Genomic DNA, 56,493 nt, shown 5'->3' on the forward strand with positions numbered 1-56,493 from the left:
CATCCACACGCCCGCCCCGCCCCCGAACCAGATGATCCGAGTTGACGTGGCCGAGGGGATCAAGGCCTCCGAAACGTTCCACGCGATCCGGCTTCAGGGCGTACTGCAGCACAAACCCTCCGTCAGCAATCTGTTTTTGGTGGACGGCCAGAGCCTCGTGGAAGCCTCCTACGCACTTGAATCTGCCGAGGTCTGGACGGAAACGAACTAGCCGCCTCCCAGGAAGACAGCGCGCGGATGCAAGCACCGCCTGCCCCGTTTCAACCGCTTGACACACCAAGGCGGGTTCCGTGAGCATAAGCAGGACTGGCCGAGCGGAAGGCCTTGGTGAGCCGGGACGAAAGCATGAAACCATCCACCGTTGTTGCCCCGGACTGGTTCAAGATCATTGTCGGGTTTCCCTTCGTCGTCGCGATGCTTTGGTTCGGGCAGGATTTGCTCAAGCTGCTTGCGATTGCCTTCCTGATCTTCGTCTTGGCCACGGCCTTCACCGATCGACTTGCCAAACTCACGATTGCCGGCCGTCAAATTCCAGATTGGGGCGCGCATGGCGTTGCCTTGCTGATCATCGTTTCGGCTTTGTGGCTCTTCGCTGTCATCTCCTCGGCTGCGGCAGAGGAGATCATCGAGGCCTTTCCCAAGTACCAGGCCCGCCTCGGCGATCTTTTGCTTCAATTGGAAGGCCTGCTCGGGGAACAGGCTGTCGAGGCGATCCAGAATGCCGCCTCGGGCCTGCAGATCGGCTCTTTATTGGCATTTCTGGCCGGTGGCCTCGTCGGAAGCCTCGCGCAGGTCTCACTCCTCACGCTTTACATTCTATTTCTGCTTGTTGAACGCTCGGATTGGCAGAAGAAGATCAGCCTGCTTTCCTCTGCCGATCCGCACTCCCCGGACATCGCCGTCATCGTCCGCCGCGCAGCCGCCGGTGTGAAGGATTACATGTGGGTCAATGCTGTCACCAGCGCGATGAGCGGAACCGTGGCCTACGTCGTATTCCGGGCGATCGGGCTCGATTTCGCCGCCTTCCTTGCCATCATGATCTTCCTTGTCGGCTTCATCCCCAACATCGGAGCCTTCATCGGCATCGTGCTGCCCTCCCTCGTGGCCCTCGCCCAGTTTGAAAGCCTCTGGCCGTTTCTGGCCGTGATCTTCATATACGGCGGCTCCGACCAGTTGATCAGCCAAGTCGTCACCCCGACGATGCAGGGCAAATCCCTGAACATGAGTATTTTCATGATCACCGTGTCGCTCGTGTTCTGGTCCCTGCTCTGGGGCGGCCTCGGCGCGTTTCTGGCTGTCCCGCTGACCGTGATTGTGCTTGTCATCGCCTCCGAGGTGCCAAGTCTGCGCTGGCTGGCCGTGCTGCTTTCGAGGGACGGAGATATATCGAACGCACACTAGTCGTTTTCTTTGCCGCTCGAGGCTACGCGTTTCCCATCGGCTTGGAACCGACGACGTCCCTCTGTGCGCAACGCCTTGAAACAAATGCGCCGACCGGTTGCGGGCCACCGGGCATTTTCACCCGTGCCCTGCATGTGCCCTCAATCCCAAAGCGCAGAGGCCGTCATCGTGCCTTTGGCGTTGGCGAGGTGGGTCTGAAAGGCGGCTTCGGCGGCGGCGGTGTCGCCGGCTTCCAGGGCGCGGATGATGGCGAGGTGCTCGATCAGGGCGGCGCGGTTGCGCTCCTTTTCGTTGCCGCGATTCCAGCGGTAGTGGTAGTGAAACACCATCGCCACGATCTCGTAGAAATCCGACATGAAGCGGTTGTTGTAATACTCGATCAGCGTGCGGTGGAAGCGTTCATCCAGCCGTGGGAAGGCGAGGTAATCCGCGTCAATCCGCGCGAGGATCTCTTCGTGGGCCGGGGCCAGCGCGATCAGCTGCTGCCAGGCGGGCGCACCGCTGCCGCCTTCCAGCAGGCGGCGGAAGGCGCGGCGCTCGAACATCTCGCGCACCTCGAACAGCTCCTCGGCGAAATCGCGGGTGAAGCCGCGCAGCATCCACGAGCGGTTGCGCTCCTTGGTGATTAGCCCGAAGCGGGAAAACTTGATCAGAAACTCGCGGATCACGGTGGAGCTGACGTCAAAACGCTTTTTCAACTCGCTCTCATGCAGCGCCGTGCCGGGGGCGAGATCGCTGTTGAGCACATACTCCATGAACTGGGAGGACACCCGATCCGTCGCGGAAGCGGTTTCGGATTTGCCGAAGTAATCGGCCTTTACCGGCGCGCGCAGCACCTCCTTGCGCCGCCCTTCCCAGGTGATGATCCCGGCCTCGTCCAGCCCGGTGAGGATCGCGCGCACGGTGGTGCGGCTGACGTCCAGCTCCGCGGCCAGCGCGCTTTCGGTGGGAAGCGTGCCGTTCACACCGAGCCCGGCCACCAGCCGCAGGGCCTGATTGTAGCTCTCCTTGAAGGTGCTGCTATCCCGCGACATGCCTGAAAACCCTATACCTTGGCGCGCAACCTATCGCCTTGCCTCAAGAAAAGTCCAGACCGCGCGGCTACATGACGCCGAAGGTGGCGAAGGCCTCCTGGCTGCTCATCCCGGCGCGAATGGCCGTGGCCACGCGGTTTTCCGTGGCCGCTTTCTCAAAAGCCGCTGCGATGGCCTCCGCTTCTACGTCGCGGGGCACGATCAGCACGCCCTCATCATCGGCCACGATCAGATCGCCGTTTTGCACCTGCACCGCGCCGATCTGGATCGGGGTGCGGAAATCCAGCACCTTGCCGCGCACGCCCTGATCCTGCGCGTAAGCCCCGCGCGAAAACACCGGAAAGCCGAGGCTGCGGATCTCACTGGTATCGCGCACGTAGCCGTCCAGAATGGCCCCTGCCGCACCCAGCACCTGCGCCCGGGTGGACATCAGACCGCCCCAGAGCGCGAAGTCCAGCGAGGCCCCGGAGGCGATGTAGATCTCGCCCGGTTTCAGATCGTCCAGCGCCTGAAACATCACACCGAAGGGCTGATCGGCCAGCGGGCCAGCGCCAGCGCCTTCCGGATAGGCGGCCTCCAGCACGGGCATGGCGCGGCCCACCAGCCGCTGGCCCGGCTGTAGCGGCGCGAGGCCGGGGGGCAGGAACTGGTGACGGTGGCCCATGACGTCCAGCACGTCGCCGATAACGGCGGTGAACAGCTCGTTGCGGATGCGGGGGAAAAGTGCTGCGTCTTCCATGGTGTCAGAACCCCGTTGCCCCGCCGCCGTCCACCAGCAGCACCTGACCGTTGATGTATTTCGCGGCGGGCGAGGAGAGGAAGGCGCAGGCCCAGCCGATGTCTTCGGGCTGCCCCAGCGCCTGCATCGGGATGCGGCCAAGGATCTTCTGCTGGCGGGGCAGATCGCCCTGCGTGGCCTTGCGGTAAAGCTCAGTGTCGATCCAGCCCGGCGCGACGCCATTGACACGGATCCCCCGCGCGGCGAACTCCGCCGAAAGCCCGCGCACCACGCCGTTGATCGCGGTTTTGGCAATCGTGTAGCCATGCACCATTGGCTGGCCGATATAGGCCGTCATCGATGAGATAAAGCAGATCGAACCGGGGCGCGCCGCCGCCAGATTGCGGCGGATCACGTAGCGGCTGAGCTCCAGCGCCCCGCGCACGTGGACATCGAACACCGCGTCGAAATCGGCGATACTGCTTTCCTCGAAAGGCTTTTTCAGCGTGTTGCCAGCGTTGTTGATCAGAATGTCGATGGGGCCATGGGCCTCGGTGAGCGCGGCCTCGAACGCGGCGATGGCGCCGATGTCGGTGATGTCCAGCAGCGCCGTGGCACAGACCGGGCCGATCTCGGCGGCGGTAGCCTCCAGCACATCGGCGCGCCGTCCGGCGATGATCACCTTTGCACCGCTGGCGGCAAGGCACTGCGCGATGGCCTTGCCAATGCCGGAGCCGCCGCCCGTCACGAGGGCTGTTTTGCCCGAAAGGCCGTAGATCTGGTCAAGCGGTTGCGGGGCCATCGGAGCCTCCTTTGCCAAAGTCGATGAGAATCTTGAAGGTTTCGTCCCGCTGGGCGAGCCAGTAATCGAAGGCCTCAAGGGCCTGCACGAAGGGGAAGACCTTGGAAATCAGCAGATCGGCCACTTGGGGCTGCTTCGTCAGGACGGCGATCACGGCGTCGAAATCCGCAGGCAGCGCGTTGCGCGAGCCGCGAATGTCGAGCTCTTTCAGGTTGAAGAACTTCGTGTCATAGGCCACCTCACCACGCGTGTAGCCGATATAAACAATGCGCCCGGTGAAAGGGGCCAGGTCGACGGCAAGGCGGAAGGTCTGGGCGACACCCGCGGCCTCGATCACCACATCGGCCCCCTGCCCTTCGGTCAGATCCAGCACTTCCTGCGCCAGATCCACCTCAAGAGGGTTCAGCACCGCCTGCGCGCCCAGTTTGCGCAGGGTTTCGGATTTGGCGGCGGAAATCTCGCTGACGATGACCTTGGCCCCGCGCGCCTGCGCGCCAAGGATCGCGCCCACGCCGATCATGCCGCCGCCCAGAACAAGCACGGTATCACCAGCGGAAACCTGACCGCGCGCCACGGCGTGGAAACCCACTGAAAGCGGCTCCACCAGCGGCAGAAGGCGATCGGGCAGCGCCTCGGTGAGGATCAGACGGCTTTGCGGCACGGTGATGCGATCACAGAGCCCGCCATCACGCTGCACGCCGAGGGTCTGGTTGAACTGGCAAGCATTGGGGCGATCCCGCTTGCAGGCCGGGCATTGGCCACAGGCCGTATAGGGGTTGATCACGACGCGCGCGCCGGGGCGAAATTCCGGCGCAACGCCTGCGCCGACGGAAAGGATGCGCCCGCCGATCTCGTGGCCGGGCACGCGGGGCAGATCCACCAACGGGTTCGCGCCGGTAAAGGTGCTCAGATCGCTGCCGCAGAGCCCCACGTGGCAGACATCCACCAAGACCTCGCCTTCGCCGGGCTCCGGGCTGGGGCTGTCGCGGAAGGCGGTGTGGCCGATCCTGTCGATGACCAGCGCTTTCATTCCTGTGGATGTCTTTGCGGGGGCGTTCATTCCGGGCCTTTCCGGGCGTCGTCAAGGTGGGGAGAAAGGCGGGGGGCGGTCAGGCCGCCCGCGCCGGTGTTTAAAGGCCCAGATGGGCCGAGAGGGTTATTGGAACTCCGCCACGTTGTCGGCGGTGATCAGGATGCCGTCGATCGGCACCACGGCCGGGACGGCCTCGCCCTTGATCACGGCAAGCAGGTTGCGCACCGATTCCGCGCCCATGCGGGTGTTGTCCTGCTTGATCGTGGCCGTTTGTTCGCCTTCACCGATGGCCACGAGGTTGGCCGGGTTGCCGTCGAAACCGACGATCACCAGCTTGTCGAGCTTGCCAAGCGCCTTGGCCGCAGAGACAGCCGCCAGTGCGCCCGGATCCCAGGCCGAGAAGATCGCGGTGATCTCGGGATCGGACTGAAGGAAGTTCGTGGTGGTCTCAAAGGCGCAGGCGTCCTGCCAGTCGCAGATGTGGAAAATCACTTCATGGCCAGCGGCTTCTGCGGCGTTCTTCACGCCGTCGCGGCGGGCATTGCCTGTCTGGTGGCCAGCGGAACCGCCGAGGATCAGCACCTTGCCGCCCTCGATCTGGGAGACAATGAAATCGCCTGCGATGCCGGCTGCGGCGAGGTTGTCGGTCTGCACGAGGCTCGAAATGTGGGAGTGATCAATGCCCGTATCCACGGCGACAACCGGGATGCCCTTGGCGGCGGCTGCATCGAGTGAGGCGTCAAAGGCGCGGTTGTCCACGGAGCCGATGATGATGCCATCCACGCCCATGTCGATGGCGCGGTCCACAGCGTCTTTCTGGGCGGCAGAATCGGGCGAAGAGGCCGTCATATCGATGAACTCGACACCCATCGCCTTGGCTTCCTCGGCGGCGGCATTGGCGACGCCGATCCAGAAGGTGTTGTCGGTGGAATAGCCGGTGTAGGCGACGCGCAGATCGGCGGCGAAGGTGGCCGTTGTAGCCATCAGCGAGAGCGCCGTGGCCGCGGCGGCGGCCTTCAGTTTGGTCAGTGTCATTTTGGTCTCCTCCAAGGTGGTGATAGGCCCCCTTTTGCCGGGGGTATTCTCCTGCGCGGTGGGATTACCGCGTGGATCTGCGCCAGACGTCCCAGTAGACGGCGGCGATGATGATGAGCCCGATGGCGATGCGCTGATAGGAGGTGCCGACACCGAGGTAAGAGAGCCCCACGGTGATCGTCTGCATGATGAGCATGCCGATCAGCGTCTTGCCGACGCCCCCGCGCCCGCCAAAGAGGCTGGTGCCCCCGATGACAACAGCGGCGATGGCGAAAAGCTCGTAGCTCTGGCCGCGAGCGGGCATGGCGAAGTTCAGCTTGGCGACCTCCATGATCGCCGCCAGCGCTGCCAGCGCCCCGCCCAGCATGTAGTAGTAGACGCGGCTTTTCTTCACCGGCACGCCCGCCAGCCGGGCGACTTCGGCATTGCCCCCGATGGCGAAAGCGCGCAGGCCGAGGCGGGTTTTGGTGAGGAAGAGCCCTGTCAGGATCGCGGCGGCAAACATGATCGCCATGGGCACCATGTAGCCTGCACCGATGCTCTGGAAGGCCTCGGGAAAGCGCGAAAGATCGCGCCCGCTTGCAAGGATTTCCGCGAGCCCCTTGTAGGCGGTCAGCCCGCCCAGCGTAACGATGAAGGCCGGCACGCCGGTGGCCACCTGAATGAGGCCGTTCAGTGCCCCAAGCCCGGCCCCGATGCCAAGCCCGGCAACCACGGCCAGCGCGACGGGAAGCTCCATTTCGGCCAGGAAAATCCCCACCGAAACGCCGACCACGGCAAAGATCGAGCCGACGGACAGATCGAGCCCGCCCGAGATCAGCACCACCGTGGTGCCGCAGGCCAGCACCGCGAGGATGGAGGCCTGCCCGAAGATCGAGAGAAGCGTGTCAAAGCTGCGAAACGGCGGCGAGAGCACGAAGAATACCAGATAGATCAGCGCCAGCGCGGCGATCACCTGCCAGACCTGCATGACCTCATGGCGCAGCCGCTCCAGCCAGCGCGAGGTGGCGCCGGGGTTGGATACGGCGGTGGAACTGTTTTGCGCCTCAGCCATGGTTGGCACCTCCGGTCTTGTCGCCGGCAATGGTGCCGGTGATCAGCCCCACCAGCGTGTCGCCATCCACCTCGCTCACCTTGCGCACGGCGCTCAGGCGACCAAGGCGCAGCACCATCACGCGGTCGCAGTAGTTGAGCACATGCTGCATGTTGTGGGTGATCATGATCACCGAAAGCCCGTGATCCTTGAGCGAGCGCACCAGATCCATTGCCATCTGGCTTTCGCGCACGCCAAGCGCCGCCGTCGGCTCATCGAGGATCGCCACGCGTTTGCCGAACATCACGGTTTTCGAGAGCGCCACAGCCTGCCGCTGACCACCGGAAAAGGCCTGCGCGTCACGGTAGATGTCCGCGATGCGGATATCGAGCTTGCCGAAGAGCGCGCGGATCTCGGCGTCCATCTTGCGGAAGTCCACCACGCCGAACAGGCGGCCCAGCCAATCGTCGCGCAGGATCTCGCGGCCCAGAAACACGTTCTGGGTGATCGAGATTTCATTCACCAGCGCCAGATCCTGATAGACGGTTTCGATGCCGGCGGCCTTCGCATCGGTGGGGCTGTCGATCTGGGCTTCGTGGCCATCAAACAGGATGGTGCCGCCGGAGCGCGGGATCGCGCCGGTCAGCGCTTTGATCAGCGTGGATTTCCCGGCGCCATTGTCACCAACAACCGCCAGAACCTCGCCTTCATAGAGCGTGAGATCCACATCATCGAGCGCCTTGATGCCCCCGTAATGCTTGGAAATCCCCCGCGCCTCCAATACCGGCTGCGCTGCCATATGGTGCCTCCCCCCTGCACCGAACACCCCTTTTGCGAGGGTCGGTGGCCTTCCTGTCTTTGGTCGTTTTCTGTTTTAAATGCGTAGTAAACATTTTAACGTCTTGTCAAAAGTTTTTTTTGCATTTAGCACCAATTGCAGGCAGGCTTACCCGGTAAGCTGCGGAAAACGCGGGGAGAAACCATGCTGACAGAGGCCCATCGCCTATCGTTCGGAACCAGCGCCCTGGGCGGCCTCTATCGCCCGATCGCACCTGAGGCGGTGGAGTCGGTGCTGGAGGCGGCCTGGGCGGGCGGCATCCGCTATTTCGACACCGCGCCCCATTACGGCAATGGCGCGGCGGAGCATCATCTGGGCCGATTCCTGCGGGGGCGCGAGGGTTGGGTGATCTCCACCAAAGTGGGCCGGATCCTGACGCCCGAGGCAAATCCGCCCGCCGTGGTGAACGGGTTTCACAGCGCCCTGCCCTTCCGCCAGCATTTCGATTTCACCTACGACGGCATCATGCGCTCGGTGGAAGACAGCTACCAGCGGCTGGGGCTTAACCGGATCGACATCCTTTTCGTGCACGACATCGGCGATCCCGGCGCCGGGACGGACACGAAAGAGCACCGCGCGCAGCTGCTGAGCAGCGGCGCGCGGGTGCTTGAGGCGCTCAAAAGCTCCGGCGCGATCGGGGCCGTGGGGCTGGGCGTCAATACCGTGGAGATCTGCGAAGAGCTGATCGGCCAGATGCCCATCGATTTGATCCTGCTCGCTGGTCGCTACACGCTGCTGGATCGCTCCGCCGAAGCCCGGCTGTTTCCGCTCGCCGAGCGTCATGGCATCCGCTTCATGATGGGCGGCGTTTTCAACTCCGGCATCCTCGCCACCGGCCCCATCCCCGGCGCGCATTACGATTACGCCCCGGCGAGCGAGGCGATCCTGGCCCGCGCCCGCACATTGGAGGCCGTCTGCGCCCGCCATAACACCCCACTCGCCGCCGCCGCGCTGCAGTTTCCCGGCCGCCACCCGCTGGTCGCCTCAACGCTGATCGGCACCGGCAAGGCAAGCTCGCTCTCCCGCAACCTCACGCAGGCGGCAGCGCCCCTGCCCGATGCGCTCTGGGCCGCGTTGGACGCGGCTGCCCTCTCAGAAAAGGAGGCCTGACATGGCTCAACGCATGGGGTTCGTGATCGGCCTCAATCCCGCCGACATCGCCCGCTACAAGGAAGTGCACGCCGCCGTCTGGCCCGGTGTTCTGGAGCGGATCAAGGCGTCAAACGTCTCGAATTACTCGATTTTCCTGCGCGAGCCGGAGAATGTGATGTTTGGCTATTGGGAATACACGGGCAGCGATTTCGACGCCGACATGGCCGCCATCGCAGCGGACCCGCTCACGCAGGAATGGTGGGCGCTCTGCGGGCCGATGCAGCGCCCGCTGGAGAGCCGCTCTGAGGGCGAATGGTGGGCGGGGATGGAAGAGGTCTTCCACCTCGACTGATCCTTCGACTGGCCCCCTACCAGTTCGCCACGCCCCCGTCCGGCCGCCGCAGGCGCGGCGCGCCGACACTCTCGATGGGCGCGGGCGGCAAGAGTTTGCTTTCATCCACCTCCACCCCCAGCCCCGGGCCTTGCGGCACAGGATAGGCCGCGCCTTCGAGGCGGCATTGCTCCACGAAAACCTCCGGCACATCGAAGCCGCAGGCCTCCACCGGGGTGTCGCGGCATTCAAGATAGGCGAAATTGGCAATCGCCGCGCCGAAATGCACCGAGGCCGCGGTGCAGATCGGCCCCAGCGGGTTGTGGGGCATGATGTCCACGTAATGGGCCTCGCACCAGCCGGCGATCTTCATCGCCTCGGTAAAGCCGCCAACAAGGCAAAGATCGATGCGGATGAACTGCGCCAGATCCTGCTCCACGTAGGGCAGCGCCTGCCATTTGGAGGTGAACTCCTCGCCGATGGCGAAATTCACCGCCGTCTGGGCGCGCAAGGCCGCATAGGCGGCGGGGGTTTCGTTGCGGATCGGCTCCTCAAGGAAATCCAGCGTGCCCGGCGGCATCATCTGGCAGAACATCGCGGCCTCAGCCACCGAAAGCCGGTGGTGGTAATCGAGCCCGATCATCGGTTCTGGCCCCAGTTCCTCGCGCGCGCGGACCATCCATTTGGCGGTTTCCGCGATAGAGGCGCGGGCGTCGAACACATCCTTGGTGTAGTGCTGTGCGGGCGAGAGCCGGAAGCATTGCCAGCCTTCCGCCACGAGGCGCTTGGCCTCCTCGATCATCACCGCATCGGGCTCGCGGGCGGTGGAGGCAAAGCCCGGCACTGAATGGCGTTGCGCCCCGCCCAGAAGCTCGTGTACCGGCACGCCGAGGCATTTGCCCTTGATGTCATGCAGGGCGATGTCGATGGCTGATAGAGCGGAAGCAATCACCGAGCCGCCCTCGTTGTACTGGCTGCGGTAGAGCTCCTGCCAGATACGGGCGATGCGGAAGGGATCCTGCCCCAGAAGGATCGGGGTGAGATGTTTGATCATGCCGTCCACGGCCAGCTCGCGCCCCGTCAGCCCGCTTTCCCCCCAGCCGTAGGTGCCATCCTCCAGTGTGATCTTCAGCAGAAGCTGGTTGCGCTTGCCCACGCGGGCGTGGATCGGGCGCACCTCGGCGATGGCGCGGCTCATGCGGCGGCCTTCACCTGAAAGCGCCCGCGCAGCCGGTTGCCTGCGGCGTCAAAGGCCAGCAGATGTTCGGGTGCGGCGCAGAGCATCAGGGCGGAGCCCGGTTTCGGCGGGCGCGGATCGCGGGTTTCGGCGATGATGTTGAGCCCGGTTTCAAGGCTTCCGTAGATGTAGCGCGTGCCGCCAAGGTTCTCGATCACGTCCACATGGGCGGGCAGTTGCAGCAGGCCCGCGCTGCCGGGGCCGAAATGCTCGGGCCGCACGCCGATCTTCACCGCTGCGCCTTCCGCCAGCGCGCCCCCCTCGGGCGCAAAGGCAACGCATGGCCCGGCCTCAAGCGCGATCACGCCGGCGGTGTAGTGGCCGGGCAGGAAATTCATCCGGGGGCTGCCGATGAACCCGGCGACGAATTCATTGGCCGGATCCTCGTAAAGCTCCATCGGGCTGCCCTGCTGCTCGATCCGCCCATCCCGCAGCACCACGATCTTGTCGGCCAGCGTGAGCGCTTCGGTCTGATCGTGGGTGACATAGATCATCGTCGCGCCGATCTCCTGATGGAGCTTGGCCAGTTCCACCCGCATCGCCACGCGCAGTTCGGCATCGAGGTTGGAGAGCGGCTCGTCAAAGAGAAAAAGGCGCGGCTCGCGCACGATGGCGCGACCAATGGCGACGCGCTGGCGCTGACCACCCGAAAGCTGCGCCGGTTTGCGATCGAGCAAAGGCTCGATCTGCAGCGAGCGCGCCGCGTGCAGCACGCGCTCCTCGATCTGATCGCGCGGTACGCCCAGCATCTTCAGGCCAAAGCCGATGTTTTTGCGCACAGACATATGCGGATAGAGCGCGTAGTTCTGAAACACCATCGTCACGCCGCGCTCCACCGGGTTGGCCTCGTTCATGCGCGCGCCTTCGATGCGAAGCTCGCCGCCGGTTATCTTTTCCAGCCCCGCGATCATGCGCAGCAGCGTGGATTTCCCGCAGCCCGAGGGGCCAACGAAAACGGTGAACGAGCCCTCTTCGATGTCGAGGTCGATCCCGTGGATCACTTCGAGCGTGCCGTAGCTTTTGGTGAAGCTTGCGAGTTCAAGTGCCGGCATCGGGGCTGGCTCCTTTCTTCCGGGAATTGGGCGGCGCGACGGAGCCGCGCGTAATCAGATTGACGGGCAGCACGATCCGGCCCTGCCCTTTCGGGTCCGCCGGGCGCAGCCCGCAGTTCTCGGCCACGCGCGCGGCGAGCCGTTCGGCGATCAGGTCCACCGGCTGGGCCACGGCGGTGATCGGTGGGACAGAGAGGCGGAAGAGTTCGGAATCGTCGAAACTGACGAGCGAGATCTCTTCGGGAATGCGCAGGCCCTTCTGGCGCAAATGGGTGAGCGCGCCTGTGGCGGTGCGGAAGTTCGCGCCAAACACCGCGGTGGGCGGATCTTCCATGGCCAGAAAATGCGCCATGCCTTCTGCGCCGCCGGCCCGCGTCCAGTTGCTTTCGTGGATCAGATCGTCGGCCGCCTCCAGCCCGGCGGCCTCCAGCGCCATGCGCCAGCCCGCCAGCCGGTCAAGGCTGGTGCGCGCAGTGAGCGTGCCGGTGAGGATGCCGATGCGCCGGTGGCCTGCCTTGATCAGGTGTTCGGTGGCCGCACGCGCGCCGCCGATGTTATCGACCTCAACCCCGTTCAGGCTCAGATCGGCCTGCGGGTTGTCGTAGGTGACAACCGGTGTGCCCGTCTCGATCAGCTCGCGGATCGCCGCCGCATGAGCCTCGGAGCCGCCCATCACCAGCGTATCGACACGGTAATTGCGGAAAAAATCCAGCGCCGTGGCGACGGTGGCATGGGCGTTGTCGTGGCAGTGGCTCACGCTCATCATCCCCATTCGCCGCAAAGCGATGGTGAGCTGGGTGACGAGCGCGCTGTGGAACTCGTCCAGATTTGGCACCAACACGCCAATCAGCCCGGTGCGCGTGGCCTTCATCGCGCTCGCCAGCGCGTTGCGGCGATAGCCGAGCCGCTCGATGGCCTCGGCCACGGAGGTATGGTTGGCGGGCTTCACCGGCAGCCCGTTCAGGAAGCGCGAGACCGTGCCGATGGAGACACCGGCCGCATCGGCGACTTCGACAATCGTGACAGGGCGTTGGCGGGTCTGGGTCATGGGGCCTCGAATGCAATCGCGCGGTGGATATGCAGCCCGTCGAGCCGCACATGGGCCCGGCCATCCTGCCAGTCCCAGGCCAGTTCTGCACCCTCCGGCACGCTGACAACACGCGCAGGCTTTTCTTCCAGCGCAACGGAAGCCGTGAGCGGACCAAGGCGCGGGATGTCCTCGATCACCTCGATGTGGCGCAACCCGTGCTGCAGATCGTCCACCGCGACGCCGCGCACCTGCGGGCCGCCATAAAGCAGGTGCAGGATGGTGCGCCCCTCTTGCCGCGTGACGCTGGCGCGCCCGCCGGAAGGCAGATCGGTGATCAGCCGACGCTCGGGCAGCAGCCGGTCGATCAGCGAGGCAACCATATGTTTGTAGATCGGCTGACCGATGCGCTTGTAGGCGTCAAAGATCGGCCAGGCGATGTAGCCCGTCCGCGCCGTGGCCACGATCCCCGGCCCCAGCGGCGCGGCGGCGGGGTCTTCGGGAAAGTGCTGGTGCGAGCAGAAAGCGCGCCAGCTGCGGTTGGCATAGGGCGCGATCACCTGCCCCAGCAAAGTGCCGCCCGACAGCGCCACCCCCCGCGCGGGCGCATAGACGACAACGGCGCTTTCAGGGATGCGCGGATCAAGCCCCGGCGCTTGCAGGTAGCTGGGATCGAAAGGCACGTCTTCGCCCAGATCCTCCACCCCCAGCGGCAGCGCAAAGCCGCCTTCAGGGGCAAGCCCGGCGTGGCCCGAGGCAAGGATACGCCCCCCGTGCGCGAGGTAGGCGTCCAGCTTGGCCTGCAGCGCGGGAGTGACGGGAATGTCGTCGGGCAGGATCAGCAGCGGATAGGCTGCGAAATCAGCGGCGCTGTCCAGTATGTCAAACGGCAGGTGCAGCTCCAGCATCATCTGCACCGCGCCCTCATCAGAGCGGCTGCCCTTGCGGCCATCGGGCGTGCCGAAATGCTCGACAGACAGGATGCCCACATCCGAAAGCTGGCGCGCGCCCTTAAGCCATGGCTCCAGCGCTTTGATGCGGGCATAGGCCGGGGTGAGGCTGGCGTAGGTGTCGGCGTTGACCGCGCCGCTGGGGTGCAGCTGATCCCCGATCAGGCATTTGGTGCCGAGCGCGGCCATTTGGGCGCATTCGTAATCCAGCGACTCAGGCGATTTGAAGCCGCCGAACTCCCCCCAAAGCGTGTGGAACTTGCCCGTCTGCCCCAGCGTATCAAAGCCCTTGGGCACGGCGTAGCGGGCGTTGGCCGGGAAGTGGTTCCAGCCCCAACCGCCGGTGGGCAGGCTTTCGATCTCCAGATGCGAATAGCTCGTGTAGCGCTCGGGATCGCGTTTGTGGATATGCCCGGCGTTGTAGAAAATACGCATGTCCGGGAACTCGGCCCAGAGCACATCGGAGAGATGCGCGCGGAAGGCATCGAGCGTGCGCTTGTCGTTCTCGGCGCGGTCCTCGGGCTTTTCCGCATCGAGCCCGGCGGCCTGCATGTTCGCAAGGCAGGTGGGGCAAACGCAATCAAACGTGTTGACGATGTCGAAGAACAGCCCCGGCGGCCCATAGTGCCGCGCCACCTCCTGCCCTGTGGCCAGCACGTAATCGCGAAAGCCCCCATGGGCGAGGCAAAGCGTGTGCCACGTGGGGGTGAGCTGGCGCGAGGCCGAGGCATCCGCGCTGGGGTGCTGGGAGGCATTCGTCGCGCTCATCACCCGCCATTCGGGATGCGCGCGCGCAAGGCGTTCGTCCCATTGCACGGTGATATAGACGGGCGTTTCAATATCCCGCGCGCGGCAGGCGGAGATCATCTCGCCCAACAGATCCTTGCGCGCAAGGCCGGGGTGCGCCGGGCCAACGTCGGAAGGGTAGTAGCTCCAACCATGATGGCAGCGCGCAAAGAGCGTGACGCTGTCCACATGGGCGGCTGCCAGCCTGTCGGCGAAGGCCTCAGCATCGAAATCCGCGCCGACGCCGGGGATGGCTTCGGAGGTGTGGAAATCCAGATGGATCTGGCGATAGCGCAAGGGGGGAAAGGCGCGGCTCATTCCTTGCTCCCCGTCTTGGTCTGCGCCCCGGCGGTGAAATAGCGCTGGAAGATCACGAAGATCGCCAGCGGCACAATCGTGGTGATGATCGCGGCCACGGCCACCTGGTCGAAGTTGTTGTCGTAGACCCCCTGCACACGGGCCAGCAGCGCTGGCAAGGGAAGCTCTTCCCGCAGGAAGACAACCGGCAGCAACAGGCCGTTCCATGTCCACATGAACTGCAGGATGGCGACGGCGGCGATGGGGGTGAGCATGTTGGGCAGCACGATGTAGAAGAACCGCGCGATGGGGCCGCAGGCGTCGATCTGGGCGGCTTCGATCAGATCGGTGGGGAAATCCTCAAGGTAGTTTTTCACAAGGAAGACAGACCACGCGAAGCTGAGGCCCGCGAAGGGGATGATCACCGACCAGATGTTGTCGATCATGCCCAGATCGCGCCAGAGCAGGAAGAGCGGGATCACCACCACCTGATTGGGCAGCACGAAGGCGTTGACGATGATCAGAAGCAGCACCCGGCGCATCGGGAAGCTGAGGAAATGGAAGGCATAGGCCGCCGCCGGGGCCATGATCATCGGGATCAGCGTGGAGATCACGGCAATCTTGGTGGAGACCCACGTGGCATAGGCGAGCGGGAATTTGTCCCACACGGTGCGCCAGGCTTCCAGCGTGAAGGAGACCTCGGAGAGGTTCCACCAGCCCAGCGTCGTTTCGGCGAGCGGGCGGATCGAGATCATCACCAGCCCGATCAGCGGCACGATCCAGATCAGCGCCACCAGCGCCACCACGGGCAGCACCCAGACGGGAGTTTTTCCGATCATTTCACCGCCCTCGTGCGTTGGGCGATCAGCGGCGTGGAGACGATCAGCACCGCCACCAGCAGCACCACCGTGCTGGCCGCGCCATAGCCCAGTTTGAAGTTCAGCATGGATTCGCGGAACATGAAGAAGCCCACGGTTTCGGTGGTGCGTACAGGCCCGCCGCCGGTGAGCATGTAGATCAGATCGAACGCCTTCAGGCTTTGCAGCAGGTTGATGAAGATCGCCACGCGCACACCGGGCAGCGAGAGCGGCATCACGATATGGCGCATCATCGATATCGGTTTCGCGCCATCGATATAGGCGGCCTCGAAATAGCTGCGCGGGATCGACTGGATCGAGGCGAAACACGTCATCAAGGGAAGGCCCACCTGCGTCCAGACATAGGCGACGATCACGGCAGTGAGCGCGGTTGCCGGGTTGCCGAGCCAGGCCTGCTGCAGATGCTCAAGGCCAAGCCCGCCGAGGATGCCGTTCAGAAGGCCGTAATCAGGGCGGTAGATGCCAAGCCAGATGAAGCCCACCACCGCTTCGCTCACGCCATAGGCGGCGAAGATCAGCACCCGGAAGATCATCGTCTCCTTCGGCTTCAGCGCGCAGGCCATGGCCAGCGCCCAGCCGATGGCGACGGAAAAGAAGGTGGCCGAGAAGGACCAGTAGAAGGTCACGCGCAGGGCGCGCAGGAAGTTTTCGTCGTTCCAGAGCTTCACGTAATTGCCAAGGCCAACGGGCTTGGGCGGGGCCAGCCCCTTGATCTCGAAGAAGCTCAGCCGGATCGTTTCGAACACGGGGTAAAGCACGGACACCCCGAAGAAAATCAGCAAGGGCGCGAGCAGGATATAGGCCGCGCGCCGCTGGCTCAGCTGGCGCGCCGCGACCCGTGCGCCAAGGGACGGGCCGTGGGGCCCGTCCAGCGTGGATGTGGTTGCCTCGACCATCTCAGTAGGAGGTATTGGCGACGTCTTCGATCTTCTGCACCGCCGCCGCGATCGTCTCGGCGGAGGGATCCTGAAGGAACTTCTGGATCTGGATCCGGTACTCATGCACCAGATCGCCCGGCAGCAGATCGCCCAGCACGAACTGGACCTTCTCGGCCTTTGCCACTTCGTTCACCGCCTGCTGGATGACCGGATCATAGATCGCCGGATCCACCGCGCTCGACGGCGAGGCCAGCCCGTACTCGGCCATGATCCCGGCCGCATCGGCGGTGAGCATGTAGCCCATGAAGGCGTTGGCGGCATCGATGTTCTTCACCGTGGAGAGCACGTTGAACTCTTTGGCGTCCACCATCGACTGGTTGTCAAACCCCATGCCAAGGGCCGGGAACTGCACGATGTTGAAATCCGTGCCCGGCGTGAGCTTGTATTCCTGCTTGGCGCGGGTGTTGAGCCACATGCCGATCAGCATGTAGCCGGTATCGCCCGTCAGCAGCGTGGTGTCGGCGGAATCCGTCCAGACAGACGCCAGCATGGTGTTGGGATCAAGGCAGCAGCCCGCGTTCAGCATCTCGCCGAGCAGTTCGAAGGTTTTCACAACCTCGGGGCTTGTCCACGGCACTTCGTGGCGGGCGAGCTTGGCCATGAAATCGGCCCCCGCGACGCGCAGCAGCGTGGATTCGAACCATTCGCCATGGGCCCAGATCTTGGCCGGGATCGACACCGGCGTCACCCCAGCGGCATTGAGCTTCTCGAAGCCGGCAAGGAATTCCTCCCAAGTGCCCGGCGCCGTCAACCCTGCCTTTTCAATCGTGTCGGTGCGATACCAGAGCGCCGAGCGATCACCGAAGGTATAGGTCACGCCGTAGTTGACGCCGTCGATGCTCGAAAGATCCTTCCAGCCGTCCGACAGCAGCTCGGACCAGTTGTTGGCCTCCCAGGCCTCATCCACGGGCAGGATCATGCCTGCGTCCAGCAGCTCCTGCCGAAAGGCGGGCCAGGTGTTGATCAGCAGATCCGCCTGCTCGCCGCCCAGCAGCACCGTGCGGATGCCGCCGCGGGTGTCGCCCGACGAGGTGGGCACGATGTTGCGGAAAGTGACGTCGGGGTTTTTCGTCACGAAATCGGCCTGCAGGGCGGCCATCATGTCGGCCTGCGCACCGGCCAGCCAGTTGAGCATCACAAGCTCGCCGGACACCTCCGCCTGTGCCGCATGAAAGCCCAGCGGGCTCAGGATCGTGCCTGCCACCAGCGCGCCAAGCATCGTGCGCCGGGAGGCGCTGAAAGTCGTCTTCAGGGTCATGGTCTCTCCTCCGTTGGGGCGACGTCCAGCGCGCCTTTTCCTGTTCGGGAACGCTGGCCTCCACATCGCGACATAACGTTATGACTGATGCCGAAATGCGTAAAGTGTTTTTTTTGTTTTTAAAACACTGTACCGAACAAAGAAGGGTAAACCAAACAATTCCAGTGCCTTGCAGATGAAAGCTCAGTGCTGTGGAATATCGCCGATCGCCAGCATCCGCGCATTGAGCGCCTCCAGCATCTGCGCCTGAACGGCGGCATATTCCGGCACGCACCAGAGGTTGACCAGCTCGCATGGGTCCGATTCGAGATCGAAGAGCTCCCACTCCGGCGGATCAGTTTGCGCGCCGGTTCCGGCATGGCCGAGCCCGTCGTTGTACCAATGGATGATCTTGTGGCGTGCGCTGCGCAGCCCGTAGTGGGCGAAGGCCTGATGGCTGTTGTCGCGGTGCATCCAGTAGCGGTGATAGACCTCCTGCGGCCAGTCGGCGGGGCGCGCGCCTTCTATGCAGGGCCGGAAGCTGCGCCCCTGCATGTAGCTGGGCACCGGTGCACCGGCGAAATCCAGCAGCGTGGGGGCGAAATCCACGTTGCAGATCATGCTGTCGCTTACGCCCTTGGCCAGCCCCTCCGGGTAGCGGATCAGGAAGGGCATGCGCAGGGACTCTTCATACATGAAGCGCTTGTCGAACCAGCCATGTTCGCCGAGGAAAAATCCCTGATCAGAGGTGTAGATCACGATGGTGTTCTCCGCCTGCCCGCTGTCCTCCAGAAAATCCAGCAGCCGCCCGACGCCCTCATCCACCGAGGCGACGCATTGCAGGTAGCGCTGGAGGTAGCGGCGGTATTTGAAGCGGGCCAGCTCGTCCTGCGTCTCGAAGGTGAAGACCTCGCCGGTGTTCACATCCACCAGCCGCAGTCCGCGCGGATCTTCCGGGTGCGGCACCTTGCGGCCCGGCTTGCCTTCGAAATGGATCGCGCCCACCTCGGCCCCGCCTTCTGGCTGGGCGAGCCCAAGATCCTCGTACTCGAAATCCTCCCGCACCCGCATCCGCGCCTCATGGGCGGCGCGGGAGCGGGTGGCGTAATCATCGTCGAACGTATCCGGCACCGGCAGCTCCACATCCGTGTAAAGATCGCGGTATTTCGGATGCGGCGCGAAATTGCGGTGCGGGGCCTTGTGGTGGCACATGAGGAAGAAGGGGCGGTCGTCGGGCTGTTTGAGCCAGTTCACCGATTTCTCGGTGATCAGATCGGTCACATAGCCCGGCTCCCGCGCGCAGCCCTCAGGGCCGATGAACTCCGGATCAAAGTAATCCCCCTGCCCCGGCAGCACTGACCAGTGATCAAACCCGGTTGGCTCATGGTCCGGCCCCTCGCCCAGATGCCACTTGCCGATCATCGCCGTGCGATAGCCCGCCTGCTGCAGGTGCTTGGCCAGATGCGGGCGGCGGCTGTCGAAAGGGGTGTTGAGCGTGGTGACGCCGTTCACGTGGTTGTACTGGCCCGTCAGGATCGCGGCCCGGCTGGGGGTGCAGATCGAGTTGGTGACGAAGCAATTGTCCAGCCGCACACCGCCTGCAGCGATCCTGTCGATGTTGGGCGTCTGGTTCAGGCGCGAGCCGTAACAGCCGATCGCCTGCGCGGCGTGATCGTCGCACATGATGAACAGGATGTTGGGGCGGCGGGGCTGTGTTTGGGGCATGGCGAATCCTTAAAGGCGTTGCAACTCAGCGCCTGATCCGCGCCTGCGGCCAGCTTAGATTTTTCTGCATTAAAATCAAATATGTGATGAGAGCGGCCAAGCAGTGTTCGGCAAGCCTCTAAAATCACTGTGAAAAAACACGCTCCGCCGCCGCCCGGATCGCCACTTTCAGGGCCGCCGCACTATGCCTGTCCTGCTGACCGACGCGCGTGAGCAGGCCCACCGGGCGGCGGATCTCGGGCTGGGTGACGGGGCGATACAGCACCCTGCCCCCGGCACTCTGCGCCGCCGAAAGCGGCAGCAGCGCCACGCCGGTGCCCGCCGCCACCAGATCGAGCGCCGTGGAGGAGCGCCGCACCTCGCAGGACCAGCGCAGCGGCAGGCGCGCGCGGGCCATGGCCTCATCGATCAGCAGACGGTTGCCGGTGCCGCGCGCGGGCAGGATCAGCGCCTCGCCCTGCACATCCGCCCATGTCAGCGCCTCTTGCGCCTCTAACGCGTGGCCGGGCGGCAGAACGAGCACGATCTGATCGTCAAACAGCGGCTCAAACAGCGTGTTGGGCTCCAGCGAGGGGATCGAGCAGAGGCCGAAATCGGCCTCCCCCTTGCCCACGGCCTCGGCCACCGCATTGGCGCTGTGGTCGAGCAGCCGCAGCCGAGCCGCGTTGCCTTGTTCCCGGAAGAGTGCCAACGCAGCCGGCAGCAGAACGCTTACCACCGTGGGGATCACCGCTACCGTCACCACCGCGTTGCGCTGGTGTTCAAAGGCGACGCTCTCATCGCGCATCGCCAGCGCCGTTTCGCGCGCATCCGCAAGGATCGCCTCGGCGCGCACCTGCAGCCGCTTGGCGGCGAGCGTGGGCCGCACCTCCCGCGTGCTGCGCTCAAACAGCACCGAATCCAGCGCCGCCTCCAGCTTCTGCACCCGCCGCGTGACCGCCGATTGCGAGAGGTTCAACCGCTCCGCCGCAAGGTGAAACGAGCCCGTCTCCTTCACCGCGAGAAAGGCTTCCAGATCGCTGAAATCGTAATTGATGCGCATGGCGCAATAATCACGCCAAACCCGGCATTGGTCAAATAAAAACCCCGCGGCTATCCCGTGCCCACAGCAAGGATGACAGCCATGAGCACACCCCACGACATCGCCATCATCGGCGGCGGCAATGCCGCTCTCTGCGCCGCGATCACCGCCGCCGAAGCCGGCGCGCGGGTGCTGATCCTCGAGACAGCGCCCAAGGCCTATCGCGGCGGCAACTCCCGCCACACCCGCAACTTCCGCTGCATGCATTCAGGCCCCCTTGGCCCGCTTGTGGAAAGCTACAGCGAGGAGGAATATTTCGCCGACCTGATGAAGGTCACTGCTGGCAAGACGGATGAAGCCCTCGCCCGGCTGGCAATCCGCTCCTCGGAGGAGTGCCTTCCGTGGATGGAGGCCCATGGCGTGCGTTTTCAGCCCTCGCTGTCGGGCACGCTGTCGCTGGCGCGCACCAACGCCTTCTTCATGGGCGGCGGCAAATCGCTGGTGAACGCCTATTTCCGCACCGCGCAGGCGCTGGGGGTGGAGGTGCTCTATGAGGCTGCCGTCACCCATCTGGAGCTTGCAGACGATCAGATCGCATGGGTCGATTACACCCATGAGGGCGAAAGCCACCGGATCACGCCCAAGGCGGTGATCGTGGCCTCGGGCGGCTTTCAGGCCGACACCGAATGGCTCACCCGCGCCTGGGGGGAACCTGCGAAGAACTTCCTGATCCGTGGCACGCCTTACAATCGCGGCGTTGTGCTGGCGGATCTTCTGGACCAAGGCGCGCTTTCGGTGGGCGATCCCACCCAGTGCCACGCCGTGGCCATCGACGGGCGCGCACCGAAGTTTGATGGCGGCATCGTCACGCGGCTGGATTGCGTACCCTTCTCTATCGTCGTGAACAAAAACGCCGAGCGCTTCTATGACGAGGGCGAGGACGTCTGGCCCAAGCGCTACGCGATCTGGGGGCGGCTCGTGGCCGCGCAGCCCGATCAGGTGGGCTATGTGATCATCGACAGCCGGTCGCTGAACCTCTTCATGCCGTCTGTCTTCCCACCCCTAAAGGCCGACACGCTGGAGGATCTCGCCACCCAGATGGGCCTGCCGCCCGCGAAACTGCGCGAAACGGTGGAGGGCTTCAACGCCGCCTGCGGCGATACCTCGGGCTTCCATCCGACGGAGCTTGACGGCGTCGCCACCCAAGGCCTCACCCCGCCCAAGACCAACTGGGCCCGGCCAATCACCACCCCGCCCTTCTACGGCTACTCGCTGCGCACCGGCGTGACCTTCACCTACCTCGGCCTGAAGGTCGACGAGACCGCCCAATGCGCCACCGAGAATGGACCAATCCGCAACCTCTGGGCGGCGGGCGAAACCATGGCCGGCTCGATCCTCGGGCAGGGCTATCTGGCCGGATACGGCATGACCATCGGAACCGTCTTCGGACGTATCGCGGGCCGGGAGGCCGCCGCCTATGCAAACTGACCTGATCACCGAGCTGCGCCGCCAATCCGAGATCTGCAACGCCTGCCGCTACTGCGAAGGCTATTGCTCCGTCTTTCCCGCCCTGCACCGCGAACGCGCCTTCGCCGAAGGAGATCTGACCCAGCTCGCCAACCTCTGCCACAACTGCCGGGGCTGCTATTACGCCTGCCAGTACACGGCCCCCCATGAGTTCGATCTGAACCTGCCGAAAGCCTTGGCAGAGGTACGGCGCGACAGCTGGGAGAGCTTCGCGTGGCCCGCCCCGGCGGCGCGTGCGTTTCAATCCCACGGGCTCGCCATCGCGGCGGCCACTGTGCTTGGCTTCGCCCTGCTTTTTGCGGCAATCAAGGCGCTCGGCAACGCCGGGGGCGAGGGTTTCTACGCCGCGCTTTCGCACAATGCCATGGTGGCGATCTTCGCCCCGGCCTTCCTGTTTCCGCTGGCAAGCATTGCCTTCAGCCTGCGCGCCTATTGGCGCCATGTGGGCGGCAAGCGCCTGCGCCTGTCGCATGTCACCGCCGCCTTCGGCTCCGTCGCAAGGATGCGCGATCTGGCGGCTGGCCATGGCGAGGGCTGCAATTTCGAGGAGGAAGACAGGTTCTCCCACGCGCGCCGCTACGCGCATCAGGCGGTGATGTATGGCTTCCTGCTGTGCTTTGCCTCCACCGCCTCCGGCACCGTGCTGCACTACGGCTTTGGCCTGCACGCGCCCTACCCGTTCTTCTCCCTGCCCAAGCTTCTGGGCGTGCCCGGTGGCCTGATGCTGACCTTCGGCACCATCGCCATGGCCTGGCTCAAGCTGAAGGCCGACAAAAACCTCGCCGATGCCAAGGCCTTCGGCGGCGAGATGGGCTTCATCGCGCTGCTGGGCTTCGTGGCCGCCAGCGGGCTTGCGCTCTACTGGCTGGGAGGCACGGCGGCCATGGCGACGGTGCTTGCCCTGCACCTTGGCGCGGTGCTGGCTTTCTTCCTGCTCACGCCTTTCAGCAAGATGGCCCATGGCTTTTACCGACTGGCCGCGCTGATCCGCGAGGAGCAGAACAAGCAGGCCTGAGGGCTTCGAAAAGGCACAAAAGAACCGGGCCGCCCTGCGAAAGGCGGCCCGGTTTGCGTTTGCATGGGTGGCGCTGGCCTCAGCCGCGCAGAACCTCGGGGTTGATCACATGGATCGGCGCGCCCTCGGCAAAGGCGTTCACCTGCTCGAAAATATCGGCGAACTGCAGATCGAACTCGTCTTCCGTCACGAAACCAATATGCGGCGTGGCGATCAGGTTCGGGTGCGACAGCAGCGGATCAGAAGCATCAAGCAGCGGCTCGGTGTCAAACACATCCACCGCCGCCCAGCCCGGCCGCCCGGCATTGAGCGCCGCGAGCAAAGCGCCCGGCGCAACAAGCCCGGCGCGGGAGGTGTTCACGAAAACAGCGCCCGGCTGCATCAATGCCAGATCCGCGCCGGCGATCAGGCCCCGGCTCTCAGCCGTCAGCCGCACGTGGAGCGAGACGACATCGCTGGTGGCAAAGAAAGCCTCCCGGCTTGTCGCCACGCGCAATCCATCCGATGCCGCCCGCGCGCGCCCGGCCTCGCTGCCCCAGATCTGCACCTCCATCCCGAAGGCCTGCGCATAGCCCGCCACCAGCTTCGCAATGCGCCCATAGCCGTAGAGGCCAAGCGTGCGCCCGTGCAGGCTCTTGCCCACGCCGATCTGCCACTTGCCAGCCTTGACCGCCGCCATCTGCTGCGGGATCTGGCGCATGGCGGAGAGGATCAGGCCGAAAGTCAGCTCGGCAGCGGCATAATTAGGCGCGCCTGCGGCCTGTTTGGAGGCAAAGGCGATGCCATGCGCCGAACAGGCGGCCACATCCACATGGGGATAGGCCCCGCGCTGGCTGATCAGCCGCAGGCTCGGCAGGCGCTCCAGCAGATCGCGGGTGACGCTCGTGCGCTCGCGAAACAGCACCAGCGCCTCGGCCTCCTGCAGCCGCGCGGCGAGCTTTGCCGGCTCAGCCACGTGATCGGTCCAGACGGTGACGTCATGGCCCGCAAGCATCTGATAACACGGCAGGCTGCGCAGCGTGTTGAACCAATCGTCCAGAATGTGAACCTTCAAAGCGGCCTCCCTTTGGCGCGAAATCTAGCGGCCCGCGAGATCGGCGAAGGCCTTGCTGACCTTGCGGTGCAGATCTTCAACGTTGCGCCGTTCGCGGCCTTCGGCCTCCTCGATCCGGCCCGCAAGCCTGGCGCGCAGATCGGCGAGTTGGTCGGTGATGCGGCGGAATTGATCGTATTCGGGCATGATGCGCCTCTTCAATGGGAAAGCAGTACGGGAATGCGGATGTCGCGCAGGACCTTGGCGGTATCGCCGCCCAAAAAATCCTCACGGAACTTGGAGTGCTCATAGGCCCCCATCACCAGCAGCGAGGGGTCGTGGCGGTCGCAATAGGCCAGAAGCGTCTCGGCCACGGCGTGGCTTTCGGGGAAATCCTCATGCACCGGGCTGACCCCATGCAGCCGCAGGTGCTGCAGCAGATCCGCGATGCCTCCGACCGGCGTACCAAAGCTGATCACGCTTACCTTCCCTTCCGCCTCCAGCAGGCGCAGGCTATCGGAGAGCGCCCGCGCGGCGGAGCGGCTGCCGTCCCAGGCCAGCGCGGCGTGGCTGTGGTCTGCGTCAGCCCGGTAGCCTTCGGGCACCACGATCACCGGCCGCCCGGAGAGCAGCGCGATCCGGTCCGGGTGCAGCGCCACATGGGCGTCGTCTGCGTCCATGTGGCGGCCCACGATGATCATATCGTAGCAGCGCGCGGCTTCGGCGAGGGTCACATCCACGCGGCCCGCCTGTTCGCGAAAGCGCAGCGCGTCGCCAAGCGCCAGTTCCTGCGCCAGCGCCTCGAACTGCGCCGCGATCCCGGCCACGATATCGGCATTGGCCTGCGTCAGCAGCGCACGCGCCTGCGCCGGGATCCAGCGCGAGGAGCTGTCGATCACCTCATGGGTGGAATGGGCCAGAAGCGCCGTCACCTGCGCGCCGCGCCCCTTGGCCAGCTCGGCCGCGTAGCGCAGGGCGGCGTCGGAGGCCGGGGAGCCGTTGTAGGACACCAGTAGATTCATGATCGCCATGTCAGTGGCCTTTCCAGACAGAGGCAGGCACGTAGACGCGCCCGTCCGCAAGCTTGCGCGCGGTGCGCAGCAGGCCGGCGGAGTTCAGCGAGAAGGAGTTGTTCAGGTCGAAATCCACCAGCACCTCGATGGTGCCCGTGGCATGTTCCAGCACCACCTGCGCCGGGCTTTCCGCCGGGCGTGCGAGCAGCCCGTCGGCCACGGTGCCCGGCGTGAGCGCGCAGGAGGCAAGACATTGCGCGCCGGTGACCGCCATCGAGGGGTGCGTGTTCCACGGCATGAAATACCGCGTGGCGATGGTGCCGCCGTCGCGCGCCGGGGCCAACAGGCCAAACTTCGGCGTCACGGATTTGGACACATCGCCCATCCCCATCTTTTCCCCTGCCTGCAGACGGATCGCTTCCATCCGGGCGAAGAACGCCTTGTTGGCGTCGAGCTCGGCCACGCTTTCATAGCCCGTGAGGCCGAAATCGCTGGCCCGCGCGATGGCCATGGGCATGGCCACATCCATGCAGGTGACTTCAATGCCGTCAAAGACATCCCGCAGGTTGCCGGTGGGCAGGAAGGCCCCGGTGGAAGAGCCTACGACGCCCATGAAGTTCAGCGCCACCGGCGCGGCGGTGCCGGGCACGCCGGCAATCGCCGCCTCGCCCTCGTAAGCCAGCCGTCCGCCGGGGGTTTGCACCTGTGCCAGCACCTGCGCGCCGGTGTTCACCGCGCGGATCTTCACCGGCGTGATGCCGTCCGCCGCCGCCACCAGCCCCATCTCGATCGCCGCCGGGCCGACGCCCGACAAGATATTGCCGCAGGTGGGTTTGAAATCGACAAGCCCGTCCTCCACCGAGACCTGGGCGAAGAAATAGTCGATGTCGGCCCAGTCATCACTGCTGCGCGAGAGCATGGCGACCTTGGTGGTCACGGCGGCCCCGCCGCCGATCCCGTCGATGTTGAGCGCATGGCCCGAGCCAAGCGCGGCCACCAGCACGCGGCCAAGCGTGTCGAGATCCTCAGGCAGATCGGCGCGGTTGAAGTAAGGCCCGCGCGAGGTGCCGCCGCGCATGAAGACGAAAGGGATACCGGTTTGGGTCATTTGAGCGGCCACGGCAGAGACACCGCCTCCTGCAGAAGCCCCGGCGGGAAATCGCGGTTGAGCGAACCGGCCATGAGGCAGATGAAAAGGATCCCGCAGGTGGTCAGCAAAAGCGTCTTGCCCCAGCCCGCCCCGGCGCGCACCCGCAGGAATGCGACGAGGAAAGCCACCAGCGCGAGGATGAAGCCCACGAAGAAGGTGCCCGCGATCAGCGCGGCGAACCACGCCAGCGTCGACCACAGCCCGTAGGGCGCATCGGCGTCCTCCCCGGCGACTTCCTTGTCGGCGAAGATCGGGTCCGTCTCGGGCCGCAGCATCATCTGCACGAGCAGAATGAGGCAGCACAGCAGCGAGACGCCGCCGATGAAGAGCGGTACGATCTTGTCGGTCAGGTTGAAATCCGGGATTTGGTTGGCGTTGATCACCGCGATCATCAGGTAGCCCGCGATTACCAGCAGGAACACCACCGGCGCGCGTTTGGAGCCGGAGGCCACATCGCCCTCGGCCATGATCGATTTCGCCTGCCGCAGGCCCAGCACCACCGACACCACGGTGACGATGATCAGCAGGATCACGATTGGGCTGAAGATGTAATCCATGCCCTCCTCGAAGCTCTTGCGGAAGCGGAAGGAGGCGATCTGGAACGCCTGGTTGGAGAATTTCTCCACCGGTTCCGACAGCACGAAGCCGATCAGGAAGGCCGGGCGCGACCAGTCAAAGCGGCGCAGGAAGATGCCGATCAGCCCGATCACGAAGAGCGCCAGAAGATCCTCGAAGTTCTGCCCGGACTGGAACGCCGCGAAGGCGATCAGCATGAACAGGAACGGCGCGAGATAGGTGAAACGGATCGTCGTCAGCTTGGCGATGCCACCGGAGGCCGCGATGCAGAGCACCGTGCCCACGACGTTGGCCAGCGCCAGCAGCCAGACGATGGAATAGGTGATGTTGAGGTTGTCGCGCAGCATCGCCGGGCCGACTTCGATGTCGCCGGAGCCCAGCAGCGCGATGGCGCCGATGAAGATCGCCATGGAGCCCGAGCCGGGAATCCCGAACAGCAGCGTCGGCACCAGCCCGCCGCCCTCCTTGGCGTTGTTGGAGCTTTCCGGCCCAATCACGCCGCGGATCTCGCCCTTGCCGAAGTTGGATTTGTCCTTCGTGGTCTGCACCGCGTGGCCATAGGCGATCCAGTCCACCACCGAACCGCCCAGGCCCGGAATGATGCCGACCATCACGCCGATCAGCGAACAGCGGATCGAGAGCCACTTGTTGGCCGCCCAGTCGCGTACACCGTCCATCCAGCCTGCGCCCAGCTTGGCCTCGCCGGCGATGGCACGGTCCTGCCGCAGCAGTGAGACGATCTCGGGCACGGCGAAGATGCCAAGGCCCACGATCACCAGCGCAAGGCCGTCAGTGAGATAGGGAATGTCGTAGGTGGCCATGCGCAGGCTGCCGCCTGCGTCGGCCTCGCCGATGGTGCCGATCATCATGCCAAGGCCCGCAGCGGCCAGCCCTTTCAGCGCCACGCGCCCGGCCAGCACTGCCACCATGGACAGGCCCAGCACCGTGATCATCAGCATTTCCGGCAGGCCGAAGGCCAGCACGATGGGGCGTGCGATCAGGATGAAGAGCGTCAGGAAGAGCGCGCCCACGAGCCCGCCGAAGAGCGAGGAGGTGAAAGCGGCGGAAAGCGCGCGGGCCGCCTGCCCTTTCTTGGCCAGCGGAAAGCCGTCAAGCACCGTGGCCTGGCTGGCGGAGGATCCGGGGATCCCCATCAGCACCGAGGCGAAGGTGTCGGAGGTGGGCACCACCGCCACCATGCCGATCATCAGCGCAAGGCCAAGGATCGGATCCATGCCGAACATGAACGGCAGAAGAAGCGAAAGCCCGGCGATGCCGCCTAGGCCGGGGAACACGCCAACGGCGAGCCCCATCACCACGCCCAGGACAAGATATCCAAGGACGATCGGTTGCAGAATCAGGCCCCATGCCTCGCCAAGCGCAGGCAGGGCGGTCGCGAACATGTCCATCGCACCGGCTTTCCGAAAAAGGGAATTTGGGAAGGCAGCGGGCCGCCTGCCTTATGGCGCGGCCCGCTGCTTGAGAGCTTACTTAAGGGACACGCCGTAGGCGTCCATCAGCCAGGTCTGGACGAAGGTCTTGGCCTCATCCGACACCGTGGTGCCCGCCACAGTGGCACGGGCCGCACCCTCGCCCACAAAGACAGGGTATTTGCCCACTTCATTGGCCGCGCGCTCGGCAAAGCCATCCGCCTTGCGCACCTCATCAAAGGCCTTGGTGTAGGCTTCAACCACGTCATCGGGCGTGCCTGCGGGCAGGAAGGCGATCTTCTGCACCGGGAAACCGGCCACAAAGAAGGCTTTCCAAGCGTCCCATGTCTCGCCGGAGGTTTCACAGCCTTCGGTGGCTTCGCAGACTTCCTTGAAGCTCGGGATCTCGGGGAAGGTCGGATCGCGGACGATGTTGCCGTCCTCATCCAGCGCGCCCCATGTCATCATCGGCACGGCGGTGCCGGCTTTCACCAGCGGGGCGGAGCCGCCCAGGTAGCCCGAGGAGGTCTGGTAGTCGATGTTGGCTTCGCCGCGCTCAAACATCAGGCGGCCATCGCCCCGGCCCTTGATGCCGAACACCGGCTCCACGTTCATCCCCAGCATTTCCCAGGCCAGCAGCGGCACGAGGTCAAGACGGGTTGCACCTTGGGAGCCGTAGATGAAATCTGTGTCTTTCAGCATGTTGGCAGAGCCATCGAACTTCGCGCCATCCTCGGCGTTCAGATAGGCTACGCCGCCGGTGCCCGACGCCATGACGGGGATCCAGTCGTTATACTCGTAGCGCACGCGCGGATCGCCCAGCAGATAGGGGAACTGGGTGGAGCCGGAGGTGCCGAACAGCAGCGTGCCGTCTTCGTGCTTTTGCTCCTGGAACCAGTTGGCCCCTTTGGTGGAGCCAGCGCCGGGCATGAATTTCACCACGACGGTGGGGTTGCCGGGCAGTTGCTCCGACAGCAGCGGGGCAAAGAAGTTGGCCCATTTGGCCGAGCCACCGGTTTCGGAGAAGGGGATCACCCATTCGATGGTCTTGCCGGAAAAATCGACATCGGCCTGCGCCGAGGTCGCGAAGCCGGCCACGGCAAGCGCGGCAGCGGCGGCGGTGGATGCGAGGGTGCGTTTGATCATTGGTGTCCTCCCTGGACCAAGTTTCAGCGCCGGGCTCCTCTGCCCGACGCGGCGCGAAAGATCGCCGGAAGGGAATCATCCCCTCCTTTCGACGCATCCACCTTCACGTTCCAACCTTGCGCGAAACTTGCGCATCGTGACAAATGCTTGCTCATGAGAATTGCCGTCATCGAAGACAATGTCGAACTCGCCGGGGCCATCGCCTTCCGGCTGCGGGACCGTGGCCACGCGGTGGATGTGCTGCACGACGGGGCCGAGGCCGATCTCTTCCTGAAGCAGGAAGGGGCCGACATCATCGTGCTCGACATCAACCTGCCCGGGATGGACGGGCTGAGCCTGCTGCGCGGCCTGCGCCAGCGCGGGGCCAACACGCCCGTGATCCTGCTCACCGCCCGCAGCCAGACCGAAGAGCGCGTGGCGGGGCTGGATGCGGGGGCGGATGATTACCTACCCAAGCCCTTCGAGATGGACGAACTGGAGGCCCGCCTGCGCGCGCTCTCCCGGCGGCGGGATCTGGAATACACGGCGCGCGAAAGCCTTGGCGCTCTGATTTACGATCGCGCCGGCCGCCAGCTTCTGGCCGAGGGCGTGCCGCTGGACGTGCCGCGCCGTGAAATCGCCACGCTGGAATGCCTGATCGAACGGCGGGGGCGGCTTGTGTCCAAGGCGCAGCTCGCCAGCCATGTCTATGGCACCGGGGCCGATGTGGACGACACCGCCATCGAACCCCATGTCTCCCGCCTGCGCCGCCGCCTTGCGCCCTATGGCGTGCAGATCAAGACGGCCCGCGGCCTTGGCTACATGCTGGACGTCGCACCATGAGCCGCCCGGCTGCCCGTCCGGCGGTCTATTCGCTGCGGCTGCGGCTGTTCCTCGTCATCCTCACGCCGCTGCTGCTGCTGTCGGTGATCCTCGGCATCTGGCGCACCACCGCCGCCGAGGCCATCGCGGAAGAGACCTTCGACCGGGGCCTTCTGGCCGCCGCGCTCGCCATCTCCCGCGATGTGGCCCATTCTGAAGGCGATGCGCTCTCGCCCCGCACCCGCGCGCTGATTTCCGATGCCGGCGGCGGGGAGGTCTTCTACCATGTCACCGGCCCCGGCGGCATCTATGTGACGGGCTACGCCTACCCGCCCAACGCCGAAAGCACGCGTGATCCGGCGGCGATCCACTACAGCTTCGCCCAATACCGCGACGAGCCGGTGCGGGTGCTGCGCATGGTGGAGCCCACGGTGATCGGCAATCTGACAGGTGACACCATCGTCACCGTCTGGCAGCGCGTGAGCGACCGCGCCGCCTTCGCCAATGCGCTTGCGCTGCGCGCCGCCGGGATCATCGGACTTTTGCTGCTGGCGCTGGCGCTCGTCGTCTGGTTCGGGGTCAAGCTGGGCCTGCGCCCGCTCAACGATCTGCAGGCCGCCATTGCCCTGCGCTCCCCCAACGAATTGGGCGACATCCAGCGCGCTGTGCCCGAGGAGGTCGCCGGGATCGTGGCCACGCTCAACCGCCTGCTCGGGCAGGTGCGCGACAATATCGCTACCCATCAGGCCTTCATCTCCGACGCCGCCCACCAGCTGCGCAACCCGGCCGCCGCGATCCTGTCGCAGGCCGAAACACTGCCCGGCGTGCAGGACGCCGCAGCCCGCCGCCAGCGCGAAGAGGCGTTGATCAAGGCCGCCCGCAAATCGGCGCGGCTGACCGAGCAGATGCTCTCGCTCGAACGGCTGCGCTATAAGCAGGAGGATCTCCCGGCCACCGCTTTCGATCTGAACACCGCCGTGCGCACCGCCTGCGAAGACATCGGCCCCCTCGCCCTGAGCCAGGGGCTTGATTTCGCGCTGGCCGCCTTCCCCGAGCCGCTCCCCGTGGAGGGCGATGCCGTACTCATCGGCGAGGCCGTGGGCAACCTGATCCACAACGCGATGGAACACGGCGGGCCTGCGCTGTCCGCGATCACCGTGCGCACGCTGCGCAAGGGGCGGCGGGCGGAGGTTTCCGTGGCCGATGACGGCGCGGGGCTCACCCCGGAACAGGCCGAACTGGCCTTCCGCCGCTTCGGTCAGATCGCGTCCAGCAGCGGCAGCGGGCTTGGGCTCTCGATCGTGGAGCAGATTGCCCAACGCCACGGCGGCAGCATCCGCATCGACGCCGTCCCCAAAGGCGCGCGCCTCACCCTCTCGCTGCCCCTGCGCAGCTGACTTTACCCCAAGACAGGATCAATAGATGCCCGCCAGAACCCTCGCCCCCGGCCAACGCTGCGAGATCCGCGTCTTTGACGTGGTCAGCGGCACCGACACCTGCGTCTACACAACGCGCGAGCGCCTGCTCGAAGCCCCGAACTGGACGCTCGCAGGCGATGCGCTGATCCTGAACGGCGACGATCTGCTCTGGCGGTTCGATCTGGCGCAGGGCCGCCTTACCCAGATCGCCTACGAGGGCCTGCCGCCGATCAACAACGATCACGTGCTGGATCCAGACGGCGTGCACATCTTCCTCTCGGCCAACGGCGACGGCCAGATCTACCGCGCACCGCTCGCCGGTGGGCAGGCGACCTGCGTCACGGGCGCAAGCAGCCCGGCGGGCATGGTCCACTTCCTGCACGGCGTCTCCCCCGATGGGCGCGAACTGGCTTTCGTGGGCGTGATCGTGGATGAAAACGATCCGAACCGTCGCTTCCTGTCGGCCGAGATCTGCACCGTCGCTTCCGATGGCAACGGCTTTCGCCAACTCACCACCTCGGGTCATCCGGCAGACGGGCCGGAGTACAGCCCGAATGGCGCTTGGCTCTATTTCAACACCGAGGCCTTTTCGGGTCACGCCCAGATCGCCCGGATGCGCCCCGATGGCAGCGGGGCCGAGAGGCTGACCCACAGCGACACGGTGGACTGGTTCCCCCATCTCGCGCCAGACGGGAACAGGGCCGTCTACCTCGCCTACCCGCCCGGCACCAAAGGCCACCCCGCCGACAAGCCCGTGGCGCTGCACCTCGTGGAAGGCGGACGCTGGGAGGCGGCAAAACCCGTTGCCCGGTTCACCGGCGGGCAGGGCACGATCAACGTCAATTCATGGGGCCCCGACAGCACCCGCTTTGCCTACGTCGCTTACCCCTCTAGCTAAATCCATGACCTGACAAGGCTTTCTCTGCTAGGGTCGGCGAAACACAGCGCGAAACAGCGCTGCGAAAACGACAAAATGGGAGGAAACCGCATGGTTCTCGTGCTGGGCGCTTACTTCGGCATCATCTGGCTGATCTTCTTCAAGTTCCGGCTGCTGCCGTGGAACCTATTTACCAAGGGGCTCTCTGTCTTTGGTGGGTTGCTCATTGCCCTGGTCGTGATCGGCGCGCTCAACCACACCGCACCCAGCGGCCCTGTTTCGGTGCAGGGCACAGCGATCAACATCGCCCCCAATGTCGCCGGGCCGGTGACGGAGGTGGCCGTCAAACCCAACCAGAGCGTGGCCGAGGGCGATGTGCTTTTTCGCATCGACGACACAACGCAGGCCGCAGAAGTCGCGCGGCTCGAAGCCTCGCTAGCCTCCGCGCAGGCCGCTGCCGAGCGCCTGCTCACCGATCTTGCGGCGGCGCAGGCCGAGATTGCCGCGCTTGAGGCCCAGCTCGACTTTGGCCGCGCCCGCCGCGACGACATCATCGAGTTGGCCGACCGCGGTGCCTCCACCGAGTTTCAGCTGCAGGAGGCTGTATCCTCCATCGCGCAGCTGGAGGCTGGCCTTCGCGCCGCCGAGGCCCGCAAGGCAGGGCTTGAGCGGCGCATCGCGGCGCAGGTCGAAGGCGTGGACGTCGGCGTAGTGGAAGTGGAGAAAGCGCTGGTGCAGGCCCGCTGGGCGCTGGAGCAAACCGTGGTGCGTGCCCCTGAAGACGGGATCGTCACCGGCGTCTCCCTGCGCCCGGGCAACCGGGTCTCGCCGTTTCAGGGCGCGATCAACTTCGTGATCCCGGCGGACCGGTCGCTGGTGGCAAGCTTTCCGCAAAGCAGCTTCCGAAACATCGCCGTGGGCGACACCGTGCTCGTGGCGCTCAGCAGCCTGCCCGGCCAGCAGTTCGAGGCCGTGATCGCTGCCATTCCGCCCGGCACGTCCGAAGGCACGGTAGATGCCCGCGCGGGCCTGCCCTCTTTGCGCGAACTGGCCGGCACCTCGCGCTTTGTCGTGGTGATGGACATCCCCGAAGGCCTGCCCGACAACGCCGCTGGCCTCGGGGCCTCCGGCAAGGCGCTGGTGATCACCGATCAGGCCGGCGGCATTGCCGCGCTGGCCAAGGTCTTGTTCTGGGTCACCAAGATGATGAACTACATCTAGAGGCAGAAACCGCCAAACAGGAGCCCCCGCGCCCGATGCCATCCCCCACCGGCCTCACCCAATTCGCCAGCTGGCTGCGCCGCACAAGCCGCATCCTCTGGGTGCGCGTCGCGCTGATGAGCGCGCTGGCGGTGGTGGCCGCGCTCTCGGCGCTGCTGCTGGATCCGCTGATCCCGCCCATGACGCAGCAGCGCTTCTCGGCGCAGAGCATCCTGCCGGTGCTGACGATCCTTGCCAATGGCATGCTCGCCGTGGCCACTTTCTCGCTCGGGGTCATGGTCAGCTCGCACCGCACGCTGGCCCAGCAGGCCACCCCGCGCATTCATCGCCTGCTACTGGAGGACACCTCCACCCAGACGATGCTGGCCACCTTCATCGGCGCTTTCGTCTATGCGCTCGTCGCCATCATCCTGTTCAACATCGGTGCCTACAGCTCCGGTGCTTCCGTCGTTGTTTTCATTGCCACGCTTGGCGTTGTGCTGGCCATTGTCGTCTCGCTGGTGCGCTGGATCGCGCGGCTCACCCGGCTTGGCAGCCTCGATTACGCGCTGGATCAGGCCGAGGCGGCGGCGGCCGAGGCGCTGGCCTATGCCCATGCCATGCCCCGGCTCGGCGCGCGCCCGCCCGAGGCGGCAGCCGGCGCGGAGCGCTTTGGCGAAACCTTCGGTGCCGCGTCGTCAGGCTATGTTCAGCGCATCGACATGGACGGCCTGCAGGAGCAGGCTGATAGCCACGGGCAAGAATTCCTGCTGCTGGCCCGCCCGGGCGATCTGGTCCTTGCCGGGCAGCCCCTGCTGAAGGCCACAGCCCTTCTGCCCGGCTGCACGCCCGAGGCCTGTTTCGAGATCGCGTCGAGCCGCTCGCACGATCAGGATCCGCGCTACGGGGTGCAGGCCCTTGGCGAAACCGCCTCGCGCGCGCTCTCGCCGGGGATCAACGATCCGGGAACAGCGCTCGAAGTGATCGCACGGCTGGAGCGTCTGTGCTGGGATTATGCCCGGCTGGAACCGGTGGAAGATCCCCCGAAATACGGCCGGCTCTACCTGCACGAGCTGAACAGCGGGCTCTTGCTCCGCGCGGGCTTTGAAGCCATCGCGCGCGATGGGGCCGGGTTTGTGGAGGTGCAATGCGCCCTCGTCGAGGCGCTCGCGACGCTTCATGGCCGGCTGCCGCCCGACGCGGACGACACGATCACCCAGCTGCTGGAGGACATCCGGGAAAGGACGGCCCGTGCGCTGAGCACGGGCCATGAGAAAACGCGCATCGAGGCTGCGCTAGCCAAGGCGACACTGGCCGCCGGCTGACTGCCTCAGACGCAGGCTGCCATCAGGCGATAGACAACCTGCGCGGCCGTGAAATCCCACGCCGCGTTGCCATCGGGCGCAAGCTCTACCACGTCAAGCCCGACGCAGCGCCGCCCTTTGAGCGCGTGTTCCACCAGACGCAGCGCCTGATAGTAGCCAAGGCCGCCGGGCACCGGCGTGCCGGTGGCGGGCATGATGGAAGGGTCGAGCCCGTCCACATCAAAGCTGACGTAAACGTCCTGCGGGAAATCCTCGGGCAGGTCGACGGCCATCAGGCCGCCCACCACCAGTTCTTCCGCGTCCACGTGGAAGACATTACGCGCGGCACGCAGGTCTTCTTCCTGCTGACACAACGCGCGGATGCCGAATTGCGCCAGCCGCGTGCCTTCCTCGGTGAGCAGGTTCATGACGGAAGCGTGGGAGTGTTTCTCGCCCTGATAGGCCACGCGCAGATCGGCGTGGGCGTCGATCTGCAGGATGCCCACCTTGCGGCCCAATGCGCGCTGCACCCCGTCCACCGCGCCATAGGTGAGCGAATGCTCACCGCCGAGTGTGACGGGGATCGCGCCCGCTTCCACCGCCGCCATGGTGCGCGCGGCGAGGCGCTCCATGATCACCGGCAGGCTGCCGGAAACATCCACCGGCGCTTCGGTGAAGACGCCGAATTTGCAGGGCTCCTTGCCCACGGTGATGCGCTCAAGCTCGTTGGAGGCCTCGATGATCGCCGCAGGTCCACCCGCCGTGCCCGCGCCATAGGAAACCGTGCGCTCCAGCGGCATCGGGATGATGCGGAATTTCGCGGCCTCCGTGCGCTCGGCTTCCGTTAGCTCGCTATCGAGAAACACGCTCATGAGAGACGCTCCTTGAAGTCTTCGTAGCCGAAGGTTTTGACGATTTTCAGCGCGTCGGTGTCGGAGTTCCACAGCGCGATGGTGGGCAGCGGCACGCCGTTAAAAGTATTGGTTTTCACCATCGAATAATGCGCCTGATCGAGGAAGGCGAAGCGCTGGCCGATGGCGAGCGGCGCGGCCCATGTGTAATCTCCGATCACGTCCCCTGCGAGGCAGGACGGCCCGCCGAGGCGGTAGGTCTGGCCCTCTTCCGCCTCCCCCAGCAAAGCGGGGCGATAGGGCGCTTCGATCACATCGGGCATGTGGCAGGTGGCGGAGATATCGGTGATGGCGAGCGGCATCAAATTTACCGGCAGATCAAGTATCTCGCCAACAAGAATACCCGCATCCAGTGCCACGGCCTCGCCCGGTTCAAGGTAGAGCTCGAGGCCGGTTTCCGCCCTGATATCTTTCAAGAAAGCGATGAGCGCCTCGCGGTCGTAATCGGCGCGCGTGATGTGGTGGCCGCCGCCAAAGTTGAGCCATTTCAGCTGTCCGAGATAGGGCGCGATCTTGGGTTTCACCGCCTCCCACGTGCGTTTCAGCGGCTCGAACCCCTGTTCGCAGAGCGTGTGCATATGCAGCCCGTCCACGCCGTCCAGCACCTCAGGCGTAAGTTGCGACACCGGCGTGCCAAGGCGCGAACACGGGGCACAGGGGTCATATTTCGGGATCTCGCCTTCGGAATGCTCGGGGTTGATCCGCAGGCCCACGCACACGCCCGCAGCGCGGCACTGATCGGCAAAGCGCGCCTTCTGGGCGGGGCTGTTGAAGATCACATGATCCGACAGCGCGATGATCTCGGCCATGTCCTCGGCCTTGTAGCCCGCGCAGAAGGTGGCGACCTCGCCGCCGTATTCCTCGCGCCCCAGCCTGGCTTCGTGGATGCCCGAGGCACAGGTGCCGCCCAGATACTGGCGCACAAGCGGGGCCAGTTCGTACATGGAGAAGGCCTTGAGCGCCGAAAGCACATGGGCGCCGGAGCGTGTGGAGACATCGGCGAGGATCTGAAGGTTGCGCTCCACGGCGGCGCGATCCACCACGAAACAGGGCGAGGGCACGCGAGACAGATCGAAGCCCGCGAAAGCCCCGGCATCGCCGGCCTGTGTTGTCATCATCTCGGCCATGAAAGGCTCCTGTCAGAAGAAATGTTCCGCCCGGCCGCAAGGCCGGGCCGCGCCGACCCGCCCCCATGGGGCGGCGCGATTGCGCCACCCCGCGGGTCTTTGCGGCCCTTCGTTCTTAGAACGAAACCGGCCCGTCCAGCTCGTGCACCTGCCATGGCAGGCCTTGGGTGTTGAGCATGTCCATGAAGTCATCCGGATCGAGCTGCTCCATGTTCCAGACACCCGGCGCGACCCAATTGCCCTTCAGCACCTGCGCCGCGCCGATCATCGCCGGCACTCCCGTGGTGTAGGACACGGCCTGACTGCCGACTTCCCGGTAGCATTCCTCGTGGTCGCAGATGTTGTAGATGTAATAGGTCTTCTCGCCCGAGCCATCCTTGGCCTGCCCCGTGGCGATGTCGCCGATGCAGGCCTTGCCCTTGGTTTCGGCGCCCAGATCGCCGGGATCGGGCAGCAGGGTTTTCAGGAACTGGATCGGGATGATCTCCTTGCCGTCATGCATCACCGGATCGATCCGCGTCATGCCGACGTTCTGCAGCACCTTGGCGTGCATGATGTAGGCGTCGCCGAAGGTCATCCAGAAGCGCGCGCGCTCGATCTCGGGAAAGTGGGTGGAGAGGCTCTCCAGTTCCTCGTGATACATCAGGTACATGTTCTTGGGCCCGATGCCGGGGAAATCGAACTCCACCTTATGGGTCATCGCCGGGGTGCCGATCCATGCCCCGTTCTCCCAATGCCGCGCCTCAGAAAGAACTTCGCGCAGGTTGATCTCGGGGTTGAAGTTGGTGGCGAACTCCTGATCGTTGCTGCCGCCATTGGCGTCCAGCACGTCGATCTGGCGGATGGTGGCGAGCTTGTGCTTCTTGAGCCATGTCGCGAACACGCTCGTCACGCCCGGATCAAAGCCCGAGCCGAGGATCGCGGTGAGCCCGGCTTCCTTGAAGCGGTCCTGATAGGCCCATTGCCAGTGGTATTCGAACTTGGCCTCATCCTCGGGCTCGTAGTTGGCCGTATCAAGGTAGTTGCAGCCCGCCTCAAGGCAGGCATCCATCAGCACCAGATCCTGATAGGGCAGCGCGAGGTTCACCAAAAGCTCCGCCCCGGTTTCCTTGATCAGGGCCACGGTGGCGGCCACGTCATAGGCATCCAGCGCCGCTGTCGCGATCTCCACGCCGGTGCGCTCCTTCACCGATTTGGCAATCGCGTCGCATTTGCTCTTGGTGCGGCTGGCCAGCGTGATCTCGGTAAAGATATCGCTGTTCATCGCCATCTTGTGCACGGCAGCATGGGAGACGCCCCCTGCCCCAACGACCAATGTCTTGCCCATGGTATACCCTCCTTGAGGCTGGTTCATTCGTAGTAGGTGTAGCCTTCGATGCTCTCACGGTAGGCTGCCATCAGCGCCTTGCGTTCGCTGGCATCGAGCTTCTTGGCCGAGGTCGCGCCATCCACCATCTTGCGGAAGGCGGCGATGCAATCCTTCGGGTCGTATTCCACGTAAGACATCACCTCGGCGATGGTGTCGCCCTCCTGCTCGTGCAGCAGATCAAACCCGCCGTCTTCGCGCAGCTCGATGGTGGCCACGTTGGTGTCGCCAAAGAGGTTGTGCAGATCGCCCAGCGTTTCCTGATAGGCGCCCACGAAGAAAACGCCGAGGTAATAGGGGCGATCCTCCGGCAGGCTGTGGACAGGGAGCGAGGGCGAAATGCCGTCGGCGAGGATGAAGCGATCAATCTTGCCGTCGGAATCGCAGGTGATGTCCGACAGCACCACGCGGCGGTCCGGCTCCATGTTCAGATCCTGCAGCGGGATGATCGGGTGCAGCTGGTCGATCGCCCAGACATCGGGCAGCGACTGGAACAGCGAGAAGTTGCAGTGGTAGATGTCGGCGAGCTTTTCCAGCTGCGCCTCGATCTCGTGGGTCGTTTCGATCTTGGGCGCGAGCACCTTGATGCGGGCCATCAGTTCCAGATAGATCCGCTCCGCCCGCGCCATCTGGCGCAGGGTAATATAGCCGCGCCGGAACATGGCGCGCAGCTCGTCGCGGTAGAAGGTGCTGTCGTTCAGGCACTCCTGCAAGCGCTCCGGCGTGAGATAGGTTTTCACGGCGGCCAGATCGACGATCAGGTGGTGATCGTCGGGCTGCGGCTCCTCTGCCGAAGGCGCATCGTAATGGGTGGCCTCCAGCACGTTGAAGATCAGCATCGAGGAAGTGGCAACCACTGCGCGGCCGCTTTCGGTCACCAGCGTCGGGTGCTCCACCCCGGCCTCATCCAGCGCATAGGCAACGGTTTCCACTACGTTGGTGCAGTATTCCTCCACCGAGTAGTTCACGCTGTTTTCGCTGGCGATCTTCTCGCCGGTGTAATCCACGCCAAGGCCGCCACCGAGATCCAGATGGGTCAGCTCCGCGCCCTCGCCCGTCAGCTCGGTGAAATAGCGGCAGGCCTCGTTCACGGCGCGGCGGACGTCGTTCACATCCGGCACCTGCGAGCCGAGGTGGCTGTGCTGAAGCTTGAGGCAATGCAGAAGGCCTTCGTCCTTCAGCTTGTCCACAACCTGCATCAGCTGATCGGTGTTCATGCCGAAGCTCGAACGATCGCCCGAGCTTTCCGCCCAGTTGCCGCCGATCCGGTGGGTGAGCTTCACGCGCACGCCCAGCAGAGGCTCCTCGCCCAGCTCGCGCACCACATCGATCACGGTATCGAGCTCCTTCGCGCTCTCCAGCACGATCACCGTGTTGAACCCCAGCTTGCGCGACAGGATCGCCAGCCGGATGAACTCCGCATCCTTCACGCCGTTGCAGACGATCAGCGCATCCTCGGCCAGCTGATGGGCCAGCGCGATCACCAGCTCTGGCTTGGAGCCCGCCTCAAGCCCGTAGGCATAGGGGCGGCCAAATTCGACGATCCGGTCCACCACCTGCGCCTGCTGGTTCACCTTGATCGGAAAGACACCCCGGTAGCTGCCGCGATAGCCAGACCGCGCGATAGAGTTGCGAAACCCCTCGTTGATGCGCTTGATCTCGGCTTCCAGAAAGGCCGTCACCCGCAGCACCAGCGGCGCCTGAATGCCGCGCGCCTCAAGATCGTGAACGATCCCCGGCAGGCTGATCTGCGGCGCGTTCTCCTGCAGCGGGTTGGTGAGCGCGATTTCGCCCTCTGCTGTCACGCTGATCAGCCCATGGCCCCAACGATCAAGCCCGTAGATCTCGCTGGCGAAATCGGTCTTTTTACCCAAGTCAAACCCTCCGGCAGCACAGGAAACAGGGCCGCGTTCATACAATGGATTCACACGCTTGCAAGGGTTTTTCACACCCGGCGAGCTTCCAGCATACCCCCTGCGCGGCTTGACGCAACCGCTGCCGAATGATAGTGAAACATGAGTCACCATTCATGTTGGTGAAAGGCATCCCAAGCGCAAGGCACAGCCGCCATATGACCGAGATCCAGCTCCCCAAAACCAAGCGCGGACGGGCGCGGCGCGAACAGATCCTGCGGGCTGCCGAAAAGGTCTTTGGCCGCCTCGGCTTCACCGATGCCTCGATCTCCGACATCACCACCGAGGCGCAGACGGCGCAGGGCACACTCTACATCTACTTCTCCGGCAAGGAAGAGATCTTTTCCCAGCTCGTGGCCGAGATGGGCGATCTGACCCGCGAACGCATCGCGCAGGCGGTGGCCGGCAGCCCCTCCCGGCTTGAGGCCGAAAAACGCGGGCTTGAGGCCTTCCTGCAGTTCGTCGCCGAGCGGCCCGAGTTGTACCGTGTGGTGGAGGAAGCCCGTTTTGTCGATCCGCAGGCCTATCACGATTACTTCTCCCGCTTCGCGCAGGCCTATCAGGATCAGCTTGAAGCCGCCGAGGCCGATGGCGAGATCCGCGCAGGCAATGCCGAGGTCCGGGCCTGGGCGCTGATGGGCATGGCCAAGACATTGGGAGAGCGCTACGTGCTCTGGGATCCCAAGGCCGATGTGCGCGCCGTGGTGGAAGATGCGTTCGACCTGATCGAAAACGGGCTGCGCAAATGAGCTGCAGCGCGCCCCTTGTGACTTTTGAGCTTCTAAAGCAGGAAGGTGGCGCGCCCTTTGGCGTGGTCAGCCTGAACGCACCCGCAAGCCACAACCGGCTCACGCCCGCCCTTCTGGCGGATTTCAACGCCGCGCTTGATAGGGCCGAAACCGCAGGCGCAGCGGTGCTCTTGATCCGCGCGGAAGGGGCGCAATTCTGCACCGGCGGCGATGTCTCCCTGTTTCTCGCCGCCGCGCGGGAAAACCGCGCCGAGACCTTTGCCGACACGCTTGTGGGCGCGCTGCACGCCCTGCTGCTGCGCCTCATCGCCTTCCCCGGCCCCGTGATCACCTGCGCTCAAGGCGCGATCACCGGCGGCGGCGCAGGGCTGCTCTTTGCCGCCGACGTGACCCTGCTCTCCGAGGACGCCTTCCTGCAGCCCTACTACGGCACGGTCGGCTTCGCGCCCGACGGGGGCTGGACGGCCCTGCTGCCCGGCCGCATCGGCGCGCAGGCTGCGGGCCAATGGCTGCTGCAGGACAGGCGCGTCACCGCCCATGAGGCCGCGCAGCTTGGCCTCAGCAGCGCGCCCTGTGCCGCCGAAACCCTTTCTAATGCCGGGTACGCCCTGGCGCGGAGCCTCAGCCAGCCAGCCCGCCTGCACACGGCCCGTGCCACCAAAGCCCTACTCTGGACAGAAGCCGCGCAAGCCGCCGCGAAGGCCGGCCTCGCCGCTGAGCAGGCCGCCTTCCGCGAAGCCATCGCCCGCCCGCACACCCGCGCCGCGATGGAGGCCTTCTGCAGCCAGAGGCAGACCGCCGATGTTTGACACCATCCCCGACATGGCCGCCAAACGCGCCGAGCTTAGCCCAGAGGCAACCGCGTTTATCGACATGGGCACCGGCAGGCAGTGGAGTTTCGCGCAGATCGAGGCCGAAGTGGGCCGGATCGCCGCCGGGCTCGTGACAGAGCTTGGCCTTGCCCCCGGAGATCGCCTTGGCGTGCTCTGCCACAACCGAGCCGAGTTTTTCATCCTGCTGATGGCCTGCCAGCGCGCGGGCGTGATCCTTGCGCCGCTGAACTGGCGTCAGCCCCCGGCAGAGCTCGCGCCCGTGGCACAGCAGATCGGCCTGCGCCACCTGCTGCATGATGCCCCCTGCGCCGCCACCGCCGAAAGCCTCGCCGCCACGCTTGGCTTGCAAACCGTCGCTTTCGACGGCCCCGCCTATGCCGCCCTTCGCAGCCATCCGCCCCTGCCGCCGCGCATGGTGGACGCCACCAAGCCCTGGTATCTGCTTTTCACCTCCGGCACCACCGGCACGCCCAAAGCCGTGATCCAGACGGCGCGGATGTGCTGGGCCAATACAGTCAACATCGGGCAGGCCATCGGGCTGACAGGCGCGGACACTTCGGTGAATTTCCTGCCGCTCTTTCACACCGCCGGGATCAACCTCTACACGATGCCCCTGTTCCTGTCGGGCGGGCGCAGCCACATCTTCCCCAAGTTCGAACCGGCCGACCTGCTGGCGCTGCTGGCCCAAGGCGAGATCACCCAGTTCTTCGGCGTGCCCGCGATCTTTCAGGCCTTCTCGCTCTCGGCGGATATGGCGCAGGTGGATTGGTCCGCCCTGCGCATGGGCTGCGGCGGCGCCCCCCTGCCCGAGCCGCTGATCCAGGTCTTCGCCGAGCGCGGCTGCCTGATCTGCAACGGCTTCGGCATGACGGAAACCGGCCCCACCGCCTTCCTGATGGACGCCGCCAGCGCTGCGCGCAAGATCGGCTCCGTCGGCAAGGCGCAGATGCTCACCGAGGTGCGGCTTGATGGCGTCGCCCAAGGCGAAACAGGCGCGGGCGAAGTGCAGATGCGCGGCCCAGCGATCACGCCCGGCTATTTTGAGAACGCTGAAGCCACGCAAGCCGCTTTCACCCCAGATGGCTGGCTCAAATCCGGCGACATCGCGCAGCGAGATCGTGAGGGCTATTACGCCATCGTGGACCGCATCAAGGACATGTTCATCTCCGGCGGCGAGAACGTCTACCCGGCAGAAGTGGAGCGCGTGCTGAACCACCACCCCGACGTGCTGGAGGCCGCCGTGATCGGCGTGCCGGATGCACAGTGGGGCGAGGTTGGCGCAGCGTACCTGATCCCGCGCGCAGGCCGCACACCGGATCTGGCCGCCCTGCCCGGCTGGTGCCGCGAACGGCTCGCCGCCTACAAGATCCCGAAAAGCTTCACCCTTGTCGAAGATCTCCCCCGCACCGCCGCCGGCAAGGTCCGCAAACCCGATCTGAAGGATCTGCACAAATGCCCGAACCCCTGACCCTGCGCTGGGTGCCCAGCCAGGCCGATTTCGACGCCTTCGCCCGCATTTCCGGCGATGATAACCCGATCCACATGGACCCGGGTTTCTCCGCCCGGACCCGCTTCGGGCGCACCGTTTCTCACGGGATGCTGATCTACAGCAAGTTCTGGGGCCTGCTGCGCAACGCCCATCCGCAGGCGCGGCAGTTCTCCCAAAGCATGATGTTTCCCAACCCTTCCTTCACCGAAGAGCCGCTCGTGCTGGACATCACCTTTCCCGCCGCCACCTCCGCCCGCTTCCGCGCCACGCGGGAAGCCACGGGCGAAGAGGTCTTCCTTGGCGAAGCGGAGGTCGCGCTGTGAAAACTGGAGATATCGCCGAACAAAGCCGCCGCTTCACCGCGCAGGACATGGTAGATTTCGCCACGCTTGCAGGTTTGAACACGGCCCCGGATCACGTGCCCGAACCGCTGATCGCAGCGCTGTTTTCCCACCTGCTGGGAGTCGAACTTCCCGGCCCCGGCACGAACTACCTGAAGCAGGACATCCGCTACCTTTCAGCGGCCCCACTTGAGTCCACCGTCACCGCACGGGTGGAAATCACCCGCCTGCGCCCGGAAAAACACCTCGTTGATCTTTGGGCCACGGCCCGTAGCGAAGATGGCACCCTCATTGCCGAAGGCCGCGCCCTCGTGCTCGCAAAAGACACCGGAAGACTTTAGAGCGGGGCTCCGCCCCGCACCCCGGGATATTTTCCGTCAGAAGATGGGGCCCCCTTCCTCTCGCACCAAATACCTCGGGGGGAGTCCTGAAAGGACGGGGGGCAGCGCCCCCCCTACCCGATCCGGGCCAGGAAGGCCGCCACGGATTGCGCAAAAGCCTCAGGCTCTTCCAGAAGGGGCGAATGACCAGAGGCTTCGAAGACCTCCGGCGTGGCTTGCGGGGCTTGGGACTTGAGCCAATCGGCAACAGCCAGCGGGTAGACGCGGCTGCGCACCCCGGCAAAAAGGCTCCAGGGCAAGGTGAGGCTGGGGATGAGCGGGCGCGCGTCCATTTCGATGAGCGAGCGCCACATCTGCACCATTTTTTGCGGGTCCTGCGCACGGATCTTGGCGATCAGTTCGGAGGCACAAGGCACGTCGCGCAGGTTGCGCCCCTCTGCGAACATGCCCTTGGCCAGCACCGGGGCGCTGGCGTGCCAATCCGCCGCGAAGCGGGCTGTGGCGGCTGCGATGCGCGCCTCAGACTGGCCTTTGAGGCCCAGCGGCCAGTCCGGCGTGCAGGTGATGCGCGGGCTCATGTCCACCGTGATCAGCCCGGCCACGCGGGCCTGACCATGATCCTGCAGGTAACGCCACGTCGCCGCCGCGCCCATGGACCAGCCGAGCAGGACGACCGGCCCCTGGATCTCTTCCAGCTGCGCCTTGATGAATGCACTGCAGCCTTCGAGCGTGGCAGCGTATTGCGGATCACACCCCCCGTGCCCCGGCAGATCCGGCGCCAGCACCTGCGCGCGCCCTTCAAGGCGGCGCGCGAGATCGGCGAAGAGGCTGCCGTCCATCGTCCAGCCGTGCAGGCAGAGGAGCGTGGGCAGGCTCACCGGGTGCGCCCTTCGCGCAGGCGGCCGACGATTCCGGAGGGGAAGAAATAGACGCTGAGCACGAAGAGGATGCCGAGCCAGAGCAGCCAGCGGTCCGGGTTGAGCAGCACGGGCAGCAGCGGCACCCCGGCGAGCGCCTCGGAGGCCGCGCCCATCAGCGACTGCAGGTAGCTTTGTGCCAGCACGAAAAGCGTCGCGCCGACCACCGCGCCATACATCGTGCCCATGCCCCCGATCACCACCATCAGCAGGATGTCGATCATGATCTCGAAGGACAGCGTGGTATCGGGCCCGACGTAACGCAGCCAAATCGCGAAGAGCGACCCGGCCAGCGCGGCGGCCACAGCCGACAGGCAGGTGGCCGCGGTGCGGTAGTAGACGACCCGGTAGCCAATCGCCTCAGTACGGAAGTCGTTCTCCCGGATGGCCTGAAGCACGCGTCCGAAGGGGGAGTTCACGATGCGCAGCAACATGAGGAAGATTACCAAAGCCCCTGTAAAGACGAGGTAATAATTGGCGATCTTGCCGTTGATGGTGACGCCGAAGAGCTTTTCATCCATGTATTTCTGCGCGGAGGTCAGCGCGCGCGGGATCTTGTAGTTCAGCCCGTCTTCGCCCCCGGTGAGGCCCGACAGCTGGCTCACCAGCACCGCCACGGCGGAGGCCACGGCAAGGGTGATCATGGCGAAGAAGATCGCGCGCACTCGCAGGGAGAACAGCCCGATCAGCAGGGCGAAGAAGGCCGCCACCAGCGCGCCCGAGAGCGTCCCCACGAGCAGCGCATCGAAACCTCGCCCCATGTGCAAGCTGGCGAGCGCCACGCCGTAGGCGCCCATGCCGAAGAACATTGTATGGGCGAAGCTCACGATGCCCGCGTAGCCGAGCAAAAGGTCGTAACTGGCAACAAGCACGATGAAAATGCAGATCCGTGCGGCTGTATCCAGCGACCGCGTGCCGGGAAAGAGGAAGGGTGCGAAGGCGAGGCCGATGAGGATGGCGAGCAGGACCAAGGCCAGCACAGGGCTGCGCGGGCGGTCGCCGGAGATGAGTTTGATCAGCATATCACTTCGCCTTCACGACAGGCATCATGCCCTGCGGACGCCACATCAGGATGGCAACCATCAGGCCGATATTGGAGATGAGCGCGAGCTTGGGTTCCAGGAAGGCCACGTAGTTTTGCAGCAGCCCCACCAGAAGTGCTCCGATGAAGCAGCCCTCTACCGAACCGAGCCCGCCGATGATCACCACGATGAACACCAGAACCATGATGTTGGCCCCCATATGGGCGGTGATGACCTCTTGATAGAGGCCCCACATCACCCCGCCGAGGCCGGCAAGCGCGCTTCCGGCGATGAAGACCCCGATGAAGACGATGCGCAGCCGGTAGCCAAGCGCCTCGACCATTTCGCCGTTCTCAACGCCCGCCCGCACGATCAGGCCGATCTTGGTGGCACGCAGCACGTAGCGCATGGCGAGGAAGAGGATCAGGCCGAAACCTACCGCAACCAAACGATATTTCTCGATCGCGGCCCCTGCGAATGTGATGGCGCCTTTCAGCGCTTCGGGGCGGGTGAGGAAGATCTCTTCCGGGCCCCAGAGCATGACGATCAGCTGTTCGATGATGATCAGCCCGCCCATGGTGACAAGGATCTGCTTCAAGTGCGCGCCATAGACAGGCTCAACGATCACCTTTTCAAAGGCCCAGCCCAAGGCCCCCGTTGCCAGCATTGCGGCAAGAACGGCCAGCAAGAGCACGGAAAGATTGAGGAAAAGCGAAGGTGAGGCCGTCAGGCTGCCCATGGCGAGCAGCACGGAGATGCCCACGAAAGCACCCACCGAGATGAAGGCGCCATGGCCGAAGTTGATCACGTCCATCAGGCCGAAAACAAGCGTCATGCCCGAGGCCATGATGAAGATCATCATGCCCATGGCGAGGCCCGAGACGGTAAGCGTGAGCCACGAGGAGGTGGCCGGAATGGCAAGGAAGCCGAGCAAGGCCAGCACCGGCACCAGCAGCAGCGGCATGGCTTTGCCGAGGCGATCAGTGAGGCTGGTCTGCGCGAAGGTCGGGGTATGATCGGGGGCGGCGCTCATGAGGCCTCCATGTTCAGGCCCATCAGGCGTTCCTGCAGGGCGGCATCTGCGGCAAGCTCTGCCATCGGGCCGCTCCAGGCGGTGCGGCCATCGTCCATCACGACGCAGGCATCGCCCAGCATTTTGGCGACGGCGAAATTCTGTTCCACCAGCAGGATCGACGCGCCTTGCGCTTTCAGATCGCGCAGGGCGGCGGCCATAGTCGCGATGATGGCGGGGGCGAGCCCCTTGGTGGGTTCGTCGATCAGGTAGAGCTTGCGCTCCTCGATCATGGCGCGGGCGATCGAGAGCATCTGCTTCTGCCCGCCCGAAAGGTTGCCGGCCTCGCTCTTCCAGAAGGTGCGCAGGGGCGGAAAAGCGCCGAAGATCCACTCCAGCCGCTCCGGCTTGATCGGGCCGGAGGCCGCGGCGAGGATCATGTTTTCCTCTACTGTAAGATCGGTGAATATCCCCATGTTTTCAGGCACAAATCCGATGCCGGAGCGGGCAATCACAGGGGTCGGCAGCGCGCGGATGTCCTGCCCGTCAAACAGGATCGCCCCCTGATGCGCCTTCCAAAGGCCCATGATCGTGCGCAGCGTCGTTGTCTTGCCGACGCCATTGCGGCCCAGCAGCATGGTGACCTGCCCGCGCGGCACCTCCAGATCCACCCCTTGCAGGATGTGGTATTGCGCGATGTTGGTGTAAACGCCCTCAAGGCGCAGGATCGGATCAGACATCTTCCAGCGCCTTTCCCATGTAAGCTTCCTGCACCACGTCGCTGGCCATGACTTCCACCGGCTGACCATCAGCGGCCAAAGCACCGTTGTGCAGCACGATGATGCGGTCCGCGAGCGTGCGGATCACGTCCATCTTGTGCTCCACGAGCAGGATGGTGCGGCTTTTGTCGGCCTTCAGTTCGGCGATCAGATCCAGCACCACGGGGGCTTCATCCACGCTCATGCCGGCGGTTGGCTCGTCGAACATGTAGACAAGCGGATCGAGCGCGATCAGCAGGGCCACTTCCAGCTTGCGCTGGTTGCCGTGGGAAAGCTCCGAAACCGTCTGGTCGCGGTAGGCGGTGAGGCGCACGCGGTCCACCACGGCCTCGGCGGCCTCAAGGATTTCGGCGTGGCTGTCGGCCATGGTGAAAAGGCTGAAGCCCTTCTGCGCCTTGGCCTGGATCACCAGCCGGACGTTTTCCAGCACCGAGAGGTTCGGAAACAGGTTCGTCAGCTGGAAGGCGCGGCCGATCCCGGCGCGGGTGCGCTGCGCCACGGAGGCGCGGCTGATGTCGCGCCCGTTGAGGCGCACGGTGCCGCCCGTGGCCGGGATCTGGCCGGAGATCAGGTTGAAATAAGTGGTTTTTCCCGCACCATTGGGGCCGACGATGGCTGTCAGCTCGCCGGGGGCGAAGGCGCAACTCACGGCGTCAACGGCCACATGGCCGCCGAACCGCACGGTGAGATCGCGGGTTTCCAGAAGAGGCTGTGTCATGGAGGATCCGAGGCAGGCGTACCGCCCTTTGGGGTTCGGGCGGGGGAGGCCCCCCGCCCCTGTAGTTTGGCTGAGGCTTACTGGTTGCGGATCGGGATCGGCATGTCCTTGATCGTCAGCTCGCGCACGAGCTCGGGCACGCCATAATCCACGCCGTCTTTCACCACCGTCTTGAAGTGATACATGCTCTGAAGCGCCTGATGATCTTCCGGGCGGAACATCATTTTGCCCTTCGGCGTTTCCCACTCCATGCCTTCCATGGCGGTGATGAGATCCTCGGTGTCGGTGGAGCCGGCTTTCTTCAGCGCTTCCACAACAGCGATGCCAGCCGACATGCCGCCTGCGGTGAAGAAATCCGGCGGGCTGTCGAAGCGGGCGAAATGCTCTTTCACCAGCCAGTCGTTCACCGGGTTCTGCGGAATCTCGTAGTAGTAATACGTCGCCCCTTCCATGCCCGGCAGTTCCTTGTAGGCCGTCAGCGCGGCCAGGATGTTGCCACCGGTCGCGATCTCGATGCCGAAGCGCGAGGGATCCATCGCGTTGATCTTGCCCATCGGGTTGCCGCCACCGGCCCAGATGATGAAGAGCTTCTTCTCGCCCTCCAGATCCTTCATCGCGGTGAAGATGCGTTCCGCAGCCGCGGTGAAATCAGTGGTGTCGGTGGGCACGTATTCCTCATGCGCGATCTCGGCGCCCGTGGTTTCCAGCGCCTCGCGGAAGGCCGACACGCCATCGCGGCCAAAGGCGTAATCCTGCGCCAGCGTTGCCACATGGACGTTCTCGCCCCCCAGCGCCACGGCATTGGCCACGGCATCCTGCGAGGAGTTGCGCCCGGTTCGGAAGATGTAGCGGTTCCAGTTCTCGCCGGTGATGCTGTCGGCCACAGCAGGCTCAACGATCAGGATCTTCTCGTATTCCTCGGCGACGGGCAGCATGGCCAGCGCCACGCCCGAGCTCACCGGCCCCACCGCCAGATCGACCTCGTCATCGCCATAGGCCTCTTCCAGCAGCGCCTTGCCGATGTCGGGCTTGAGCTGGGTGTCCTTCTCGATGATGACGATCTTCTCGCCATTCACTTCCATCGTGCCGCCGGTGGCATATTCGATGCCCAGTTTCAGCCCCTCGTGGCTCTGCTTGGCATAGGCCTCGAACGGGCCGGTCTTGCCATAGACATGGGCGATCTTGATATCGGCCAGCGCCGGGGTGCCAAGCGCGCAGGCCAGCGCCACCCCCGACAGAAGCCCGTTCATCTTCGTGCGTTTCATGTGTGTCTCCTCCCCGAGAACAGATCCCCTGCCCGGTGCGTCGGGCTGCGATCCAAAAACATGATTAATGATTCATATTTCATGTTTACTGCCAGAGAGGAGATTCGGTCAACGTTGATTCACGCAAAAAGAAACCGGCCCCGCGTAGGGGGCCGGCTTTGGAAACCGCTTGGCGGAGTCTCAGGTCATCGGAAAAAAGCGCCTAGTAGTCGCGCTCGAAGAAGATGCCGAGGCTTGAATCCCCGTCGCTCTCCACCGAGGCCTTCGCGGTGAAATTGTCGGTGATGTCGAGGTTCAGGTTGATCTCGGTTTCGCCTTCGGAATCCACGGCGATGTCGGTGTAGATGTTATCGGTCAGGTAGCGCCCGGCGCGCACCGTGGTGTTGCCCTCGGAATCGGTTTCCACGTTCAGATCATCGAGCCCCAGCGAGGAGCGGATGCCGGAGATCAGGCTGAAGCCCTTGCCGCCGGTCAGCTCCGAAATGGAGGAAGCCAGCTCCGCCGCCTGTAGCGCGCTGAGGTTGGAGATCGACTCGCCAAACAGGATCTGCGCCAGCACCTCGTCTTCGGGGAGTTCCGGCGTGGAGGTGAACTCGAAATCCGGGTCCACCGCAGGGCCATCGATCACGATGCGCCCTTCCCCATCGGGAATGTCGGCCACGGCGACGATGCGGATGAAGGGGGTGAAATCGCCCAGCAGGGAAATCGTCACCTCTTCGAGGTTGAGCCGCTTGCCAAGGAAATCCAGATGGCCCCGGATCAGATCGAACTCGCCTTCCGTGATCACCCGCGCCGTGGTGCCGACAACAGCGATGGAGCCGCCCAGCTCGATGTCGAGCCCCCGGCCCCGGATGTTGATCCGCTGCGGCGCGTTGAGCCGCAGATCGAGGCCATAAACGGCCCCGCCCCCGCTGCTGGCGGAAATCTCGTTCGCATCCTTGAACCCCGCCCGCTGGCGCGTCAGCCGCTGCGGCGCGGTTTCGTTCACATGGAACAGCCCCGCTGGCACGCTGCCCGCGCCCACGGCGGCCGTGGGGATCTGGATATCGGTCTTGCCGAGGTTGATCTCCCCACCGATGTTGGCCCCGCCCGCAGCCGGGCCGACGAAGCTGATCTGCCCGTTCAGGCGCGTATCGTAGAGCGCCGGGTCCGTCAGGCGCACCGCATCGAGGTTCACCTGCAGGTTGGTGTTGAAGGGCGGGTTCAGGTTCAGCGTGCCATTGGCCGTCACGCGCCCTTCCGGCGAGACATTTGTGGCCGCGTCGATCGTCAGGTTCGCGCCCGCGATGCGGATCTGGGTGTTGATGTCATCCAGCGCCACTTTCAGCGTCGGGGCCGAGAACCGTGCACCGGACACCGAAACCGTGCCCGAAACCGACGAAAGCGCCGGCGGGCCGTTCACCGCCACGTCAAGCTGCGCCGTGCCAATGATCGAGCGCGGGGTGATGAACTTGTTCGCGATAGAGAGCGGCGCGGTGCCGGTGACGTTCAGGTTCACCGTCTGGAAATCCCGCGCAACCGAGCCGTCCACGGCGGTGGCAAAACCGGCGTCGGTGTCCAGATCGAGATCGACGTTGATGCGGTTGCCCGCCAGCGTGGCCGACCCACCCAGCGTCGCGCCCCCGGCAATGTCGGGCACGAAAACGGCCACCTCGCGCAGGCTCGCCTGCAGATCGATGCGCCCGCTGTCGCCGGTCACGCTGCCGCTGGCGGAAAGATCCAGCTCGTTGCCATCCACCTCAAGGCGGCTGAGTGTAATCTCCTCGCCCTGTTTCGCGGCGGCCAGATCCAGTGTCGTCTGCCCAACGAGGAGCCTGTCCACATCGGCGATCCCGGCGCGAATGTCCTGTAACTGGCCCGTGGCGGTGAGGGTGAAATCGCGGCTTTCGACCGTCGCCTGCCCCGCCAGCGCAAGCTGCGCCGCACCGGCCAAAGTGCGCCCGGCAAAGACGCTGAACGGGGCCAAATCGGGCACAGTGGCATCGGCGTTGAAGGCCACGTCGATCCCGGCATCCATGCCCGAAACCTGCGCCTGCCCGCTGGCTTCGGCGTTCAGCACGCGGGCGTCAAAGGCAACGGTGCCGCCTTCGGGGCCCACATCGCCGCTGGCGTCCAGATCGATCTGTTCGCCATTGACGGTGAGCTTGCGGATCTCGATCTCGCGCCCGGCTTTGGTGACGTCCACCGCCAGCAGCGTATCGCCCGCCAGCAGCGCATCCACTTGCGGGATGCCAACGGCCACATCGCGGATATCGCCATTGGCCTGCACGTCGAAATCAAGGCTCTTGGCATTGGCCGTTCCGTCCAGTTTCAGATCCGCGGCCCCGGCAAGGCTCTGGCCTGCGATGGCACTGAAAGGCGCCAGATCGGTGACCTTAGCCGTCGCATCCAGCGCAATCGCCGGGCCGTTGTCCAGCTCGCTCAAGGCAGCATTGCCCGACAGCGTGGCGGTGAGCACCCGCGCGTCGAAATCAAACGCGCCGGAGTCCGCGCCCAGAGCGCCCTTCGCGTTCAGCCCAATCTGGGTGCCGTCGATTTCAAGCTTGCGGATGTCGATCGTGCGGCCCGCGCGGGAAGCATCCACGGAGAGCGCCGTCTGCCCTTCCAGCAGCGGATCGACCTGCGCGATGCCCAGTTGCAGCTGATCGGTGGTGCCATCGGCGCGGATGTCGAAATCCAGCGTGGAGAGCGCAACGCGCCCCGCCAGATCCAGCGCCGCTGCGCCCGAAAGCCCCTGACCGGCAAGCGCGCCGAAGGGGGCCAGATCGTCGACCTTGGCCTCCGCATCGATCTCCACCGTGGCGGCCGGATCAAGGCCTGACAACAGCGCGCGGCCGATCAGCGAGGCACTGGCCACGCGGGCGTCGAAATCGATCGCACCGCCGGTTTCGGTGACATTGCCGCTGGCGGTGACATCCACTTCCTTGGCGTTGATGGCGAATTTGCGCACCGCGAGCGTTTCGGCCAGACGGGCGATGTCGATGTCCAGCGCGGCGCTCTGGCCTACAAGCGCATCCACCTGCTGGATGCCGGTGGACAGGCCTGAGGCCGCCCCTTGCGCGCGGGCGTCAAAGGTGCGCGCGGCGATGTTGCCGCCGCCGTCCAGCGTGAGGCGCACGGTGCCTTCCAGCGGCAGGCCCGCAAGGGCGGCGAAATCGCCCAGATCGCCGATTTCGGCCGTCAGGTCTGTTTCAATATCCGCGCCCAGCGTCGTGCCGGAGACGCGCGCGTCGCCTTCCGCCGTGAGGCTCGCCACCCGCGCATCAAAGCGCAGGCCGCCGCCGGTTTCCTCGGTGATGCGCCCGTCGGCGTTCAGTTCCACGTCGCGTCCTTTCACGGACAGCTCGCGCAGGGTGGTGCCTTGGGAATCCCGAAGCGCGCTCAAGCTAAAGCGGCTTTCACCGCCGATGATTCCGTCCAGCGCCGGATCGCCAAGGCTCACGCCCCGCCCCGCACCGCTGGCCTTCACGTCGAAGGCACCGGTGAGGGCTGCGGCCTTGGCCTGCAGCTGCAGATCGGCGCTGCCGCCCAGATCGAGGCCCGCGATGTCGGAATAAAGCGCCAGATCGCCCAGTGTGGCACTGAAATCGGCGTCGATGTTCAGCCCCTCTGCGATATCGGCCAGCACGGCGGTGCCGGAAGCCTCCGCCCCGGCCACCTTGGCGTCAAAAGCGGTGATGTTGAGCGCGCCGCCCCGCGTCCAATCGGCGGACGCCGTGGCGGAAAGCCCATCGCTCAGAAGTGCGGTGATCTTCTCATCCGCAAGCCCCAGCTCAGAGGCCGCAAGGATCAGGTTGGCTGTCACGGAGCCGGGCGTGTCGCCCTCTTTGCGCTTCAGACTGCCTTCCCCGAGAAGGCTCGCCACACCAAGGGCCAGCCCCTCACGTTCCAGCCGCTGCAGCCAGAGCGCCGCCGTCCACTCGTCGCCCGCCTCGTGATCGAAGCTGACCGTGAGATCGAGTTTGCCCAGATCGGTTTCTGGCCCCGCCAGCGGCAGGCGCACAAGCTCCGCGCCGTCCGGCGGCGTGATCGCGCCCGTGAGCGCGATGGTGCGCGGCCAGTTGTCGGGTCCGAGCGAGAGCGCGCCGTCAAGCTGCACGGAGGCCGCCGAAAAGCTGAGCGTTTGCAGATCCAGCCCGCCTGCGCCGGGGCGCACGCCTTCCACGGAAAGGCGCAGATCGTTGCCGAGGAAATCTTGATAGGTGGGGGCAAACAGGGGCGCAACGTCGCCTTCCAGCCCGGCAATGAAGCGCAGATCGGGCGTATCGGCGCCACCGTCCTGCGTAAGCAGTTCCACCTGCCCAGAGAGGCGCTCCGCGCCATCGGTGGCCAGCAGGAGATCGGCGCGGAAATCGTCGAGCGGCCCGACGCCCTGAACCGTCAGATCGAGCGAGGGCGCGCCCGGCATGCCAGCAAGGCTCGCGATGATGCCACCGGCATCTTCTGCCACTTCCAGGTCCACCGACAACACGCGGGTGTTGTTGGAATAATTGCCGCTCAAACGGAAGGTGCCTTCCGGCCCGTCGAGCCGCTGCAGATCGGTTTCGATCAGCCCTTCCCCGTCGATCAGGATCACGCGCCCGCCCAGCGTGGCGGCCAGATCCTGCCCGGCCAGCGCCGCGCCGATCTCGATGCGCTCCAGTGCGAAGCGGTTGATCTCCACCGACACCGGCAGCTGCGGCAGGCTGAAGCCATCGGACGCGGCGGCCTTCGGCGGCTCGGTGCTGGGCGGTACGATGGGCGCGCGGGAGACGATTAGCTCCTCCGCCACCAGCTCGTTCACCGCAAGGCGGCGGCGCAACAGGGCCGTGCGCTGCCAGTCAAAGGCGGCGTTGCGCAGGATCAGCCAGGGGCCTTCCTCGTCGGAAAAGATCAGCTCTTCCATCGTCGCGCGCGAGGACAGCGCGCCCCGGAAGCCGCGCACCGTCACCTGACGCCCCGGCCCGGACAGGCTGCTTTCAATCAGCCGGCTGATCCGCCCGCCATCGCCCTCCGGCGCTGTTTCCGCATCTTGCGCAAACAGCCAGACCGGCCAGAGTAAACACAGAACAATGGCCAGTACCCGCATCAGAACGCCTGCCCTATACCGATGTAAATCTTGATGTCGCCCGTCTCGTCCTCGCCTTCGAGCGGGTAGCCCACATCGACCCGCAAAGGCCCGATGGGCGATTTGTACCGCACCCCGACACCGACGCCGGAATGATAGACGTAATCCTCGTTGATGTAGGATTCCGGCCCGATGAAGCCCACGTCGTAGAAGCCGACAAGGCCGATGCTCTCGGTCACGTAGCTGCGCGCCTCCAGCGAGAAGCCGAGGAAGGATTTGCCCCCGGTCTCAATCCCGCCGGGCAGTTCAAGCTGCAGCGACTGATAGGTGTGGCCGCGCACCGTGCCCGCACCGCCGGAGAAGAACAGGTAATCCGGTGGCGTTTCCGCCAGATCGGAGCCAACGACGGAGCCGATCTGGAAGCGCCCTGCCAGCACGAAGTTGCGATCTTCGCCAAAGCCGAGGTAGCCGCGCAGATCACCGAAAAGCTGCGCGCCGGTGGCGCTGTCGCCGCCGACCCCGATAAAGGGCTCAGCCTCGGCCTGCAGGTAGAAATCGCGCGTCGGCTCAAGCTCGCTGTCGCGCTTGTCCCATGTCACAGAGGCCGGAAGTACGAAATGGGTGAACTCGCGCTCGCCGAAATCGTCGTCATATTGCGAGTAACGGAACCCAAGGCCCAGCTCGGCCTCCAGATCGTCCGAGAAGATCCGCGTGGCCGAAACACCGGCCAACGCCTTGCGCTCGAAATAGCCCGGATCGTCGTTCTGTTCGATGGAGGCGAAAATGTTGCCGTTGGTATCAGGCCCGTAGATCGCCGGGCGCGTCAGCCGCGTGCCGAGGAAGTAATCCACCCCGCCCGTGGCCACCTCAAGCCCGCCGATATTGGCGATCTCGCCGCGGATCTCGAAGGTTTCGGCCCCGCCAAAGAGGTTGCGGTGCAGCCAGTAGGCCGTGGCCCCAAGGCCTTCCGTGGTGGAAATCTCGGCCCCGAAACCGATGCGGCGGGGCAGCTGATCATCCACCGTCAGCAGCATCGGCAGCGTGTCGTTCGGGCCGATCTCCTCAGCCTCGGTCAGGTTCGCGGTGGAAAACGTGCCGGTGCGCCGCAGCCGCTTGGTGACCTCGTTGATCTCGTCGGGCGAATAGACTTCGCCTTCCGGGTAGCCAGCGATCTGAAGCACACGTTTGTCGCGGACCTTGCCCCGGTTATCCAGCGTCAGCGCGCCGAAGGTCAGGCGCGGGCCGGGCGCGATCTCGATCTGGGTGTCGAGCGTGGCGTCGCGGTTGTCGGCGCGCACGCTTTGGTTCTTGAGTTCCGCCTTGGCGTGGCCCCGGTTGCGCCAGCCCCGGATACCGGTGTTGGCCGCCGTGGAGATCACGCCGCTGCGCGCGATCTCGCCCTTGGCAAAACCGCTCGGCAGATCGGTGCCCTTGGCCAACGGCGCCACTTCGGCGCGGGAGAATTTGAACTGCGGCCCCTGCTCCACATCGATCACGATGCGGCTGACTTGAGACGGCGGCGAGAAGGGCGGGATGTCGGCGGCTTCCCGGCCATCGACCTTGATGCTGATCACCCCGGCATAATAGCCCTCGCCGTAGAGCGCGCCGAGGATGCGCCCGTAGTCGGCGCGCGCCGAGGTCACCACGTCCTGCGAATTGGAGGTGTCGCCTGCAAGCGAGGCCACCGAAAGCGAGGCGTTGCGCAGGG

At 65.0% G+C, this 56,493-nt stretch carries 50 protein-coding genes (2 of these 50 only partly in view); 16 read left to right on the top strand and 34 right to left on the bottom strand.

Annotated features, from left to right (window positions below; all coding sequences use genetic code 11):
- Both KVX96_RS11295 and KVX96_RS11300 read left to right on the top strand, forming a co-directional pair.
- Positions 1–211 carry the final stretch of a DUF3299 domain-containing protein gene (locus KVX96_RS11295; protein ID WP_261194542.1) on the top strand. Its footprint begins 476 nt before the window's first position, so 211 of the gene's 687 nt are visible here — the last part of the coding sequence; the start codon falls outside the window, past its left edge; the stop codon is at positions 209–211.
- A gap of 134 nt (positions 212–345) precedes the next feature.
- On the top strand, positions 346–1,401 hold the full coding sequence (locus KVX96_RS11300) for an AI-2E family transporter (RefSeq protein ID WP_261194543.1): 1,056 nt from the start codon (positions 346–348) through the stop codon (positions 1,399–1,401).
- A gap of 140 nt (positions 1,402–1,541) precedes the next feature.
- Here KVX96_RS11300 and KVX96_RS11305 read toward each other — a convergent pair whose 3' ends face one another.
- The 7 genes from KVX96_RS11305 to KVX96_RS11335 all read right to left on the bottom strand — a co-directional run bounded on the left by KVX96_RS11305 (position 1,542) and on the right by KVX96_RS11335 (position 7,855).
- Complete coding sequence (locus KVX96_RS11305) at positions 1,542–2,435, bottom strand: GntR family transcriptional regulator (RefSeq protein WP_261194544.1); 894 nt, start codon at positions 2,433–2,435, stop codon at positions 1,542–1,544.
- A gap of 67 nt (positions 2,436–2,502) precedes the next feature.
- Entirely contained in the window at positions 2,503–3,174 is a 672-nt protein-coding gene (locus tag KVX96_RS11310) for an RraA family protein (RefSeq protein ID WP_261194545.1), read from the bottom strand.
- Between the two features lie 4 nt (positions 3,175–3,178).
- Positions 3,179–3,955, bottom strand: coding sequence for an SDR family NAD(P)-dependent oxidoreductase (locus KVX96_RS11315; protein WP_261194546.1), 777 nt, complete (start codon positions 3,953–3,955; stop codon positions 3,179–3,181).
- Complete coding sequence (locus KVX96_RS11320; protein ID WP_261194547.1) at positions 3,936–4,985, bottom strand: zinc-binding alcohol dehydrogenase family protein; 1,050 nt, start codon at positions 4,983–4,985, stop codon at positions 3,936–3,938. Before KVX96_RS11320 ends, KVX96_RS11315 begins: the two co-directional genes overlap by 20 nt.
- Before the next feature lie 126 nt (positions 4,986–5,111).
- A complete protein-coding gene (locus KVX96_RS11325; protein ID WP_261194548.1) occupies positions 5,112–6,023 on the bottom strand; it encodes a sugar ABC transporter substrate-binding protein in 912 nt (303 codons plus the stop codon).
- A 64-nt stretch (positions 6,024–6,087) separates the two neighbouring features.
- Positions 6,088–7,077 (bottom strand): ABC transporter permease, encoded by a 990-nt coding sequence (locus tag KVX96_RS11330; RefSeq protein ID WP_261194549.1) that lies wholly within the window; start codon positions 7,075–7,077, stop codon positions 6,088–6,090.
- Complete coding sequence (locus KVX96_RS11335) at positions 7,070–7,855, bottom strand: ATP-binding cassette domain-containing protein (RefSeq protein WP_261194550.1); 786 nt, start codon at positions 7,853–7,855, stop codon at positions 7,070–7,072. The genes KVX96_RS11330 and KVX96_RS11335 overlap by 8 nt, the downstream gene beginning before the upstream one ends.
- 183 nt (positions 7,856–8,038) lie before the next feature.
- On the opposite strand from KVX96_RS11335, the gene KVX96_RS11340 reads away from it, so the two are divergent.
- Together KVX96_RS11340 and KVX96_RS11345 are read left to right on the top strand one after the other, a co-directional pair.
- Positions 8,039–9,004: an aldo/keto reductase gene (locus KVX96_RS11340; protein ID WP_261194551.1), complete on the top strand. Its 966-nt coding sequence runs from the start codon at positions 8,039–8,041 to the stop codon at positions 9,002–9,004.
- 1 nt (position 9,005) lies between these two features.
- On the top strand, positions 9,006–9,338 hold the full coding sequence (locus KVX96_RS11345; RefSeq protein WP_261194552.1) for an L-rhamnose mutarotase: 333 nt from the start codon (positions 9,006–9,008) through the stop codon (positions 9,336–9,338).
- 16 nt (positions 9,339–9,354) lie between these two features.
- Here KVX96_RS11345 and KVX96_RS11350 read toward each other — a convergent pair whose 3' ends face one another.
- The 9 genes from KVX96_RS11350 to KVX96_RS11390 all read right to left on the bottom strand — a co-directional run bounded on the left by KVX96_RS11350 (position 9,355) and on the right by KVX96_RS11390 (position 20,486).
- Positions 9,355–10,515, bottom strand: coding sequence for a mandelate racemase/muconate lactonizing enzyme family protein (locus KVX96_RS11350; RefSeq protein WP_261194553.1), 1,161 nt, complete (start codon positions 10,513–10,515; stop codon positions 9,355–9,357).
- Positions 10,512–11,606: an ABC transporter ATP-binding protein gene (locus tag KVX96_RS11355; RefSeq protein WP_261194554.1), complete on the bottom strand. Its 1,095-nt coding sequence runs from the start codon at positions 11,604–11,606 to the stop codon at positions 10,512–10,514. Before KVX96_RS11355 ends, KVX96_RS11350 begins: the two co-directional genes overlap by 4 nt.
- Complete coding sequence (locus KVX96_RS11360) at positions 11,593–12,654, bottom strand: LacI family DNA-binding transcriptional regulator (protein ID WP_261194555.1); 1,062 nt, start codon at positions 12,652–12,654, stop codon at positions 11,593–11,595. Before KVX96_RS11360 ends, KVX96_RS11355 begins: the two co-directional genes overlap by 14 nt.
- Positions 12,651–14,687 (bottom strand): alpha-amylase family protein, encoded by a 2,037-nt coding sequence (locus KVX96_RS11365; RefSeq protein ID WP_261194556.1) that lies wholly within the window; start codon positions 14,685–14,687, stop codon positions 12,651–12,653. Before KVX96_RS11365 ends, KVX96_RS11360 begins: the two co-directional genes overlap by 4 nt.
- Positions 14,684–15,505 (bottom strand): carbohydrate ABC transporter permease, encoded by an 822-nt coding sequence (locus tag KVX96_RS11370; RefSeq protein WP_261194557.1) that lies wholly within the window; start codon positions 15,503–15,505, stop codon positions 14,684–14,686. The genes KVX96_RS11365 and KVX96_RS11370 overlap by 4 nt, the downstream gene beginning before the upstream one ends.
- Complete coding sequence (locus tag KVX96_RS11375; protein WP_261194558.1) at positions 15,502–16,440, bottom strand: carbohydrate ABC transporter permease; 939 nt, start codon at positions 16,438–16,440, stop codon at positions 15,502–15,504. Before KVX96_RS11375 ends, KVX96_RS11370 begins: the two co-directional genes overlap by 4 nt.
- 1 nt (position 16,441) lies before the next feature.
- Entirely contained in the window at positions 16,442–17,740 is a 1,299-nt protein-coding gene (locus KVX96_RS11380; RefSeq protein WP_261194559.1) for an ABC transporter substrate-binding protein, read from the bottom strand.
- 183 nt (positions 17,741–17,923) lie between these two features.
- Positions 17,924–19,444, bottom strand: coding sequence for a sulfatase (locus tag KVX96_RS11385; protein WP_261194560.1), 1,521 nt, complete (start codon positions 19,442–19,444; stop codon positions 17,924–17,926).
- A 124-nt stretch (positions 19,445–19,568) separates the two neighbouring features.
- Positions 19,569–20,486: a LysR family transcriptional regulator gene (locus KVX96_RS11390; protein ID WP_261194561.1), complete on the bottom strand. Its 918-nt coding sequence runs from the start codon at positions 20,484–20,486 to the stop codon at positions 19,569–19,571.
- Positions 20,487–20,567: 81 nt separating this feature from the next.
- Between KVX96_RS11390 and tcuA the strand changes: the two genes are divergently transcribed.
- Together tcuA and tcuB are read left to right on the top strand one after the other, a co-directional pair.
- On the top strand, positions 20,568–21,953 hold the full coding sequence (gene tcuA, locus KVX96_RS11395; RefSeq protein ID WP_261194562.1) for an FAD-dependent tricarballylate dehydrogenase TcuA: 1,386 nt from the start codon (positions 20,568–20,570) through the stop codon (positions 21,951–21,953).
- Positions 21,943–23,007, top strand: a complete 1,065-nt coding sequence (gene tcuB / locus KVX96_RS11400; RefSeq protein WP_261194563.1) for a tricarballylate utilization 4Fe-4S protein TcuB — start codon at positions 21,943–21,945, stop codon at positions 23,005–23,007. Before tcuA ends, tcuB begins: the two co-directional genes overlap by 11 nt.
- A gap of 79 nt (positions 23,008–23,086) precedes the next feature.
- Here tcuB and KVX96_RS11405 read toward each other — a convergent pair whose 3' ends face one another.
- The 6 genes from KVX96_RS11405 to KVX96_RS11430 form a co-directional block, all read right to left on the bottom strand.
- Positions 23,087–24,061, bottom strand: coding sequence for a D-2-hydroxyacid dehydrogenase family protein (locus KVX96_RS11405; RefSeq protein ID WP_261194564.1), 975 nt, complete (start codon positions 24,059–24,061; stop codon positions 23,087–23,089).
- A 24-nt stretch (positions 24,062–24,085) separates the two neighbouring features.
- Entirely contained in the window at positions 24,086–24,247 is a 162-nt protein-coding gene (locus KVX96_RS11410) for a hypothetical protein (RefSeq protein ID WP_261194565.1), read from the bottom strand.
- Positions 24,248–24,258: 11 nt separating this feature from the next.
- Positions 24,259–25,071, bottom strand: a complete 813-nt coding sequence (locus tag KVX96_RS11415; protein WP_261194566.1) for a universal stress protein — start codon at positions 25,069–25,071, stop codon at positions 24,259–24,261.
- A gap of 1 nt (position 25,072) precedes the next feature.
- Positions 25,073–26,161: a 4-oxalomesaconate tautomerase gene (locus KVX96_RS11420; RefSeq protein ID WP_261194568.1), complete on the bottom strand. Its 1,089-nt coding sequence runs from the start codon at positions 26,159–26,161 to the stop codon at positions 25,073–25,075.
- Positions 26,158–28,188: a tripartite tricarboxylate transporter permease gene (locus KVX96_RS11425; RefSeq protein ID WP_261194570.1), complete on the bottom strand. Its 2,031-nt coding sequence runs from the start codon at positions 28,186–28,188 to the stop codon at positions 26,158–26,160. Before KVX96_RS11425 ends, KVX96_RS11420 begins: the two co-directional genes overlap by 4 nt.
- 78 nt (positions 28,189–28,266) lie before the next feature.
- Positions 28,267–29,355 (bottom strand): tricarboxylate transporter, encoded by a 1,089-nt coding sequence (locus KVX96_RS11430; RefSeq protein WP_261194571.1) that lies wholly within the window; start codon positions 29,353–29,355, stop codon positions 28,267–28,269.
- 153 nt (positions 29,356–29,508) lie between these two features.
- Here KVX96_RS11430 and KVX96_RS11435 point away from each other — a divergent pair, with 153 nt between their 5' ends.
- From KVX96_RS11435 to KVX96_RS11455, 5 genes are all read left to right on the top strand, one after another.
- Complete coding sequence (locus tag KVX96_RS11435; RefSeq protein WP_261194573.1) at positions 29,509–30,177, top strand: response regulator transcription factor; 669 nt, start codon at positions 29,509–29,511, stop codon at positions 30,175–30,177.
- Positions 30,174–31,553 (top strand): sensor histidine kinase, encoded by a 1,380-nt coding sequence (locus tag KVX96_RS11440; RefSeq protein ID WP_261194574.1) that lies wholly within the window; start codon positions 30,174–30,176, stop codon positions 31,551–31,553. The genes KVX96_RS11435 and KVX96_RS11440 overlap by 4 nt, the downstream gene beginning before the upstream one ends.
- Before the next feature lie 25 nt (positions 31,554–31,578).
- On the top strand, positions 31,579–32,472 hold the full coding sequence (locus KVX96_RS11445; RefSeq protein WP_261194575.1) for a hypothetical protein: 894 nt from the start codon (positions 31,579–31,581) through the stop codon (positions 32,470–32,472).
- A 90-nt stretch (positions 32,473–32,562) separates the two neighbouring features.
- Entirely contained in the window at positions 32,563–33,672 is a 1,110-nt protein-coding gene (locus tag KVX96_RS11450; RefSeq protein WP_261194576.1) for an HlyD family secretion protein, read from the top strand.
- A 35-nt stretch (positions 33,673–33,707) separates the two neighbouring features.
- Positions 33,708–34,976, top strand: a complete 1,269-nt coding sequence (locus KVX96_RS11455) for a DUF2254 domain-containing protein (protein ID WP_261194577.1) — start codon at positions 33,708–33,710, stop codon at positions 34,974–34,976.
- 5 nt (positions 34,977–34,981) lie between these two features.
- On the opposite strand, the gene speB is transcribed toward KVX96_RS11455, so the two are convergent.
- From speB to speA, 4 genes are all read right to left on the bottom strand, one after another.
- Positions 34,982–35,827, bottom strand: coding sequence for an agmatinase (speB, locus tag KVX96_RS11460; protein ID WP_261194578.1), 846 nt, complete (start codon positions 35,825–35,827; stop codon positions 34,982–34,984).
- Positions 35,824–36,993, bottom strand: a complete 1,170-nt coding sequence (locus KVX96_RS11465; RefSeq protein WP_261194579.1) for a carboxynorspermidine decarboxylase — start codon at positions 36,991–36,993, stop codon at positions 35,824–35,826. The genes speB and KVX96_RS11465 overlap by 4 nt, the downstream gene beginning before the upstream one ends.
- 115 nt (positions 36,994–37,108) lie before the next feature.
- Positions 37,109–38,320, bottom strand: coding sequence for a saccharopine dehydrogenase family protein (locus tag KVX96_RS11470; protein WP_261194580.1), 1,212 nt, complete (start codon positions 38,318–38,320; stop codon positions 37,109–37,111).
- 23 nt (positions 38,321–38,343) lie between these two features.
- Positions 38,344–40,233: a biosynthetic arginine decarboxylase gene (speA, locus tag KVX96_RS11475; RefSeq protein ID WP_261194581.1), complete on the bottom strand. Its 1,890-nt coding sequence runs from the start codon at positions 40,231–40,233 to the stop codon at positions 38,344–38,346.
- 197 nt (positions 40,234–40,430) lie between these two features.
- Between speA and KVX96_RS11480 the strand changes: the two genes are divergently transcribed.
- From KVX96_RS11480 to KVX96_RS11500, 5 genes are read left to right on the top strand one after another with little or no spacing between them, the layout of a single operon-like run.
- Entirely contained in the window at positions 40,431–41,021 is a 591-nt protein-coding gene (locus KVX96_RS11480) for a TetR/AcrR family transcriptional regulator (RefSeq protein WP_261194582.1), read from the top strand.
- Positions 41,018–41,830 (top strand): enoyl-CoA hydratase/isomerase family protein, encoded by an 813-nt coding sequence (locus KVX96_RS11485; protein WP_261194583.1) that lies wholly within the window; start codon positions 41,018–41,020, stop codon positions 41,828–41,830. Before KVX96_RS11480 ends, KVX96_RS11485 begins: the two co-directional genes overlap by 4 nt.
- Complete coding sequence (locus KVX96_RS11490) at positions 41,823–43,322, top strand: class I adenylate-forming enzyme family protein (protein ID WP_261194585.1); 1,500 nt, start codon at positions 41,823–41,825, stop codon at positions 43,320–43,322. Before KVX96_RS11485 ends, KVX96_RS11490 begins: the two co-directional genes overlap by 8 nt.
- Positions 43,307–43,666, top strand: a complete 360-nt coding sequence (locus KVX96_RS11495; RefSeq protein WP_261194587.1) for a MaoC/PaaZ C-terminal domain-containing protein — start codon at positions 43,307–43,309, stop codon at positions 43,664–43,666. Before KVX96_RS11490 ends, KVX96_RS11495 begins: the two co-directional genes overlap by 16 nt.
- On the top strand, positions 43,663–44,025 hold the full coding sequence (locus tag KVX96_RS11500; RefSeq protein ID WP_261194589.1) for a phosphate acetyltransferase: 363 nt from the start codon (positions 43,663–43,665) through the stop codon (positions 44,023–44,025). Before KVX96_RS11495 ends, KVX96_RS11500 begins: the two co-directional genes overlap by 4 nt.
- A 113-nt stretch (positions 44,026–44,138) precedes the next feature.
- Here KVX96_RS11500 and KVX96_RS11505 read toward each other — a convergent pair whose 3' ends face one another.
- From KVX96_RS11505 to KVX96_RS11540, 8 genes are all read right to left on the bottom strand, one after another.
- Positions 44,139–44,903, bottom strand: coding sequence for an alpha/beta fold hydrolase (locus KVX96_RS11505; RefSeq protein ID WP_261194590.1), 765 nt, complete (start codon positions 44,901–44,903; stop codon positions 44,139–44,141).
- Complete coding sequence (locus KVX96_RS11510; protein WP_261194591.1) at positions 44,900–45,964, bottom strand: branched-chain amino acid ABC transporter permease; 1,065 nt, start codon at positions 45,962–45,964, stop codon at positions 44,900–44,902. Before KVX96_RS11510 ends, KVX96_RS11505 begins: the two co-directional genes overlap by 4 nt.
- A gap of 1 nt (position 45,965) precedes the next feature.
- On the bottom strand, positions 45,966–46,997 hold the full coding sequence (locus KVX96_RS11515; protein WP_261194592.1) for a branched-chain amino acid ABC transporter permease: 1,032 nt from the start codon (positions 46,995–46,997) through the stop codon (positions 45,966–45,968).
- Positions 46,994–47,716 (bottom strand): ABC transporter ATP-binding protein, encoded by a 723-nt coding sequence (locus tag KVX96_RS11520; protein ID WP_261194593.1) that lies wholly within the window; start codon positions 47,714–47,716, stop codon positions 46,994–46,996. Before KVX96_RS11520 ends, KVX96_RS11515 begins: the two co-directional genes overlap by 4 nt.
- On the bottom strand, positions 47,709–48,473 hold the full coding sequence (locus tag KVX96_RS11525) for an ABC transporter ATP-binding protein (protein ID WP_261194594.1): 765 nt from the start codon (positions 48,471–48,473) through the stop codon (positions 47,709–47,711). Before KVX96_RS11525 ends, KVX96_RS11520 begins: the two co-directional genes overlap by 8 nt.
- Before the next feature lie 77 nt (positions 48,474–48,550).
- Positions 48,551–49,738: a substrate-binding domain-containing protein gene (locus KVX96_RS11530; RefSeq protein ID WP_261194595.1), complete on the bottom strand. Its 1,188-nt coding sequence runs from the start codon at positions 49,736–49,738 to the stop codon at positions 48,551–48,553.
- A 202-nt stretch (positions 49,739–49,940) separates the two neighbouring features.
- Positions 49,941–54,806 carry a translocation/assembly module TamB domain-containing protein gene (locus KVX96_RS11535; protein WP_261194596.1) on the bottom strand — a complete coding sequence of 1,622 codons (4,866 nt, stop codon included), beginning with the start codon at positions 54,804–54,806 and terminating at the stop codon, positions 49,941–49,943.
- On the bottom strand, positions 54,806–56,493 hold the 3' portion of the coding sequence (locus KVX96_RS11540; RefSeq protein WP_261194597.1) for an autotransporter assembly complex protein TamA. 100 nt of this gene lie beyond the right edge of the window; 1,688 of the gene's 1,788 nt are visible here — the last part of the coding sequence; the start codon falls outside the window, past its right edge; its stop codon occupies positions 54,806–54,808. The genes KVX96_RS11535 and KVX96_RS11540 overlap by 1 nt, the downstream gene beginning before the upstream one ends.

Origin of the sequence: Pseudoruegeria sp. SHC-113, assembly GCF_025376885.1 — a bacterium.
GTDB lineage: Bacteria > Pseudomonadota > Alphaproteobacteria > Rhodobacterales > Rhodobacteraceae > Pseudoruegeria.

Coding starts and splice junctions, on each gene's coding strand:
- KVX96_RS11305 (WP_261194544.1), bottom strand. CDS start 2,435: ATGTCGCGGGATAGCAGCACCTTCAAGGAGAGCTACAATCAGGCCCTG.
- KVX96_RS11515 (WP_261194592.1), bottom strand. CDS start 46,997: ATGAGCGCCGCCCCCGATCATACCCCGACCTTCGCGCAGACCAGCCTC.
- KVX96_RS11420 (WP_261194568.1), bottom strand. CDS start 26,161: ATGACCCAAACCGGTATCCCTTTCGTCTTCATGCGCGGCGGCACCTCG.
- KVX96_RS11300 (WP_261194543.1), top strand. CDS start 346: ATGAAACCATCCACCGTTGTTGCCCCGGACTGGTTCAAGATCATTGTC.
- KVX96_RS11410 (WP_261194565.1), bottom strand. CDS start 24,247: ATGCCCGAATACGATCAATTCCGCCGCATCACCGACCAACTCGCCGAT.
- KVX96_RS11535 (WP_261194596.1), bottom strand. CDS start 54,806: ATGCGGGTACTGGCCATTGTTCTGTGTTTACTCTGGCCGGTCTGGCTG.
- KVX96_RS11345 (WP_261194552.1), top strand. CDS start 9,006: ATGGCTCAACGCATGGGGTTCGTGATCGGCCTCAATCCCGCCGACATC.
- KVX96_RS11370 (WP_261194557.1), bottom strand. CDS start 15,505: ATGATCGGAAAAACTCCCGTCTGGGTGCTGCCCGTGGTGGCGCTGGTG.
- KVX96_RS11415 (WP_261194566.1), bottom strand. CDS start 25,071: ATGGCGATCATGAATCTACTGGTGTCCTACAACGGCTCCCCGGCCTCC.
- tcuB (WP_261194563.1), top strand. CDS start 21,943: ATGCAAACTGACCTGATCACCGAGCTGCGCCGCCAATCCGAGATCTGC.
- KVX96_RS11350 (WP_261194553.1), bottom strand. CDS start 10,515: ATGAGCCGCGCCATCGCCGAGGTGCGCCCGATCCACGCCCGCGTGGGC.
- KVX96_RS11335 (WP_261194550.1), bottom strand. CDS start 7,855: ATGGCAGCGCAGCCGGTATTGGAGGCGCGGGGGATTTCCAAGCATTAC.
- KVX96_RS11485 (WP_261194583.1), top strand. CDS start 41,018: ATGAGCTGCAGCGCGCCCCTTGTGACTTTTGAGCTTCTAAAGCAGGAA.
- KVX96_RS11480 (WP_261194582.1), top strand. CDS start 40,431: ATGACCGAGATCCAGCTCCCCAAAACCAAGCGCGGACGGGCGCGGCGC.
- KVX96_RS11465 (WP_261194579.1), bottom strand. CDS start 36,993: ATGGCCGAGATGATGACAACACAGGCCGGCGATGCCGGGGCTTTCGCG.
- KVX96_RS11525 (WP_261194594.1), bottom strand. CDS start 48,473: ATGACACAGCCTCTTCTGGAAACCCGCGATCTCACCGTGCGGTTCGGC.
- speB (WP_261194578.1), bottom strand. CDS start 35,827: ATGAGCGTGTTTCTCGATAGCGAGCTAACGGAAGCCGAGCGCACGGAG.
- tcuA (WP_261194562.1), top strand. CDS start 20,568: ATGAGCACACCCCACGACATCGCCATCATCGGCGGCGGCAATGCCGCT.
- KVX96_RS11355 (WP_261194554.1), bottom strand. CDS start 11,606: ATGCCGGCACTTGAACTCGCAAGCTTCACCAAAAGCTACGGCACGCTC.
- KVX96_RS11390 (WP_261194561.1), bottom strand. CDS start 20,486: ATGCGCATCAATTACGATTTCAGCGATCTGGAAGCCTTTCTCGCGGTG.
- KVX96_RS11450 (WP_261194576.1), top strand. CDS start 32,563: ATGGTTCTCGTGCTGGGCGCTTACTTCGGCATCATCTGGCTGATCTTC.
- KVX96_RS11520 (WP_261194593.1), bottom strand. CDS start 47,716: ATGTCTGATCCGATCCTGCGCCTTGAGGGCGTTTACACCAACATCGCG.
- KVX96_RS11470 (WP_261194580.1), bottom strand. CDS start 38,320: ATGGGCAAGACATTGGTCGTTGGGGCAGGGGGCGTCTCCCATGCTGCC.
- KVX96_RS11530 (WP_261194595.1), bottom strand. CDS start 49,738: ATGAAACGCACGAAGATGAACGGGCTTCTGTCGGGGGTGGCGCTGGCC.
- KVX96_RS11380 (WP_261194559.1), bottom strand. CDS start 17,740: ATGACCCTGAAGACGACTTTCAGCGCCTCCCGGCGCACGATGCTTGGC.
- KVX96_RS11330 (WP_261194549.1), bottom strand. CDS start 7,077: ATGGCTGAGGCGCAAAACAGTTCCACCGCCGTATCCAACCCCGGCGCC.
- KVX96_RS11375 (WP_261194558.1), bottom strand. CDS start 16,440: ATGGTCGAGGCAACCACATCCACGCTGGACGGGCCCCACGGCCCGTCC.
- KVX96_RS11325 (WP_261194548.1), bottom strand. CDS start 6,023: ATGACACTGACCAAACTGAAGGCCGCCGCCGCGGCCACGGCGCTCTCG.
- KVX96_RS11510 (WP_261194591.1), bottom strand. CDS start 45,964: ATGCTGATCAAACTCATCTCCGGCGACCGCCCGCGCAGCCCTGTGCTG.
- KVX96_RS11445 (WP_261194575.1), top strand. CDS start 31,579: ATGCCCGCCAGAACCCTCGCCCCCGGCCAACGCTGCGAGATCCGCGTC.
- KVX96_RS11365 (WP_261194556.1), bottom strand. CDS start 14,687: ATGAGCCGCGCCTTTCCCCCCTTGCGCTATCGCCAGATCCATCTGGAT.
- KVX96_RS11435 (WP_261194573.1), top strand. CDS start 29,509: ATGAGAATTGCCGTCATCGAAGACAATGTCGAACTCGCCGGGGCCATC.
- KVX96_RS11340 (WP_261194551.1), top strand. CDS start 8,039: ATGCTGACAGAGGCCCATCGCCTATCGTTCGGAACCAGCGCCCTGGGC.
- KVX96_RS11320 (WP_261194547.1), bottom strand. CDS start 4,985: ATGAAAGCGCTGGTCATCGACAGGATCGGCCACACCGCCTTCCGCGAC.
- KVX96_RS11440 (WP_261194574.1), top strand. CDS start 30,174: ATGAGCCGCCCGGCTGCCCGTCCGGCGGTCTATTCGCTGCGGCTGCGG.
- KVX96_RS11455 (WP_261194577.1), top strand. CDS start 33,708: ATGCCATCCCCCACCGGCCTCACCCAATTCGCCAGCTGGCTGCGCCGC.
- KVX96_RS11315 (WP_261194546.1), bottom strand. CDS start 3,955: ATGGCCCCGCAACCGCTTGACCAGATCTACGGCCTTTCGGGCAAAACA.
- KVX96_RS11490 (WP_261194585.1), top strand. CDS start 41,823: ATGTTTGACACCATCCCCGACATGGCCGCCAAACGCGCCGAGCTTAGC.
- KVX96_RS11425 (WP_261194570.1), bottom strand. CDS start 28,188: ATGGACATGTTCGCGACCGCCCTGCCTGCGCTTGGCGAGGCATGGGGC.
- KVX96_RS11385 (WP_261194560.1), bottom strand. CDS start 19,444: ATGCCCCAAACACAGCCCCGCCGCCCCAACATCCTGTTCATCATGTGC.
- KVX96_RS11430 (WP_261194571.1), bottom strand. CDS start 29,355: ATGATCAAACGCACCCTCGCATCCACCGCCGCCGCTGCCGCGCTTGCC.
- KVX96_RS11495 (WP_261194587.1), top strand. CDS start 43,307: ATGCCCGAACCCCTGACCCTGCGCTGGGTGCCCAGCCAGGCCGATTTC.
- KVX96_RS11360 (WP_261194555.1), bottom strand. CDS start 12,654: ATGACCCAGACCCGCCAACGCCCTGTCACGATTGTCGAAGTCGCCGAT.
- KVX96_RS11310 (WP_261194545.1), bottom strand. CDS start 3,174: ATGGAAGACGCAGCACTTTTCCCCCGCATCCGCAACGAGCTGTTCACC.